This window comes from Flavobacterium cucumis, from assembly GCF_900148835.1.
In the GTDB taxonomy this organism is placed as follows: domain Bacteria; phylum Bacteroidota; class Bacteroidia; order Flavobacteriales; family Flavobacteriaceae; genus Flavobacterium; species Flavobacterium cucumis.
Window position 1 is genome coordinate 115,343 of record NZ_FRYK01000005.1, and the last position, 57,671, is coordinate 173,013.

General features: G+C 34.8%; 58 protein-coding genes and 1 tRNA gene (2 of these 59 running past the window's edge). 30 read left to right on the forward strand and 29 right to left on the reverse strand.

All coding sequences use genetic code 11. The features are described from left to right. The 3 genes in view from BUE95_RS11890 to BUE95_RS11900 are tightly spaced (at most 6 nt apart) and all read right to left on the reverse strand, a layout consistent with a single transcriptional unit that may run on beyond the window. A protein-coding gene (locus BUE95_RS11890) for a beta strand repeat-containing protein (protein WP_073584792.1) crosses the window boundary here: on the reverse strand, positions 1-2,072 show its 5' portion. Its footprint begins 1,252 nt before the window's first position; only the first 2,072 of its 3,324 coding nucleotides appear in the window; its start codon is at positions 2,070-2,072; the stop codon falls past the left edge of the window. A gap of 6 nt (positions 2,073-2,078) precedes the next feature. After that, entirely contained in the window at positions 2,079-2,693 is a 615-nt protein-coding gene (locus BUE95_RS11895; RefSeq protein ID WP_073584794.1) for a hypothetical protein, read from the reverse strand. Then, positions 2,690-3,256, reverse strand: coding sequence for a T9SS type A sorting domain-containing protein (locus tag BUE95_RS11900; protein WP_084530298.1), 567 nt, complete (start codon positions 3,254-3,256; stop codon positions 2,690-2,692). Before BUE95_RS11900 ends, BUE95_RS11895 begins: the two co-directional genes overlap by 4 nt. 217 nt (positions 3,257-3,473) lie before the next feature. Here BUE95_RS11900 and BUE95_RS11905 point away from each other — a divergent pair, with 217 nt between their 5' ends. After that, a complete protein-coding gene (locus BUE95_RS11905; protein ID WP_073584798.1) occupies positions 3,474-3,797 on the forward strand; it encodes a YbaB/EbfC family nucleoid-associated protein in 324 nt (107 codons plus the stop codon). A 169-nt stretch (positions 3,798-3,966) separates the two neighbouring features. Here the strand turns inward: BUE95_RS11905 and BUE95_RS13885 are convergent, their stop codons facing one another. From BUE95_RS13885 to BUE95_RS13685, 3 genes are all read right to left on the reverse strand, one after another. Then, entirely contained in the window at positions 3,967-4,092 is a 126-nt protein-coding gene (locus BUE95_RS13885) for a hypothetical protein (protein WP_262494372.1), read from the reverse strand. 187 nt (positions 4,093-4,279) lie between these two features. Further along, on the reverse strand, positions 4,280-4,447 hold the full coding sequence (locus tag BUE95_RS13680; RefSeq protein ID WP_159433518.1) for a hypothetical protein: 168 nt from the start codon (positions 4,445-4,447) through the stop codon (positions 4,280-4,282). Positions 4,448-4,519: 72 nt separating this feature from the next. Beyond that, positions 4,520-4,687, reverse strand: a complete 168-nt coding sequence (locus tag BUE95_RS13685; protein ID WP_159433519.1) for a hypothetical protein — start codon at positions 4,685-4,687, stop codon at positions 4,520-4,522. Positions 4,688-5,055: 368 nt separating this feature from the next. On the opposite strand from BUE95_RS13685, the gene pheT reads away from it, so the two are divergent. Further along, on the forward strand, positions 5,056-7,485 hold the full coding sequence (pheT, locus tag BUE95_RS11910; RefSeq protein WP_073584800.1) for a phenylalanine--tRNA ligase subunit beta: 2,430 nt from the start codon (positions 5,056-5,058) through the stop codon (positions 7,483-7,485). Positions 7,486-7,582: 97 nt separating this feature from the next. Here pheT and BUE95_RS11915 read toward each other — a convergent pair whose 3' ends face one another. Genes BUE95_RS11915 through BUE95_RS11935 form a run of 6 tightly spaced genes read right to left on the reverse strand, consistent with a single transcriptional unit; the run spans position 7,583 to position 12,275 of the window. Continuing rightward, positions 7,583-8,545 (reverse strand): sodium-dependent bicarbonate transport family permease, encoded by a 963-nt coding sequence (locus BUE95_RS11915; RefSeq protein WP_073584802.1) that lies wholly within the window; start codon positions 8,543-8,545, stop codon positions 7,583-7,585. Between the two features lie 30 nt (positions 8,546-8,575). After that, a complete protein-coding gene (locus tag BUE95_RS11920) occupies positions 8,576-9,526 on the reverse strand; it encodes an L-threonylcarbamoyladenylate synthase (protein WP_073584804.1) in 951 nt (316 codons plus the stop codon). Between the two features lie 6 nt (positions 9,527-9,532). Then, positions 9,533-10,387: a DUF6671 family protein gene (locus BUE95_RS11925; protein WP_073584806.1), complete on the reverse strand. Its 855-nt coding sequence runs from the start codon at positions 10,385-10,387 to the stop codon at positions 9,533-9,535. Beyond that, on the reverse strand, positions 10,377-10,655 hold the full coding sequence (locus BUE95_RS11930) for a hypothetical protein (protein ID WP_073584808.1): 279 nt from the start codon (positions 10,653-10,655) through the stop codon (positions 10,377-10,379). Before BUE95_RS11930 ends, BUE95_RS11925 begins: the two co-directional genes overlap by 11 nt. Further along, a complete protein-coding gene (locus BUE95_RS13595; RefSeq protein WP_143165295.1) occupies positions 10,633-10,830 on the reverse strand; it encodes a hypothetical protein in 198 nt (65 codons plus the stop codon). The genes BUE95_RS11930 and BUE95_RS13595 overlap by 23 nt, the downstream gene beginning before the upstream one ends. A 14-nt stretch (positions 10,831-10,844) precedes the next feature. Beyond that, positions 10,845-12,275, reverse strand: a complete 1,431-nt coding sequence (locus BUE95_RS11935; RefSeq protein WP_073584810.1) for an NADP-dependent isocitrate dehydrogenase — start codon at positions 12,273-12,275, stop codon at positions 10,845-10,847. A gap of 84 nt (positions 12,276-12,359) precedes the next feature. Here BUE95_RS11935 and BUE95_RS11940 point away from each other — a divergent pair, with 84 nt between their 5' ends. Together BUE95_RS11940 and BUE95_RS11945 are read left to right on the forward strand one after the other, a co-directional pair. Further along, complete coding sequence (locus tag BUE95_RS11940) at positions 12,360-13,283, forward strand: LysR family transcriptional regulator (protein ID WP_073584812.1); 924 nt, start codon at positions 12,360-12,362, stop codon at positions 13,281-13,283. 142 nt (positions 13,284-13,425) lie between these two features. Further along, positions 13,426-13,608, forward strand: coding sequence for a sterol desaturase family protein (locus BUE95_RS11945; protein ID WP_200778622.1), 183 nt, complete (start codon positions 13,426-13,428; stop codon positions 13,606-13,608). 55 nt (positions 13,609-13,663) lie between these two features. Here BUE95_RS11945 and BUE95_RS11950 read toward each other — a convergent pair whose 3' ends face one another. The 8 genes from BUE95_RS11950 to BUE95_RS11985 all read right to left on the reverse strand — a co-directional run bounded on the left by BUE95_RS11950 (position 13,664) and on the right by BUE95_RS11985 (position 24,332). Continuing rightward, the gene (locus BUE95_RS11950) at positions 13,664-14,353 is read right to left on the reverse strand and encodes a Bax inhibitor-1/YccA family protein (RefSeq protein WP_073584814.1); all 690 of its coding nucleotides are present in this window, start codon (positions 14,351-14,353) and stop codon (positions 13,664-13,666) included. Positions 14,354-14,570: 217 nt separating this feature from the next. Continuing rightward, on the reverse strand, positions 14,571-15,668 hold the full coding sequence (locus BUE95_RS11955) for a slipin family protein (protein WP_073584816.1): 1,098 nt from the start codon (positions 15,666-15,668) through the stop codon (positions 14,571-14,573). A 523-nt stretch (positions 15,669-16,191) separates the two neighbouring features. Beyond that, a tRNA-OTHER gene (locus BUE95_RS13690) sits at positions 16,192-16,255 on the reverse strand. A gap of 1,414 nt (positions 16,256-17,669) precedes the next feature. After that, the gene (locus BUE95_RS11965) at positions 17,670-18,728 is read right to left on the reverse strand and encodes a nucleotidyltransferase domain-containing protein (RefSeq protein ID WP_073584820.1); all 1,059 of its coding nucleotides are present in this window, start codon (positions 18,726-18,728) and stop codon (positions 17,670-17,672) included. 5 nt (positions 18,729-18,733) lie between these two features. After that, positions 18,734-21,292 carry a DEAD/DEAH box helicase family protein gene (locus BUE95_RS11970; protein ID WP_073584822.1) on the reverse strand — a complete coding sequence of 853 codons (2,559 nt, stop codon included), beginning with the start codon at positions 21,290-21,292 and terminating at the stop codon, positions 18,734-18,736. Position 21,293: 1 nt separating this feature from the next. Further along, positions 21,294-22,067, reverse strand: coding sequence for a Hachiman antiphage defense system protein HamA (locus BUE95_RS11975; RefSeq protein ID WP_073584824.1), 774 nt, complete (start codon positions 22,065-22,067; stop codon positions 21,294-21,296). A gap of 5 nt (positions 22,068-22,072) precedes the next feature. Next, positions 22,073-22,822, reverse strand: coding sequence for a nucleotidyltransferase domain-containing protein (locus tag BUE95_RS11980; protein WP_073584826.1), 750 nt, complete (start codon positions 22,820-22,822; stop codon positions 22,073-22,075). An 88-nt stretch (positions 22,823-22,910) separates the two neighbouring features. Continuing rightward, the gene (locus tag BUE95_RS11985; RefSeq protein ID WP_073584828.1) at positions 22,911-24,332 is read right to left on the reverse strand and encodes an RtcB family protein; all 1,422 of its coding nucleotides are present in this window, start codon (positions 24,330-24,332) and stop codon (positions 22,911-22,913) included. 168 nt (positions 24,333-24,500) lie between these two features. Between BUE95_RS11985 and BUE95_RS11990 the strand changes: the two genes are divergently transcribed. Together BUE95_RS11990 and BUE95_RS11995 are read left to right on the forward strand one after the other, a co-directional pair. Continuing rightward, positions 24,501-25,112: an HD domain-containing protein gene (locus tag BUE95_RS11990; RefSeq protein WP_073584830.1), complete on the forward strand. Its 612-nt coding sequence runs from the start codon at positions 24,501-24,503 to the stop codon at positions 25,110-25,112. 67 nt (positions 25,113-25,179) lie between these two features. Further along, a complete protein-coding gene (locus BUE95_RS11995; RefSeq protein WP_073584832.1) occupies positions 25,180-26,205 on the forward strand; it encodes a helix-turn-helix transcriptional regulator in 1,026 nt (341 codons plus the stop codon). Positions 26,206-26,990: 785 nt separating this feature from the next. Here BUE95_RS11995 and BUE95_RS12000 read toward each other — a convergent pair. Further along, positions 26,991-28,967: an alpha-ketoacid dehydrogenase subunit alpha/beta gene (locus BUE95_RS12000; protein WP_073584834.1), complete on the reverse strand. Its 1,977-nt coding sequence runs from the start codon at positions 28,965-28,967 to the stop codon at positions 26,991-26,993. A gap of 315 nt (positions 28,968-29,282) precedes the next feature. On the opposite strand from BUE95_RS12000, the gene BUE95_RS12005 reads away from it, so the two are divergent. The 15 genes from BUE95_RS12005 (at position 29,283) to BUE95_RS12075 (ending at position 43,869) form a co-directional block, all read left to right on the forward strand. Beyond that, positions 29,283-30,236, forward strand: coding sequence for an isopenicillin N synthase family dioxygenase (locus BUE95_RS12005; RefSeq protein ID WP_073584836.1), 954 nt, complete (start codon positions 29,283-29,285; stop codon positions 30,234-30,236). Between the two features lie 146 nt (positions 30,237-30,382). Further along, positions 30,383-30,493, forward strand: a complete 111-nt coding sequence (locus BUE95_RS13890; protein ID WP_262494373.1) for a GxxExxY protein — start codon at positions 30,383-30,385, stop codon at positions 30,491-30,493. Between the two features lie 68 nt (positions 30,494-30,561). Beyond that, the gene (locus BUE95_RS13895) at positions 30,562-30,765 is read left to right on the forward strand and encodes a GxxExxY protein (RefSeq protein ID WP_262494374.1); all 204 of its coding nucleotides are present in this window, start codon (positions 30,562-30,564) and stop codon (positions 30,763-30,765) included. A gap of 52 nt (positions 30,766-30,817) precedes the next feature. Beyond that, a complete protein-coding gene (locus tag BUE95_RS12015) occupies positions 30,818-31,150 on the forward strand; it encodes a translation initiation factor (RefSeq protein WP_073584838.1) in 333 nt (110 codons plus the stop codon). A gap of 142 nt (positions 31,151-31,292) precedes the next feature. Next, positions 31,293-32,159 carry a nucleoside phosphorylase gene (locus tag BUE95_RS12020; RefSeq protein WP_073584840.1) on the forward strand — a complete coding sequence of 289 codons (867 nt, stop codon included), beginning with the start codon at positions 31,293-31,295 and terminating at the stop codon, positions 32,157-32,159. Positions 32,160-32,266: 107 nt separating this feature from the next. After that, the gene (locus tag BUE95_RS12025; RefSeq protein WP_073584842.1) at positions 32,267-33,112 is read left to right on the forward strand and encodes a substrate-binding domain-containing protein; all 846 of its coding nucleotides are present in this window, start codon (positions 32,267-32,269) and stop codon (positions 33,110-33,112) included. Between the two features lie 27 nt (positions 33,113-33,139). Continuing rightward, the gene (locus BUE95_RS12030; RefSeq protein WP_073584844.1) at positions 33,140-34,069 is read left to right on the forward strand and encodes a transglutaminase-like domain-containing protein; all 930 of its coding nucleotides are present in this window, start codon (positions 33,140-33,142) and stop codon (positions 34,067-34,069) included. 188 nt (positions 34,070-34,257) lie between these two features. After that, a complete protein-coding gene (locus BUE95_RS12035; protein WP_073584846.1) occupies positions 34,258-35,016 on the forward strand; it encodes a Rossmann-like and DUF2520 domain-containing protein in 759 nt (252 codons plus the stop codon). Then, entirely contained in the window at positions 35,000-35,527 is a 528-nt protein-coding gene (locus BUE95_RS12040) for a KdsC family phosphatase (RefSeq protein ID WP_073584848.1), read from the forward strand. The genes BUE95_RS12035 and BUE95_RS12040 overlap by 17 nt, the downstream gene beginning before the upstream one ends. 237 nt (positions 35,528-35,764) lie before the next feature. Then, positions 35,765-36,688: a geranylgeranylglycerol-phosphate geranylgeranyltransferase gene (locus BUE95_RS12045; RefSeq protein ID WP_073584850.1), complete on the forward strand. Its 924-nt coding sequence runs from the start codon at positions 35,765-35,767 to the stop codon at positions 36,686-36,688. Beyond that, positions 36,681-37,274, forward strand: coding sequence for a Maf-like protein (locus tag BUE95_RS12050; protein WP_073584852.1), 594 nt, complete (start codon positions 36,681-36,683; stop codon positions 37,272-37,274). The genes BUE95_RS12045 and BUE95_RS12050 overlap by 8 nt, the downstream gene beginning before the upstream one ends. Further along, complete coding sequence (locus BUE95_RS12055) at positions 37,258-37,794, forward strand: mechanosensitive ion channel domain-containing protein (RefSeq protein ID WP_073584854.1); 537 nt, start codon at positions 37,258-37,260, stop codon at positions 37,792-37,794. Before BUE95_RS12050 ends, BUE95_RS12055 begins: the two co-directional genes overlap by 17 nt. A 4-nt stretch (positions 37,795-37,798) precedes the next feature. Then, positions 37,799-39,280, forward strand: coding sequence for a rhomboid family intramembrane serine protease (locus tag BUE95_RS12060; RefSeq protein WP_073584856.1), 1,482 nt, complete (start codon positions 37,799-37,801; stop codon positions 39,278-39,280). A 72-nt stretch (positions 39,281-39,352) separates the two neighbouring features. Next, the gene (locus BUE95_RS12065; RefSeq protein ID WP_073584858.1) at positions 39,353-41,800 is read left to right on the forward strand and encodes a PIG-L family deacetylase; all 2,448 of its coding nucleotides are present in this window, start codon (positions 39,353-39,355) and stop codon (positions 41,798-41,800) included. A gap of 389 nt (positions 41,801-42,189) precedes the next feature. Next, entirely contained in the window at positions 42,190-43,869 is a 1,680-nt protein-coding gene (locus BUE95_RS12075) for a sodium:solute symporter family protein (RefSeq protein ID WP_073584860.1), read from the forward strand. A 54-nt stretch (positions 43,870-43,923) separates the two neighbouring features. Here the strand turns inward: BUE95_RS12075 and BUE95_RS12080 are convergent, their stop codons facing one another. Both BUE95_RS12080 and BUE95_RS12085 read right to left on the reverse strand, forming a co-directional pair. Beyond that, positions 43,924-44,616: an SIMPL domain-containing protein gene (locus BUE95_RS12080; RefSeq protein ID WP_073584918.1), complete on the reverse strand. Its 693-nt coding sequence runs from the start codon at positions 44,614-44,616 to the stop codon at positions 43,924-43,926. A gap of 49 nt (positions 44,617-44,665) precedes the next feature. Next, on the reverse strand, positions 44,666-45,292 hold the full coding sequence (locus tag BUE95_RS12085) for a rhomboid family intramembrane serine protease (RefSeq protein ID WP_073584862.1): 627 nt from the start codon (positions 45,290-45,292) through the stop codon (positions 44,666-44,668). 81 nt (positions 45,293-45,373) lie between these two features. On the opposite strand from BUE95_RS12085, the gene BUE95_RS12090 reads away from it, so the two are divergent. Then, positions 45,374-46,252, forward strand: a complete 879-nt coding sequence (locus BUE95_RS12090; RefSeq protein WP_073584864.1) for a lysophospholipid acyltransferase family protein — start codon at positions 45,374-45,376, stop codon at positions 46,250-46,252. 81 nt (positions 46,253-46,333) lie between these two features. On the opposite strand, the gene BUE95_RS12095 is transcribed toward BUE95_RS12090, so the two are convergent. The 3 genes from BUE95_RS12095 to BUE95_RS12105 all read right to left on the reverse strand — a co-directional run bounded on the left by BUE95_RS12095 (position 46,334) and on the right by BUE95_RS12105 (position 49,180). Then, the gene (locus tag BUE95_RS12095) at positions 46,334-47,818 is read right to left on the reverse strand and encodes an aminotransferase class V-fold PLP-dependent enzyme (protein ID WP_073584866.1); all 1,485 of its coding nucleotides are present in this window, start codon (positions 47,816-47,818) and stop codon (positions 46,334-46,336) included. Between the two features lie 17 nt (positions 47,819-47,835). Further along, positions 47,836-48,330, reverse strand: a complete 495-nt coding sequence (locus BUE95_RS12100) for a hypothetical protein (protein WP_073584868.1) — start codon at positions 48,328-48,330, stop codon at positions 47,836-47,838. 85 nt (positions 48,331-48,415) lie between these two features. Beyond that, positions 48,416-49,180, reverse strand: coding sequence for an MBL fold metallo-hydrolase (locus BUE95_RS12105; RefSeq protein WP_073584870.1), 765 nt, complete (start codon positions 49,178-49,180; stop codon positions 48,416-48,418). Between the two features lie 122 nt (positions 49,181-49,302). Here BUE95_RS12105 and BUE95_RS12110 point away from each other — a divergent pair, with 122 nt between their 5' ends. Together BUE95_RS12110 and rlmH are read left to right on the forward strand one after the other, a co-directional pair. Further along, positions 49,303-50,757 carry a nicotinate-nucleotide adenylyltransferase gene (locus BUE95_RS12110; protein WP_073584920.1) on the forward strand — a complete coding sequence of 485 codons (1,455 nt, stop codon included), beginning with the start codon at positions 49,303-49,305 and terminating at the stop codon, positions 50,755-50,757. A gap of 55 nt (positions 50,758-50,812) precedes the next feature. After that, complete coding sequence (gene rlmH, locus BUE95_RS12115) at positions 50,813-51,286, forward strand: 23S rRNA (pseudouridine(1915)-N(3))-methyltransferase RlmH (RefSeq protein ID WP_073584872.1); 474 nt, start codon at positions 50,813-50,815, stop codon at positions 51,284-51,286. A gap of 154 nt (positions 51,287-51,440) precedes the next feature. On the opposite strand, the gene BUE95_RS12120 is transcribed toward rlmH, so the two are convergent. From BUE95_RS12120 to folP, 3 genes are all read right to left on the reverse strand, one after another. Continuing rightward, complete coding sequence (locus BUE95_RS12120; protein ID WP_073584874.1) at positions 51,441-51,731, reverse strand: hypothetical protein; 291 nt, start codon at positions 51,729-51,731, stop codon at positions 51,441-51,443. A 159-nt stretch (positions 51,732-51,890) separates the two neighbouring features. Further along, entirely contained in the window at positions 51,891-52,616 is a 726-nt protein-coding gene (locus tag BUE95_RS12125) for a hypothetical protein (RefSeq protein WP_073584876.1), read from the reverse strand. A gap of 3 nt (positions 52,617-52,619) precedes the next feature. After that, on the reverse strand, positions 52,620-53,438 hold the full coding sequence (gene folP / locus BUE95_RS12130) for a dihydropteroate synthase (RefSeq protein WP_073584878.1): 819 nt from the start codon (positions 53,436-53,438) through the stop codon (positions 52,620-52,622). A gap of 125 nt (positions 53,439-53,563) precedes the next feature. Between folP and BUE95_RS12135 the strand changes: the two genes are divergently transcribed. From BUE95_RS12135 to BUE95_RS12160, 6 genes are all read left to right on the forward strand, one after another. Beyond that, positions 53,564-54,103 (forward strand): DUF1599 domain-containing protein, encoded by a 540-nt coding sequence (locus BUE95_RS12135; RefSeq protein WP_073584880.1) that lies wholly within the window; start codon positions 53,564-53,566, stop codon positions 54,101-54,103. Between the two features lie 242 nt (positions 54,104-54,345). Further along, complete coding sequence (locus BUE95_RS12140; RefSeq protein ID WP_073584882.1) at positions 54,346-55,431, forward strand: TlpA family protein disulfide reductase; 1,086 nt, start codon at positions 54,346-54,348, stop codon at positions 55,429-55,431. Positions 55,432-55,434: 3 nt separating this feature from the next. Next, positions 55,435-55,932 (forward strand): TlpA family protein disulfide reductase, encoded by a 498-nt coding sequence (locus tag BUE95_RS12145; RefSeq protein ID WP_073584884.1) that lies wholly within the window; start codon positions 55,435-55,437, stop codon positions 55,930-55,932. After that, positions 55,932-56,681 carry a triose-phosphate isomerase gene (tpiA, locus tag BUE95_RS12150; RefSeq protein ID WP_073584886.1) on the forward strand — a complete coding sequence of 250 codons (750 nt, stop codon included), beginning with the start codon at positions 55,932-55,934 and terminating at the stop codon, positions 56,679-56,681. Before BUE95_RS12145 ends, tpiA begins: the two co-directional genes overlap by 1 nt. A 120-nt stretch (positions 56,682-56,801) precedes the next feature. Beyond that, positions 56,802-57,374, forward strand: a complete 573-nt coding sequence (locus BUE95_RS12155) for a pentapeptide repeat-containing protein (protein WP_073584888.1) — start codon at positions 56,802-56,804, stop codon at positions 57,372-57,374. Positions 57,375-57,585: 211 nt separating this feature from the next. Beyond that, on the forward strand, positions 57,586-57,671 hold the start of the coding sequence (locus BUE95_RS12160; protein ID WP_073584890.1) for a cytochrome b/b6 domain-containing protein. Its footprint extends 493 nt past the window's final position; 86 of the gene's 579 nt are visible here — the first part of the coding sequence; the start codon lies at positions 57,586-57,588; the stop codon falls past the right edge of the window.

Here is a 57,671-nt window from a genome sequence, read left to right on the forward strand (position 1 = left end):
CCTACCGCTACGCCTCCTTCGGCTTGTGCCCCTTGTGCAACATTACTTCCAATGGCAATAGAATGCGTTCCTTGACCACCCGAGCCCGCTACATAACCAATGGCTATATTTGTAGTTGAACCAATTACGTACTCATTGGTATCAACACTTCCATCTGCTTTTAAAAATTGGGAAGCCAAACCTCCTGGCTTTACAAAAGCGTTTGCAAATAAGGAACCCGTAAAGCGGCCATCGCCTTCTACATCGAATTTATAAGCTGGATCATAATTTTCACCAATTCCTAAATTCCCATTAGCATCCATAGTAAATCGTGCACTTGAACCGCCTTGAAACAATTGAAAATTAGTCCCTGAGGTTCTTAGCTCCCAAATGCTCGAATTATCTATTACCAAAGAAGGTACCGTTAATTGTCCTGAAAGAGTACCCCCTGTTAAAGGAAGATAATTCCCTGCTACATCTGAAAATTTAGTATCCACATATGTTTTTACGGCTAAAGCTGTTGGGAATTTAACATCAGTCACATCCGCTAAGTTTACATCACTTGATTTGTTTGCCGCATCTTCCTTTAAAACAATAGCATTGGTATTAGCAGTTACGGCTGTTTGAACTGTTGTGATGTTGGTTTGTAGCAACACATCCGCAGCCTCATTAGCCGTTTGATTTGAAGCTACTTCGGTTTGTAAAGCTGTAATAGCATTGTTGGTTGTAGTAGCATTATTCGTTACCGTAGTCGTTAATGTATTGATATTGTCTTGTAAAACAACGTCCGCAGCCTGATTCGCCGTGTGATTTGCATCCACTACCGCTTGTAACGTTGTAATAGCGTTGTTGGTTGTAGTGGCATTGTTCGTTACCGTAGCCGCTAATGTATTGATATTGTCTTGTAATACAACATCCGCAGCCTGATTCGTCGTGTGATTTGCATCCACTACCGTTTGTAATGTTGTAATAGCGTTGTTGGTTGTAGTGGCATTATTCGTTACTGTAGTCGCTAATGTGTTGATGTTGCCTTGTAACACAACGTCCGCAGCCTGATTCGCCGTTTGATTCGCATCTACTACCGTTTGTAACGTTGTAATAGCGTTGTTGGTTGTAGTGGCATTGTTCGTTACTGTAGTCGCTAATGTATTGATATTGCCTTGTAAAACAACATCCGCAGCTTGATTCGCCGTGTGATTTGCATCCACTACCGTTTGTAACGTTGTAATAGCGTTGTTGGTTGTAGTGGCATTAGTCGTTACTGTAGTCGCTAATGTATTGATATTGCCTTGTAAAACAACGTCCGCAGCTTGATTCGCCGTGTGATTTGCATCCACTACTGTTTGTAATGTTGTTATAGCGTTGTTGGTTGTTGTGGCATTGTTTGTTACCGTAGTCGCTAATGTGTTGATGTTACCTTGTAAAACAACATCCGCAGCTTGATTCGCCGTGTGATTTGCGTCCACTAACGCTTGTAGGTTAGCCAATGCAGCATCTAAAATCTCCGTAGCCTGAGCAATTGAAGTAGCTGTATTGATGTATTGTGTATTCGGATTCACCACATAAAAACCATTGGCACCGAGACCGACTCCAATTTGAACATCATCTAATTCCAACTGTAATGCAATTAGGGCCGATTCAATCGCTTCGTTTGCTTCAGACGCTTCGGAATTTAAGGCAAACATGGCAAAAGGAATAAAAGTAAAGGGTTGATTGCTGATTTCAATAAAATTAGCACAGCTGTTGGTTGTACTCAAATCTACCTTTAAGCTTTTGGCATTGCTGTTCCAAACCACGTCTGCAAACGAGGCAGCATAACCTCCTATTGGGTTTCCAGAACCAATAATCAAATTAACCATTCCGAATGCATCCGTAGTCGTTTGGATGGTTTCGATATACTCCGATTGTGTATTGTGATCTATAATTGTAAATTTCAAGCAAACAGGTGCCTCTTTAAGGGGTTGGGCCACATTATTTTGTCCAGGTAACGGTTGGGCCGACGGATTTAAAATAACCGCTTGATACGTAATGCCATTTGTTTGAGAAAAACCAAGAGACACTACTAATACTAGTAGTAAGTAAAATTTTTTCATATTGTATTATTTTAGAGGGAAATGAAGTCCAAATTGAATTTGATGGGTTACAAAAGCCAGTTGTTCCTCTGAAGAATTCGAAACATTGAAAGCTTTTGAAAAATGATAACCAAGACTAATTTTCATAGCGTCAATAACTTGGTATTGCAGTTCCAAACCTACCATCGGTTGCAGCACAAGACCTGAAAATTCTTCTTGATTTTTTAAATCATAATACATGGTATTAATGAATTGTTCGCCTTTGGTTATGGTAGCCAAGTTAAAGCCTGCTTTAACATTAGCTTTAAAACCTTTTTCCCATTGAAACAAAGCATACGAAACAGCATTTTGTAAGCCTACATAGTTGGTACGCCAAGAATAGGAAGTTGCCCCATCGGAAGCATTCGCATTAAACTGATTGAATGTGATACTTCCTAGATAAGAAAACTTCGTGTCTTTGAAGAAGTGTTGATACCCTAATTCGTAAAAATCCCCACTTTCACATCGAAAATCAGCAGTTGTATTGGATTCTTGAAAATCATAGTGCGTATTGTTCTTACCTGTTTTAATAAAAAACTCTTGGGAAAATAGTGCCGAAACAGAAAAGATAAGAAAGAAGAGAGTGCTGTATTTTTTTATCATATTTTTAAAATTTTAGTGAAAAGATGAAATTGGGAAGTTCTTAGCTGTACCAAATATTCTGCAGCAGCTAAACGAGATAAATCAAGTGTTAGCAGGTTTCCTACAACGGCTTGCTCGTTTGTAAAAACCAGCCGACCACTCACATCAAAAATCATTACTGATACGGGAGCATCAATCGAAGTAGAAAATTGGAAGTTAAGTCCCTCAACAAAAGGATTAGGAAAAGAAACTACCGAAACAATTGCCGTTTCGTTCTTCGCAATGTGGGTGTTCCAAAAAGTTTGTTGAAATCCTTGTTGCACCACAATTCCATCAGAATGATTCCCAGTGGTCGTTTGTTGCCCAATCGTTTGTTGTACCACCAAGCCCGAAACTGTTTTTTTAGTTGTTCCTTGAGCACTTATCATCTGATGATGCAGGTGTTGGGAAAAAGAATCGGAGAAAGCTAAAAGAAAGATAAAGAAGAGTGTTGTCCTCAAGTTGAGAGGTTTGCATCCACTCTCCTGAATTTTTGCACAAGAAGACCCTGGCAAATTACGAAAATAACATAATTTTGTTTTCATAGGGAAAGGGTTAAAATTTTTAATAAAAATATGTTAAATTCTTACGATAAATTTATTTTTAGAATGTTATTTTTACCGTTTTGTTAATCGATAATATAAAAATCATAAGTGTAGTGTTTGGGTTCATAAGTGGTAAAATATTATTTTTAGAAGCCATCCTGTAGGAAACTACAACCACAATTCTTAAATTTGCTGTCTTAATTTAAAATTGAAGCCAATGTTTGGAGATATTATGGGTATGATGGGAAAATTAAAAGAAACCCAACAAAAAGTAGAAGAAACCAAGAAGCGTTTAGACTTTGTTTTAATCGATGAAAAAAGTAACGATGGCTTATTGGAAGTTACTTTAACTGCCAATAGAAAAATCAAAAACATTTCCATAAGTAATGATTTACTTGCAGACAAAGAAATGTTGGAAGATTATTTAGTTACTGTTTTAAACAAGGCCATCGAGAAAGCTACCTCAGTTAATGAAACCGAATTGGCTGCAGTCGCTAAAGAAGGAATGCCAAACATTCCTGGAATGGACATGTTTAAATAATTTAAACTTATATTTTAAGTAATATAATCTTTATGACTGGTTTATAGTGTTTTAAGGTAAGGTTTCTATTCATAAAATCCGTGTTCCAAAAAACTTGAAACTTGAAACTTGAAACAAAAAACCACTTAACCACCAAGCGCACAAAGGATTTACACCAAGCACACTAGGATTACTTAAATTTCTCCAATCCGTGTTCCAAAAAAAATCCGTTCCCATCCTCCTTCGCTTTAGCGAATCCGTAACCATCCGCGTTTTGCCAAAGTAAATCCGCGTCATCCGCGTTCCAAAAAAACATTTTTTTAAACCATAAAAGTCATATAAGAAAAGTATCTGCTCAACGTAACGCTAATTAAAGCTCATAAAAAATTTTAAAGATTTCTCATATTTCTAAAATCCGTGTTCCAAAAAACTTGAAACTTGAAACAAAAAACCACTTAACCACTAAGCGCACAAAGGATTTACACCAAGCACACTAGGATTACTTAAATTTCTCTAATCCGTGTTCCAAAAAAACTTGAAACCTGAAACTTGAAACAAAATGTACAAAATCCGTCCTTATCCACCTTCGCTTTAGCGAATCCGTCACCATCCGCGTTTTGCCAAAGTAAATCCGCGTCATCCGCGTTCCAAAACCCAAATTTCTTAACCATGATAAGTCATATAAGAAAAGTATCAGCTCAACATAACGCTAATTAAAGCTCATAAAAGATTTTAAAGATTTCTCAAATTTCTAAAATCCGTGTTCCCAAAAAACTTGAAACCTGAAACTTGAAACAAAATGTACAAAATCCGTCCTTATCCACCTTCGCTTTAGCGAATCCGTCACCATCCGCGTTTTGCCAAAGTAAATCCGCGTCATCCGCGTTCCAAAACCCAAATTTCTTAACCATGATAAGTCATATAAGAAAAGTATCAGCTCAACGTAACGTTAATTAAAGCTCATAAAAGATTTTAAAGATTTCTCAAATTTCTAAAATCCGTGTTCCAAAAAACTTGAAACTTGAAACTTGAAACTTGAAACTTGAAACTTGAAACTTGAAACTTGAAACAAAAAACCACTTAACCACTAAGCGCACAAAGGATTTACACCAAGCACACCAAGATTAGTTAAATTTCTAAAATCTGTGTTCTAAAAAACCTGAAACTTGAAACCTCAAACCCGAAACCCACCCCTAAACAATCCCTTTAAAATTTCTAAATTCTAATTTCTAAATTCTAATTTTATAAAGTATCTTTGCCGCTTAAAATTCGATACAAAATGCGTATATCTTACAATTGGTTAAAACAATTTATTAAAACCGATTTAAAATCTGAAGAAATTGCTACTATACTTACCGACCTAGGTTTGGAAGTAGAAGGCGTTGATCAATACGAAAGTTTAAAAGGTGGATTACAAGGAGTAGTAATTGGTCATGTACTCACTTGTGAGAAACACCCTGATGCGGATAAACTAAAAATCACTACGGTTGATTTGGGCGACGGAAACGCACCCGTTCAAATTGTATGTGGCGCTCCGAACGTTGCAGTTGGGCAAAAAGTTCCAGTAGCCACTATAGGAACCAAGCTTTTTGACAAAGAAGGAAATGCATTCGAAATAAAAAAAGGAAAAATACGAGGACAAGAAAGTCACGGTATGATTTGTGCGGAAGACGAATTAGGCTTAGGTGATGACCATAACGGCATCATGATTCTAGATGAAGCACTGAAACCAGGAACCCCTGCTTCTAAAGTTTTTGAAATCGAAACTGATGAAGTATTTGAAATTGGATTGACTCCAAACCGTGCTGATGCGATGTCGCACATGGGAGTAGCCCGTGATTTGCGTGCAGGCTTGTTGCAAAAAGGAACCTCATCAGAATTGATTACCCCATCGGTAAGTAAATTCAAAGTTGAAAAACGCACCTTAAAAATTGATGTAAAAGTCGATAACGAAAAATTAGCCCCAAGATATTGTGGCGTTACCATTTCTGGGGTAACGGTTAAACCGTCTCCAAACTGGTTGCAAAACCGATTAAAAGCCATTGGATTAACCCCAAAAAATAATATAGTAGACGTTACCAATTATGTGTTACACGAATTGGGGCAACCCCTACACGCATTTGATGCCGCACAAATTAAAGGAAATAAAGTAGTGGTGAAAACTGTGGCTGCGGGTACAAAATTTAAGACACTTGATGATGTGGAGCGTACCTTACACGAAGATGATTTAATGATTTGCGACGAGAGTGGCCCATTGTGTATTGCGGGCGTTTTCGGAGGAAAAACATCGGGAGTTTCAGAGAGCACACAAGCTGTTTTCTTAGAAAGTGCATACTTCAATCCTGTTGCGATTCGAAAAACAGCGAAACGTCATGGATTGAGTACGGATGCTTCCTTCCGTTTTGAAAGAGGAATTGATCCTACCATCACCGAATATGCTTTAAAACGTGCTGCACTTCTTATTCAGGAAGTTGCGGGTGGCGAAATCACATCAGACATTATCGACATCTATCCTAAGAAAATTGAAGACTTTAGTGTATTTCTTCATTTTGAAAAAGTAAATAAAATTATTGGAGAGGAAATCAATCCGGAAACGATAAAAAAGATTTTAGCTTCATTGGATATCAAAGTCAATTCAATTTCCAATGCTAGTTTGGGATTAATTATTCCATCCTATCGTGTGGATGTTACTCGAGAAATTGACGTTATTGAGGAAATCCTAAGGGTTTATGGATACAATAACATTAAAATTCCTTCTAAATTAAACGCAACGATTTCCAATACTTTGCGAACTGAAGAAACCAATCTTCAAAACATCATTTCTGACCAATTGTGCGCTTTAGGTTTTAACGAAATGATGGCCAATTCCTTGACTTCACCTGAATATGTGAAACTTTCGGAAAAATTGAAAGAAGAATTTAATGTCATCATGTTGAATCCTTTGAGTAGCGATTTGTCAGCGATGCGTCAATCGTTATTGTTCTCTGCTTTAGAAGCAATTTCATATAATGTGAACAGAAAGCGAAACGATTTAAAGTTTTTTGAATTTGGAAAGACTTATCACAAACTGCCGGGGGCTTACGATGAAGAAAAACACTTGACTTTATCCATTACAGGAAATAGAAATCAAGAAAACTGGTCAAGACCCGTTGAAAAATCGGATTTCTTCTTAATGAAAAGCTATGTGCTGAACGTTTTGAGCCGCTTAGGCTTGGATAAAAAAGTAACGGCTTTGCCTTTTGAAAACGATATTTTCTCAGAAGGATTGGCATTAGCTGTTGGTAAAGAGATTCTTGTTGAATTTGGAACTGTTAAAAAGACTATTTTAAAACACTTCGACATCAAACAAGAGGTTTTATTTGCAGATTTTTATTGGGGAAAAATTCAAAAGTACGTTACCAGTAAAATTAAATTCACAGATATTCCTAAATACCCAGAAGTACGTAGAGATTTTGCTCTTTTAATTGACGAATCGGTTACTTTTGAGCAAATCTATACGCTAGCAAAACAAACTGAAAAAGGAGTTTTAAAGGCGGTAAACCTATTTGATGTTTATGTGGGGACTAATCTTCCAGAAGGTAAAAAATCGTATGCGGTGAGTTTTATTCTTCAAGACGATTCCAAAACGCTAACCGATGTTCAAATAGACAAAATCATGAACAAGTTGCTAAACAATTTTGAAACCCAATTGGGAGCAAGTTTACGATAAGCAATAAACCTATAGTATAAGTCCGAAACAATCAGCAAATCAAGTAGAAATCGCTGTTGTTTCGGACTTTTTTTGTCCCCTTGAAAAGCCTTGTGTTTTACAAATGTTGAACGATATAAAAGTAGATAGGCATCCCAACCGTAATGTTAACCGGAAATGTGATGGCCAATGCCATAGGTAAAAACAAACCCGGATTCGCCTTAGGAACAGTTATCTTCATCGCAGCAGGAACCGCTATATAAGAAGCACTTGCTGCCAAAATCGCAAAAATAAAGCGATTGGATACATCCGCTGTCACAAAGCCACTCAACCAAGCGAAAACAATTCCGTTGCATAAAGGAATCACAAAGGCAAAAGCAAAAGGAAACCAGCCATGAGCAAAGAAGGACTTTAATTTTTTACCACTCGTAATTCCCATATCCAATAAGAAAATCGCTAAAAACCCTTTGAATAAATCGTTGGTAAAAGGTTGAATGCCTTGTGCATCTTTCTCACTGGTTAAAAAGCCAATAACCAAACTTCCTAAAATCAACAGCACACTCCCATTGGTAAAGGAATGTCGTAAGATTTCTATTTTGTTGATTTTTTGGGTTTTCTCTTTATTAAAAATCGATATGAGTACCAATCCCACAATAATAGCAGGCGATTCCATCAAGGCCATAATTGCTACCATATAGCCGTGAAGTGCCAATTGGTGGGATTCCAAATAGGATACTGCGGTTACAAAGGTCACGGCACTAATCGAACCATACGCTGCTGCAATAGCTCCGGCATCATATACATTCAATTGGCGTTTTAGAATGAAAAAGGTGTATAGCGGAATCACAATGGCAATTGAAATTCCGAAGAGCATGGACCAAATGATTTCACTGTTAATCGTTTCATGTGATAATTCTTGCCCCCCTTTAAATCCAATAGCAAATAACAGGTATAACGAAATGAACTTAGAAGAATTGTTGGGAATCTCCAAATCACTCTTCAAGCAAACTGCAATAATTCCTAAGATAAAATAAAGTAAAGCCGGATTGGTTAAATTTTCAAATAATAAGCTAAAATCCATAGTGTGTGGTTATGATGTTAATTGTAGGTTTCATTTTTTTGAAGCACGTGCTAATCTATCGTTAATCGAAACTCCTAAGCCATATTCAGGCAAGCGTTCGGCAATAATGACCTCCAGCTTCATTTTATCCAATTGATGCATGGCGTCATAGAGTTTAGAAGCCGCAACTTTTAAATCGCTTTCGGCAGATAGGACGATTTGGTTTTCCCTATCCAATTGCGGTAAAAACGAATTGAAAAGCAGTAATCCTATGCGTCTTCCCGAATACCAGTCTAGCTCCTCTTGTACATTTCGTGTTAGAATAAAATCGGTTTTGGGGGCATAATGTTTCCATAGCATTCCCGGGGCTATGGGTTGCTTGTTCTTTTTATTGTATAAGGTCACGGGAGCCACTTTTTCAATTTCTTCTAAGGCCAGCGCTCCTAAACGATATACCACAACTTTATTGTTATCGAATCCTATGATGGTAGATTCAATTCCAGCTGCACATTCCCCACCTTCCAACACCATGCTGATTTGATTTCCAAAATACGCTTCTACATGTTGGGCACTTGTTGGACTTATGCTTGTAAAAGGATTTGCACTTGGCGCTACTAAAGGAAATTCCAGCTGTTTTAAAAGTGTTAAAGCAACAGGATGATTCGGGACACGAACCGCAACTGTTTCTTGGTTTGCGGTGACCAAATCGGGAATATGAGGTTGCTTTTTTAAGATGAGTGTCAATGGCCCTGGCCAAAAAGCAGCTGCCAATTCATAAGCCATGGGTGGAATTTCTTGCGCAACATGAACCAAATCTTCAATTCCTTTAATATGTACAATCAAAGGATTGAATGTGGGGCGCTTTTTTACATCAAATATTTTATGAATGGCTTCGGTTTCAAAGGCATTTCCTGCTAATCCATAAACCGTTTCGGTGGGAAATCCTATGATGCCCTTTTCGTTCAGATGCTGAACTGCTAAACTAATATCGGTACTTATCATTTCTTTTTATGGGTTACAAAAATCGCAATACATCGGATCTTCTGTTTGCTTTCCGTTTGGATATAGAACTTTAGACTCGTAATTACAATGTTGGCATTGATAAATATGTGCTGATGTAGCGCGTGTTGGCATTGAACAACTACTACATAACAAACCGGCTTCGGCACCAACCACACCAAAGCCGGGAAAAAGACATTCAGGACAAACCGAATGCAATTTGTTAACTAATCTATGGGTAACCTCTTTAATGGTTTTCATTCGCGTAGGATTGAATAATGCACGCATATCAGTCTCTATAAAGCACGAATGATGGTCAGCAACCAATGCATCAAATCGCTCCATTACCTCATCATAGTCGGTAATGCCTTTATAAAGGGTAGTCCAATTCGCATCGGCATCTTTTAAAATGACACCATGAGACGGAAATGCTACTTTCTCTAAAAAGGCCTGCAATTCCTCTCGAGTATGAAGTTTAGAACTGTCAAAATTGGTTTCCATAGTTAACACACGTTCCACAACTTCAAGTTTGTGCTTTTGGTCTACCAACATGATTAATTCGTCATTAGCAGGAGCAAAAAATACGGTAGGATGATTTCCAAAGGAACCTTCAGTAGCTACGGCTAAATCAAATCCTTCCGCTTGCATTCCTTCCCGACATTTTTTTCGGAGCGTGGTTAAAGCGTCTTCTTTTCTAGCAATTTCTCCCGAAAACGTGCCCAATGTATCTGTATCAAAGGTTTTGGACACAAAGCATTGTACCCCTAACGCTTCTTCAAGAAGAGGCGCGATGACCGCTTCTTTCTGATGTTTGGTCACAATTAATAAACGACGGCCCGAAAAAAAATCTGGGTTAGTCTTCATACGCGATTTCGATGAAAGATTTTATTTTGAGTTTTTTATTGTGCGCTTTTGCTTCTTCTAAAATCTCCGCAATACTACTCACGCTTTCCTTTAACTGCGCAATACGATTTATAGCCTTTTCATCGTCTTCTCCAAAGCGAATTTGAGAGCTAAAATTTTGCACTTTATTGAAATTGATATTTTTGTTGCACATTTCCATCAAGATTTCACGTGCTTCCATCGAGTTAAACTCGCCATGCATCAAATTAATTTTCTTCAGGGTTTCCATACGTAATGTTTGTTAAATTGTTGATTAAACGAATGATAGTGAGTAATAGTAAAATAGCCAATCCTGTGTAAAGCTCTTGGTAAATAATTTCTGGTGTTTGCATCAGTTTAAAAATAAGTACCGACTCGATGATTACACACAAAATCAAAAGAAGTTGTAGGGTTATTTTGTTCATATCGCTTATTTGTTTTATTGACCTTGTCCCATAGAATAGGCTTTTACACCGTTGAACTGATACAGGTTTTCAGTCTTGATGGCATCGATTCCTAAATCAATTGCTTTACCCAGCAAGCTGACAATTGCACTTTTCTCTAGCGGTTGATTGGATTGAAAACGGCATCTCCAATGATCGGTACAAAACGTTTCCGAAAAACCATTGGGCCATACCTTTACGCCGCGATTGGAAATCATGACCAAATCGATTGTTTCCGTAGTTAGGACTTTTAGTTTTTCAGCCAAGACGTTGGCATCTACCCCACTCCAGTGTACAAATAAATCGACACCTAGCAATTCTTTCTGTAAAGCCTCCTTTCTCTTGTATGATGGTAATTGAATCACAGAATTTTTTGGGGGCGTTACCGCTTTTAAAACACTTGGTATTTTATCAAAATTTGCTATTACAGCATCGGCAAATTCCGAAGTTCCTACCAATTGCTTGCTGATCGCGTCGTTATAAACATCTGCCGTATGAATTCCGTCTTCTAAGGTTTTTAACCAAGCATTTTGAATTCGGGTTGCTTCTGTAGCATATCCCAAGTGATAGAGCATCGCAATTGCGGCTTGTAATAAACCGGATGGATTGGCTATGTTTTGTCCCGCTATGTCGGGTGCCGAACCGTGTATTGCCTCAAACATAGAACATTCATTTCCGATGTTGACCGAACCTGCCAAACCAACCGAACCTGCGATTTGTGCCGCCACATCCGATATGATATCCCCGTACAGATTTGAAGTTACAATCACATCAAATTTCTCAGGATGATCAGCTAAGTACGCCGTTCCGATATCGATAATCATGTGATTGGCTTCGATATTGGGATACTCCATGGCAATCTCTTTGAAAACTTGATGAAATAAACCATCGGTTTGTTTCATAATGTTGTCTTTACTAAAACAAGTCACTTTTTTGCGACCATAGTTTTGCGCATATTCAAAGGCATAACGAATGATTTTTTCGCAGCCAGGACGGCTAATCAGTTTTAAACATTGTACTACCTCATCGGTTTGTTGGTGCTCAATTCCAGCATATAAATCTTCTTCATTTTCACGAACAATTACCACATCCAAGTGGGGAAAGTTTGTCGCTACAAAAGGATACAATGCGACACAAGGACGAATGTTAGCAAACAAACCCAACGCTTTTCGCATGGTAACATTAAGACTTTTGTATCCCCCACCTTGCGGAGTTGTAATCGGTGCTTTGAGCAATACTTTGTTTTTTCGGATAACGTCCCAAGAAGCTTCCGAAATACCCGAAGTATTCCCTGCTAAATACACTTTTTCTCCAATTTCAATTTCTTCAAAATCAAGGGGAGCATTCGATTTTTTGATAATCTTAAGAACCGCTTCCATAATTTCTGGACCAATTCCGTCTCCTTTAGCAATCGTTACTTTTTTCATGATTTCATTATTTTTATGCAAATCTCAATACTTTATTTCATATATTTTTATTTATATTTGCTATACATTATATAAATAATTTTTATGAATTACACTTTAAATCAGTTGCGTATTTTTCTTAAAGTAGTACAAAATCAGAGTGTTACCAAGGCTTCTGAAGAGTTGCATTTGACCCAACCTGCAGTGTCGATTCAGTTAAAAAATTTTCAGGACCAATTTGAAATTCCGCTTACTGAAGTAGTCGGACGAAAGATTTATGTAACCGATTTTGGTAAAGAAATTGCTGAAGCAGCCGAACAAATATTACAACAAGTCAGCACCATTGATTATAAAACGTTAGCCTACAAAGGACAGCTTTTTGGGAAAATAAAAATCTCGGTTGTATCTACAGGAAAATATGTAATGCCTTATTTTTTGGCTGATTTTTTGAAGATGCATCCCGGAGTAGAATTGGAAATGGATGTAACGAATAAAAATAAAGTCGTTAAAAGTTTGCAAAACAATGAAGTTGATTTTGCTCTGGTTTCGATTCTCCCCGAAAAAATGAAAGTGGAAAAAATTGATTTGATGCAAAACAAGTTGTTTTTGGTTGGGAATATGGAGGAAGATTTTACCAAGAAAAAGAAAATCGAAGCTATATTAGAAAATCGTCCGTTGTTGTTTCGAGAAAGTGGTTCGGGAACACGTCAAACCATGGAACGCTTCATTGTACAGCAAGATTTAAAGATCAACAAACGCATGGAATTAACTTCAAACGAAGCGGTAAAACAAGCCATTTTAGCAGGCTTAGGCTATTCCATCATGCCCTTAATTGGAATTCGTAGAGAAATACAAAACAAAGATTTACAAATCATCCCCTTAAAAGGATTGCCCATCAAAACCAACTGGAGTTTGATTTGGGTAAAAGGCAAAAACCACAACCCTGCTGCCCTAGCCTATCTGGATTACTTAAAAAAGGAGAAAGAAGCGATTATCCATTCCAAGTTTAGTTGGTATGAGATGATGTAGCCACTTTTTTGTTTGGTCAAAAAAAGTTTAAAGCGATGCCTTTTGTATATTTCGCTTATAGCTACTAAAAAATTAAGCCTAGATTTCAAAGATACAGAGAATTAATCTGTGAAATCTGTGGCAAAAATGCACCAAAACAGAAATGCACAGCATTCATCACGAATACAACAAACACACCAACAATTATGGCGATATCGTTTGGTGGGATATGCTTTTTGGAACTTACGAAAATCCGAAAGAATTTAAATCTACTTGCGGATTTGACAATGAAAAGGAACAACAATTATTTGAAATGCTCCAATTTAAAGATGTTCATAAAGAATAAAAAAGAAACCCTGAAATTTAGTATTTCAGGGTTTTAAATATAAATTGAAAATCAATTATTTTCTGCTCATTAAAATTCGTAAGACATACCAAAACAACAACATAATAGAAGCAAACAATTGCAAAGAAGCGCCCACATATTGATCGGTACTGAATTGGTCTTTAATTTGACTTGTTTGGTATAGAATACTAGCAGAAGCTAATACCACCATTCCAACAGAAAACCATAATCCTAAATTAAATCCGAAAATAGCCCCTACCACAATAACTCCTAAAGCAACAAATCCTCCAATAGTAATTGCGGTTCTTAAAAAAGAAAAATCGGTTCTTGTCATAAAAACTACAGCTGTTAATCCAGAAAACATAAATAACGTAATAACCGCTGCCTGAATTATCATTTCGCTACCAGAATACAAAACCGCAAGTGCAATCATTGGTAAGAAAATAATGGATTCCAATATAACATAAAAACCTAAACCTAGGTATTGTTTGTCTCTATCGGGATGAAATACCAAGCGATCTGATACCGTAGAACCTAACCAAAATAAGCCCAATATAAATAACCACACGAATTTTCCACTCATCATTGATAAAATCCATTCCATAGGAACAATTTGCAATAAAATGGACTCCATAAGCATGAAGGCTAAAATGGCATAGGCTACGTGACTATAGGTCTTTTTAAAAAAGATAGCTCTCTCTGCATCGGTTGCATAAGACACCACCACATTGTTTTCTGAATTCATAAAGTTTCGTTTAAAGTTTATCGAATGTAAGATTTTTTAAAAGACTACAAAAATTTATTTTTCATTTATGCCTCTCAATCCAATTGGCTCAACACCATTGCAATTTTTAAAAGGATTATCACCACCTTTACCATAGTCATTATTAGTTCTTTATCTTCTTCGTTTTTCATTTCTCTTCGTTTTTAAAAACCTCGAAAAATGAATTCCGAGGTTTTGATTATTTCACGAAAATGTCTTTTAATTGACTGATTACGTTACCACTTCCTGAAATGGTGATTTCACCAATTCGATCTGCGATTTTTTCCACGTATTCCATTTCTTTCAATTTCCACAACATTTCGTTTTCTTCCATTAATTTAGCGGTGTTCAACATGCTACGCATCGCAGCCGTTTCTTCCCGTCTCATAATACTGTTGGCTTGTGCTTTTTTCTCGGCTACCAATACCTGATTCATGATTTCTTTCATATCACCAGGCAAAATAACATCTCGAATTCCAGCATCGGCAACAATTAAACCTAAGGCGTTGATTTTCACCAACATGTTTTCCAAAATTTCTTTTGAAATCGTGTCTTTTTTGTTCAACAACTCGTCTAAAGTGTAGCTACCAACTAAAGCTCGTAAAGCCAATTGCATCAACACATACAACTGTTTGTCGTATTCTTTGTTGTTTACCAAAGCTTTAACTGCGTTAATTACTTGGTAACGAACAAAGAAGTTAATCCGCAAGGTTGCTTTGTCTTTTGTCAATAATTCTTGACCCGCAATTTCCATTTGTTGCTGACGAATATCCACGTTTTTAACTTCAATTGGAATGGCGTTGTTCCAGAAATAGTAGTTTCCTGCGGCTAATTCTTTTACAAAAGCTCCATTCACAAATAACAACCCTTTTTCAAAGTTCAACACTTGGAATTTTCTAGTGTATGCTCGAACTTTGCTATTTTCCAACAAAGCCACTGGAACTGTTTCTGTAATTTCCACTTTAGACAAATCAATTTTTGTAAAGGCATTGTCTAAATATCCTTTCCAAAACGCATATCTTCCAGTAGTTAATACCTCTTTAAACATGCCGTTTACGTAGTACAAAGCGATTTCATTATCGGCAATTTCGATTACTTCTAACATCGAAGCTAACTTTTCATTTTGCAATAAAATCGTTAATTCTATTGGCGCAACAAACGATTGCTTCATTTCATATATATGCACTTTTTTATTGCCTAAAATCCAATAAGAACCAGCTTCTAACACGTTAATTAATTTTCCTTTTTCAAATACCAAACCTACTTGGTACGCCTGAATTGTAATTCTGTTAATCATAATTTATATAGTTTATTTGTTGTGTATTATTTTGTTTAGATATTTAACCACATAGAAACATAGATTTTATTGATTTTAAAAGTCGTTTCACTTAGTTATAAGAAATCAAAGCTATGTGCATCCAAAAATTGGACTATCATCCTCTTTTTAAACTATGTTTCTATGTGGTTAAATAAATTTTTACAATTTATTTTTATTAATTTATATTCAATTAAAAAGAAAACCTCCAGCCCTTCGTCCAAAGTCCAAAACGGAAAAAAGTTAGTAATCAAAAGCATTCTAATGGGTTTCTATTCTATTTTGAAGTTAGCCGTAGCGAACAACAAGCAAATACAAAAGCAAAAGAACGGTTAGGAATACGAAGCCTTTTTCAGGTCTTTTCCTAAGTGTTTCTTTACGAACGAGTCGCGCCAAAACTGACCAAGTCCGAAGATTTTCTTATGGTACATTCTTTTAAAGAGCTATGCTACTCTGTCAAACAGATTTTGAGTCTGTAAGTGACGCCACTGTCAAACACATACCTAAATGTGTGTAGGATTCGAACCTACGATTAATCTATTGTTCTAACCAGACTGAACTAACATACCGCAAAGTATGTACGGGAATCGAACCCGTGACCCATAGAGTGAGGATGATTTTTTGGAAAACCACCAAAACCTCCAAGCCAAGTTGAACAGTACAACATCATTCGCAACTGCGAAACGAATACTGCAATAGTGCTATATCGAAACACCCAACAAGACTTGCTTGATATTTTATTTCTCAATCCTCTCAACCGCTGTCATTTCGAGCGAAGTCGAGAAAGACAAGAAAGACGAGAATCTATTATTTTCAAATTCAAAGAACGTTTTCTTTATCGCTGAACAAAGATTCAAAACCTACTGCGCAATTATTCTGCGTAGTTAAAAACAACTTGTGGAAGTAGTAGTCCCGATAGCTATCGGGAGAACCTACTCAGCATGAAGCACTTGTTTTACAGACAAGCTCAACGCTCCTACTTTGACGTACTTCCATTTTGTAAGGCTTATTATGAATAAAAATTCAATTTCCCGAGAGACAGTCGGGAATCCCGATAATTATCGGGACCAATAAGCCTTGTTCCCTTTCTAAAGAACTCGTGTGATTTTCCTAATCCCAATAGCTATCGGGAGAACCAACAACCTTTGAGTTAACAGCTCACTGCTCTCCCCTTGAGCTACAGAATCAATATTTTTGGGCATAAAAAAAGCACCTCGTAAAAGGTGCTTCATATCATAACAATGGAATACTACTATTCCAAATGCCTATTAGTTTGCACCTGTTTATTCATACATCCGAAATCATATTTCGGAGCTACATTACTTGAAGGATTAAAACAATCTATCATGGTTGTAATATTTAGTTTTTGAATATTATTATATCGTGTTTTCATAATTATTTATATTTATTAAATATCAGATTTCTACTAACTGACCACTGAATACTGACCACTGAACACTGATTTTCTGGGGCAAAGATAAAGTCAAAAAAAACTAACTTCCAAATTTTTTTTAAATTTATTTTATTGATAATCAATTGGTTATGTTTGATTTTAGCCAATAAAAATTCTGTCCGTTTTTCAACAGATACCTCGGATTTTACAAATGACTGTCTCTCATTTGGTTACGCATTTACCCTTATTTTTTACTATTTCGTTTAATCATGAAACATTTTTTTACTTTTTTTTTCGCTTTTATCATTTTGTCTCTTCTTTTTTGTCACACTGAGCTTGTCGAAGTGCATTTTTAAACAAAAAAAACGCCCTTTTTGCAAAGGACGTTTCGTATATTTTGGTGTAATTTTACTAAAAACAATAACTATTCTTCATAAAAACACATACAACGTCCATTAATATCCATAGGAAAATCTATCGCTGAGCGATATAAATTTAGACTAATATGTTGTTTTTGTGTTTTCATTTCGAGGGCAAATATAAAATTATTTTTCTTTTTTGTCACACTGAGCGAAGTCGAAGTGTTTTTATTAACTGTATAATTCCTCTCGCATTTCCACCAAAACACCAAGTAGTTTTTCACTATCGGGAGCGTTAGGTAAAGTTGAAGTCGTATACAAATGCTCAATCGAAGCAATTAAATCATCTGCTTTTTGTAATAAAGCATCATATTCCATTTCGCCTGCTTTTATGGCTAACAATTCGTCGCGATTGGAAACTCGAATATTCAATGTTCCAGTAGATAAAATTTGTTCAGCCGTTTGCAGCAATCGTATGGTATGCATCATGTTTTTACTGTCGTAATTTTTGCCGTGTTGCTGATTCGTATTGTAGCGCTCTTCATTGCGTTTATCAATCCAATCCCAATACTCGGCATATTCTTTACAATATTTGGAATAGCCTTCTAAATTGCACGACAAATACCCAATAGGTTCAGCTCCTTTTGGAATGGAAGAAACCGAAACTTCATTAGACAATTCATTTTTGATGATGCCACGATACCCTAAGGTTGTATCAGAATCATAAAACACAGCATAAATTCCTTTGGCATTGGGAACATTGATTAAGCCACATTGTTCTTGAAAAAGGTTTTGTTCCATTAACCATTTAGATAACGGAACCGAATCATAACCATTTAAAATAGCACAAAAATCTAATAAACTCTTGCGCTCTTTGGGTAATGGATTTACGATTTTCTTATTTAAACCGCGTGCCTTTTTAATTTGCGTCATGGCATAACCAGCAAAACTATCTTTGCACAGTTTAGACAAGAAATCATGTAATTGCAAACGAGCCATTAACGGATGCTTGTACAAAACACAATCTTCTGGCGAAGCTAATATTTCTAAAATATTGGGATTGTTTTTTAACAGCAACTCCACAAAACGACCCAACTCATAATACACTTCGTCATTGGTTTCGTTACTGATTTGCGGAATATAATGCAACCCATAAAACTGCGCTTTAGGCAAATAATAAACGCCTTTTATATCCGTATCAGAAGTGGGTGTGTTTAACCCAAACGACTTACTCCCCGAAATAACTTCGAAGAGGATGAGGTTTTGGGTATGGAGGTCTTGGATGGTCATTTTAACTAATTCAAATATTTTCTAATTTCAAATTGAAATAATTCCGATTGCAGATTTAGATAATTTTCAAACTTTATTTTGTCTTTTGCTTTTAAATTTCCATTTCTATCTAAACCTAAATTATCTATTTGATTATCAATTTCTAACTTATTAATTACACTTACACTTAATCCAAATCTTACTAGATTTATAAGTCTTTCATCAGTTGTTCCATAAATGTATTTATAATAATAATCTTTTGAAATAATATTAAAATCATACAAAAAAGCCATTAATAAAGTCAACTGATAACTAACAAAGTCTTCTTCTATTTTTAGTTTCACAATCGCTAGGTTTACTAAACTTTGTTCTGTCGTTTCTAAATTAACATATACTTTTTTCCAATCTTTATAATTATTGTTTAACTCTTCATATCTAGAAGGCTTTCCTGCTTCAATTGATGTTGCGTCTCCATATGCTGTACCTATGTATAAAAAAGGATCTTTGTCTTTAATTTTATTACTAAAATGAATTAGAAGTGAATTGATTCTCTGACTTAAATGCTGCTTTTGAGTTACTTCAATGTAATAATTATAATAATCTCTAGCTTTTTCATTTTTTAATCTGTCTAATTCAAAATCTTTTAAATTTTGTACATTATTAACTATTAATATTTTATACATGATATCAACAATTTTATGATTAAAATCAAAATTGTAATTTTGAATGTTAATTAAAATTGTATCAATTACTTCTTCTAAATTATCAAAATACTTTTCAATTGAGTTTTCAATAAAATATTTTTTCATTCTTTCATTTTCACTTTTCGGGAGTTTAAGAACAAAATCAGAATGATCTAATAATTTATTATCCTCTTTGCGATGCTTTTCTTTATTTTCAATTTTCTTCTCTTTAGTATCGCCATAAAATTCAAGTTTTTCTATATCATAAGTTTCTATTGTAGGGTTTTTAACCAAATCAATTAGTTTGTTTTCATTTAATTTTTTTAATGATTGAAAAATTGAAAATTGATTTTTGTCTCCTTTTTTACCGTGATAGGTATCATGTTCTAAAAAATGTATTTTTGAAATTAATTTATCAATATCTTTTGAATTTTTATCGAATACATAATTTAGTCTATTTGCTCTTCCTATTAAATTTATCAAATTTTTTATATCAAGTCTTTCATTCTGTTTTCCTGCCTTATTTGTCGTGATAAATATAGTCTCAATAGGTAAATTTATTCCTTCAAGTATCACGGTATTTGCTACAATAAATTTAATTTCATCAATCTCTTTAAATTGTTTTTCAATATATTCTTTAATTAAATTAGGTATTTTTCCATGAATGTAAACAACACCTTTTTCCAAACATTTTATAATTTGAAATTCTGGATGAACCTCTTTTTTTATTGTGGATATAATTTTTTTAATTTTTTCATTATTAGACAAATCAATATTTATATTTGAACTTAATTCTAAAGCTAAATTTTCAGTTAACTTTGGTTTAAGTTGATAAATAAAATTTTTATTAAATGAATTATCAATAATGTATTGAAAATAATTTTTATCATCATTTAAATTATATTTTTCACCAGTAAACCTATCGTAAAAAAAACTTTTGTTTTCATCAAAGTAGTAAAGTTCAAAAGATTTAAAATCGTGCTGAACTCTTCTAGTATAAATAGTTCCGTCTTTTGTTTTTTTAATTTTTAGATTACTTTCATCCTCAACTAAAGGAGATAAGTAAATTACTTTTTGATTTGGATTCCTCTTATAATTTAATTGAATTAATCTTGACAGAATAAAACTTCTTGAATCTCTTTTAAACAAATTGTGGGCTTCATCAATAAAAATAACATCAAAAAAAGAATTTGATTTACTATTTAAAATTCTAGTCGCTCTTTCTTGAGTTAAAATCCCTATAAACTTCTCGTCATCTTCATTGTACATTTCATCATGTAAAACAAGTTTATATTCCTTATTTGAATTTTTTATATCATTATAAGTTTGAACAAGTAGAGATTTAGTTGGAACAATGATGCCTACTTTGTTAGGACTATTTTTATCAATAAAATCAGCTATCAATGAACTTTTACCATATGAAGTTGGTGCTATATATGCAATTTCATTCTCATTGCTGTTAATTATTGATATTCTTGAACTATTTTGTTCTAATGATTCAAAATAATCTCCTTTTTTGAATTTCTCTCTATAAGAAATGAAAGCAATTGCATCTGTTATCAAATTTTTTGATTCATCATCAACATTTAATAGTTTGTTTGTTATTGTTATGAATTCAATAATTGGATAAAAACCAATTTGCAAACTAATATCATATAAAGGTCGATAATCTTTATATTTTAAAGTGTATTTTAAAATAATATAGTAACCAATTTTAAAATAAATTTTATTCCTTTTATCATTATCATAAAATCTAAAAAAAAGAATTGCAACTGATAAAATATATTCTTTTTCATTACTATGTAATTCATTATTTAAGCAAAGTTTTTCGAATATTTTTTTAAAAAAATAGTCCTTTAATAAAATATTTAAATTAGTCTTTATTGCTTTTTCATTTGCCATTTCATTGAGTTTTAATAAATTCTAAAAAACATTCGACACTCTTCTTATTAACGCATAAAATATTGAGTTTTTTTGCATCGTAATTTTTAATTTTAGATTCAATTTTAGCTTTAAGCTCTTCATTATCTATAAAATTCCAATTATCATGCATATAAATTGTTGAGCAAGGAATTATATTAAATTCTTTAATTTTATGTTCTACATTATTTATAAAATCTTTACTTAATTTTTTTACATTATTAAGTAATGTTTTATTATACTTTATACTTCTACGGTCCAAATGATTTAACGCATTTTCCCAAGGATCATTCACTTTTTCTTTATCAGTCGATTCTAACTTTTTCTTTATATCAGTATAAGCATCGTTAATTTTACTTTCATGTGTTTTGGAAATATCTTCAGTTGATTTACTTTCAACAACCCATATTTCATCTTTAAATAGATATAATCCATCAAAACCTTTTTTTGGTCCATTTTCCTCCAGATTTTTGAATAATGAATATTGTTCAAATTTTGCATGTCTTAAATATAAATGACAAATAAATTCAGCTATGAATCCATTTTTAGCTCTATTATCTTTCTTTTTAGAATCAATCCACTTTTTCAATCTCTTTTTAACATCTTTAATTTCCTCATCACTTAAATCACCGTTACGTATAAAACCAATCTCTCTTTCAATAAGAGAAATTAATTCTTTGGAGTAACTTTCAATATTTAAAAAATTAAAAGTTACTCTTTCAGATAATATAATTTGTGTTTCATTAAAAATGTTCATAATCTTTAATCTATAAATAATTCTCTAAAAACCCCATCCAACTCCTCACTCATCTTCTTTCCACTTCTCAACCCAGCAGCATTTTCTTTATTAAAATCCACCGTTTCCTGTAAAAAAGTCGTTATTAATTCCTCTTTTGGATGCAAATACTTTTCGTCTTGGTTGGCTTTTATTTGTATTAATTGTTTTACTTTTTCTTGTATGTTTTGTGGTGCAATTGGCAACAATTCCATAAATGCTACTGGTGGGAAAGTGTTGTTTTCTATTATCCATTTTCCAGCTAATGCCGTGCGTAAAGCATAAAAATAGCTTTTCAGTTTTACTTCTTCTTGCTCGCAAACGTCCATAAAATTCTTAGTCGTTCCCAAATAATGATACAAACAAGCCACTGGCGAAAAACAGTCTTTTGCTAACGCTCGCATTTGGTTCATAAACGCCTCATTTTCATAATACACCACTGGCGAATAAATCCACTCTAACAAAGGTGCGTTACTTTTAGCTAATAATTTTACGGTTTTCCGTAAATCCCAACCGCTTCCGTCTAAATCGTCTTCAGTCATAAACTCAATTACATCGGTTTGTTCCCACAACGACAAATAATAATTCAAGTCTTGCTTGTAGATAAAACGGATGTCATAATCGCTATCTGGTGAAGCAAATCCCCAAGCTCTACTCCCCGATTCTACGGCATACAAGATTTCAACTCCTTTTTCGAGTTCGATTTGTTTGAGTTTGTTTTGTATATTTTTTTTCATAACTGTTATTTCAAATTTAATAAAAACAAAGCCACAAATCGATAATTTTACTTACAATTTGTGGCTAAGTTATTAACACTTAATAGAATTAATCCTCTCTACTCCCATCATCAGCCATTCGTACCATCTTTGGGGTAAACTTGGCAACTACATCTACCAAATCTTCTTGGGCAGCCATTACTTGATAAATATCTTTGTAAGCCATTGGCGCTTCATCTTTTCCTGCACCAATAAGCGTTACACCATGGTCTTTTAAAATGGCTTGCATTTCGTTTTTCGTAATGGTTTTAATGGCTTGGGTTCTACTCATTTGTCTTCCGGCTCCATGAGATGCAGAATTGATAGCGTTCTCCTCACCTTTTCCTCGAACTAAAAATCCAGGTGCAGTCATACTACCTGGGATAATTCCCATAACGCCTTTTGCAGCTGGAGTTGCTCCTTTTCTATGTACAATCACTTCTTCTCCATTGTACATTTCTTTCCAAGCAAAATTATGATGGTTTTCCACTTTGGCTAAAACAGTTGCTCCCAACGCTTTTTCCATTTTCGTATGAATAATTTCATGACAAGCCGAAGCATAATCTCCCGCCAAATTCATCGCAATCCAATATTCTTGTCCTAAATCAAAACTTAAATCCAAATAGGCTAAGTTTCTTGCTACTTCTGGAAGTTTACAAGTTTCTTTAGCAATTTTAGTATAATGTCCAGCAATGGTAGCTCCAAAACCTCTTGAACCTGAATGCGTCAACAAAGCCACATATTTTCCTTTCGGAATGTTTAATGCAGCATCATCGGTTGCAAATTCTATAATACCAAATTCTACAAAGTGATTCCCACCACCAGAAGAACCCAATTGCGACCAAGCTTTATCTTTTAAGTTTTTAATAAAAGTGTGTTCGGTAAACTCATTTCTATCCAAAACTTCATGATTCGATTTGTATTGTCCGTGAAAACCGTGTCCAGCTCCAAATTTAGAATGGGCAACCAATTCTCTTTTGAATTTTGCTTCATTTTCATAATAAAATAACTCCGGAATATCATAAATCGACAAAGCCATTCTACAACCAATATCCACACCCACACCAAACGGAATCACCGCATTATTAGTAGCTAAAACCCCGCCAATAGGCAATCCATAACCTTGATGTGCATCAGGCATTAAAGCACCCGCAACAGTAACAGGCAATTGCATAGCCACTTGCATTTGTTTAATCGCACCTTCTTCAATTTTATCTTCACCATATAAGGCAAAATCAGACGGATTTGGATTTAAAGCAATGAAATCTTCTGGTTTCTCATTGGCTTTTTCTATGATAGTTTGTGCTAATTTTCCAAAGATTTTATGTTCTAAAAAGGCTTCTGGATTTTCTAATACCAAGGCATAATTCGACAACATTTCTTCTTTAGAAAATCCTGTTCTTTTAGCGTTCGCTTTTAAAGCTACACCTATTAAAGTTCCTTCTGGATACCCTAAGGCTAATAAATCAGTTCCGTTAATTTTAGTTTCCATGATGTTAAATTTATATTTTTTATTCGAATTTCGTTGCTTTCGAGAGCCTGATTCATGTCCAATGCTACATCAGGCTTACTTCCCTTTGTATGATGCAAAGGTTTTACAGTACTACGCAATTATTTTGCGCACTAAAAAAAGAATTGTATTTTTGAGTAAATTCTAATTATGAATCTCAAAGAAATATATGCAAACCTATTACTTGAAATAGGCTTTAATCCAAATGAAATCAACAGTCTATGGTTGGATTTAGAGAAAGCGTATTCTAAAAAATCAAGATACTATCACAATGTCACGCATTTGGAAGAAATGGTGTTTTGGTTTTTGAAATACAAAGAGCAATTGCAACAGCCTAACGAAGTATTGTACAGTATTTTTTATCACGATTATGTGTACAAAGTCACGAGAAAAGACAACGAATTAAAAAGTGCCGAACACGCAATTGCACTCCTAAAACCCAATCACCAACTCAACAAAGAACTCGTTTTTGATTTGATTCTAGCCACACAATTGCACCAACACAACGAAAACGAAGATAACAATTGGTTAATCGATTTTGACTTGAAAATCCTTTCGAAAGATTGGGAAGACTACAAAATCTATTGCCAACAAATCAGAAAAGAGTATACTATCTATCCCGATTTTCTCTACAATCCCGGCAGAAAAAAGGCTTTAGCACATTTCTTAGAAAACAAAAACATCTATCAAACAGAAACGTTTAGATCGCTTTTTGAAGATAAAGCACGAGAAAACATCCAAAAAGAAATCGCTACTCTGTAAAACTGAATACTGAACACTCAACACTCAACACTGAACACTGAACACTGAACACTGAACACTTCAAAAAATGGCTCAAAACAAAAACGCTCTCATCCGCTACAAAACCATCGACAAATGTTTGCAAAACAACTACCGTCAATGGACATTAGAAGATTTAATGAACGCTTGTAGCGAAGCTTTGTACGAATATGAAGGTAAAGAAAACCCCGTAAGCAAACGTACTATTCAATTGGATATTCAGATGATGCGTAGCGAAAAGTTGGGCTACAATGCGCCAATTGAGGTCTATGATAAAAAGTATTACCATTATGCCGATGAAGATTTCTCCATAACCGATATTCCTTTAACTGAAACGGATATTAATGTCCTAAGTGAAACCGTTTCCATGTTGAAGCAATTCAAAGATTTTTCGCTTTTTAACGATGTTTCAGATATCCTCCAACGTTTAGAAGATAAAATCTATGCCGAGAAATCGCACACCCAACCCGTAATTCATTTGGATAAAAACGAGAGTTTAAAAGGCTTGCATTTTTTAGATGAAATCTACCAAGCCATCGTTAAAAAAATAGTTTTAGTAATTACGTATAAGTCCTTCAAATCTAGAGAAGAAAATCAATTTCATTTCCATCCGTTTATTCTGAAAGAGTTTAACAATCGTTGGTTTGTAGTGGGACGCAAAAAAGTCAGCCAACCCATTGCTAATTTAGCCTTAGATCGAATTATTAAGATTGATTACGATTTTCAAATGCCGTTTTTGGAGCAATCTTTTGATGCCGAAAACTATTATAAAAATGTCATTGGCGTTACTGTAAATTCAGGTTTACAACCTAAACCGATACAACTTTGGATTGACCGCATTAATGCGCCTTATGTGCTCACTAAACCACTCCACCGTTCCCAACGATTGCTAAAAGAAAACGAAGACGGAAGCATTATCATCAATCTTTTTCTAGTTGAAAACTACGAAATGGAACGCATTCTTTTAGGCTTCGGAGACGGTATAGAAGTCCTAAAACCCGAACGTTTGCGATTGCGCATGAAAAGTGTTTTAGAGAAATCGTTAAAACGCTATGATGAAAATAATGTTTTATAATTATCAGAAGCAACAGCTTTTTTACTTAAAAAAACAATACTTGAATTATTTCAATAGTTCTCGATACATTTTGTATTGGTAAATCTAAGGCTTTACCAATACAAAACACTCGAAGTGACGGAGGTGGAAATACTGAATTGTAAGATGTTTAGTAAAGCATTTAAAAATTACAGAAAAGAAACACTCAGTCATCACTTACAACTAAAGAACCACGAACCTCACCACCGTCATTTCGAGTGATTTTTAAAAGGAAAAATGCCAATTTTTGCTTTTGAAAATTGTATAGAGAATTGTAGCAACGATTTACTTTCATTCGTTCTCGATACATTTTGTGTTGGCAAATCTTAGGCTTTACAAACACAAAACACTCGAAGTGACGGAGGTGGAAATACTGAATTGTAAGATGTTTAGTAAAGAATTCTTAAACTATAAATTTGAAATTACTCATCCGTCACTTACAACTAAAGAAACAGGAACCACACCACCGTCTGTTCGAGTGATTTTTAAAAGGAAAAATGCCAATTTTTGCTTTTGAAAATTGTATCGAGAACTATAAAACCAAAATAAAAAAAGACACCCGAAAGTGTCTTTTAATTGTATTTAAGCAAACCCGTTTTATCCGCGTTCTAAAAAATATTACCTACAATGGAAATCCTTACCAACATGACAAACTGAACTGTTAAAAAACTCAACTAAGTAAAACGCTCTGTGAGCTCTCTTAACGCAATCCACTTCAATAAAAATACTGTGATGCTCAGCGTAATCTATGATGCTATGTGTTTCATTTAATAAGCCAACAACTCTTTTAATTCCGTTTCAAATCTACCTTTTGGTAAATATTGATCTTCTAAGGTTTTCATAAATGGAATTGCTGATTCTATACTTGCTACTCTTCTTACTGGAGCGTCTAAGTATTCGAAACAGTTTTCCATGATCATTGCCGAAATATCACTAGCCACCCCACCAAACAAAGTATCTTCTTGTAAAATGATTACTTTATTCGTTTTCTTCACTGAGGTGTAAATCGCATCCCAATCCATTGGCTGTAAGGTTCTTAAATCTAATAAATCCGCTTTAATTTCTGGATTTTTAGCTAAGGTTTCTAAAGCCCAATGCACACCAGCTCCAAAAGAAATAATCGTTACATCCGTTCCTTCTTTAATCAAGGATGCCTTTCCGAAAGGTAAGGTGTAGTAATCTTTAGGCACATCTTGGTACACACTTCTATACAACTGCTTGTGTTCGAAGAACAATACGGGATTAGGATCGTTAATTGCGGTATTCAATAATCCTTTTGCATCATAAGGAAATGCGGGATATACTACTTTCAATCCTGGCGTTTTGGTAAACCAAGCTTCGTTCGTTTGCGAGTGGAAAGGTCCCGCTTGCGTACCACCACCGCAAGGCATACGTACCACTACATCCGACTTTTCTTGCCATCTGTAATGTTGCTTTGCTAGCAGGTTAACGATAGGATTAAATCCGGTAGAAACGAAATCCGCAAATTGCATTTCCATTACCGCTTTGAATCCGTTTATTGACAATCCGTTGGCGGCTGAAACTACAGCACTTTCACAGATGGGAGTATTTCTAACTCTTTCTTTTCCAAATTGCGCTACGAATCCGTCCGTAATTTTAAAAGCACCACCATATTCGGCAATGTCTTGTCCCATGATGACTAAATTCTCATGGCGTTCCATCGACTGACGTAAACCATTCGAAATCGCATCAATGACACGAATGTTTTCTACTTCCGAAGATGGGTTGAACTCCTCAAATTCATAAGGCGCATAAACATCGCCTAGTTCTTCTTCCAAAGAAGCGACAATTTCTGGTTCTTCTTGGACTTTTGCCCAATCGGTATCGATTTCTTTTTTTATAACAGCGCGAATGTATTCGTCATCTTCGTCGTTTAAGACTGCTGTTGCTTTCAAGTAATTTCTATAATTCTCAACAGGATCTTTTTCAGCCCACAGGTCCATCAATTCTTGCGGAACGTATTTCGTACCACTCGCCTCTTCATGACCTCGCATTCGAAACGTTTTGAACTCTAACAACACTGGGCGCGGATTTTCAATCATGGAAGCTTTCAATTCCGAAATCAAATGATAGACTTCTAATATGTTGTTTCCATCTACAATATGGCTTTCCATTCCGTAGCCTACCCCTTTATCAGCTAAGTTTTCACAACGATACTGCTCGTTTGTTGGAGTTGATAATCCGTAACCATTATTTTCAATGACAAATAGAACGGGTAATTCCCAAACGGCTGCAATATTCAAAGCTTCGTGAAAATCGCCTTCTGAAGTAGCGCCTTCACCTGTAAATACAGCGGTTACTTTTCCATTCTTTCTTAGTTTATTGGCCAAAGCGATTCCGTCAGCAACCCCTAATTGAGGTCCCAAATGCGAAATCATTCCAATAATCTTATATTCTTGCGTTCCAAAGTGGAAACTTCGATCACGTCCTTTAGTAAATCCGTTTTTCTTGCCTTGCCATTGTGAAAACAAGCGGTGCAACGGAATGTCGCGCGTAGTAAACACCCCTAGATTACGGTGCATCGGCAAAATATATTCGTCTTGATCCAACACCGAAGTGATTCCAACCGAAATCGCTTCTTGTCCAATACCCGAAAACCATTTGGATACTTTTCCTTGACGGATAAGAATCAACATTTTTTCTTCGATTAGACGTGGTTTTAGGATTTTCTTGTATAGATCAAGTAATTGTGGATTGGATAATTCTTTTCTTTCAAAGTTCATGATACGGGAACAATTAAATTTTGCTCAAAAGTAATAAAAATAACATTTTGAAAGCGAAATGTTACAAAAAAGATAAGACAAATTTCAAGAGCAAGAACAAGTTTAAGTTCAAATTTAAACGCAAAACTCACAAATGAATTACCCATCACCAATCACCCATCACCAATCACCCATCACCCATTACCCATCACCCATCACCCATTACCCATCACCCCCATTGTTAACAACTTTCCTCTTTCCCAATTAAAATATTTAATTACCTTTGTATTTACTTGGGTTATAGCCCATTTGATTTATTAACAATAAAGTTTAAGTATGCAACAAATTCCTAGTGTTGACTTACGTGATTTCCTGTCGGATGATCCGGCACGTAAACAAAAATTTGTAAATGAAATCGGAAAAGCCTATGAAGAAATCGGCTTCGTAGCATTAAAAGGTCATTTTTTAGATGACAAATTGGTAGCAGATTTATATGCCGAAGTGCGTAACTTCTTTTCGCTACCTTTAGAAACCAAAGCAAAATATGAAATCCCAGGCATTGGCGGACAACGTGGTTATGTTTCTTTTGGAAAAGAGCATGCTAAAGGGCGTTCAGCAGGAGATTTAAAAGAGTTTTGGCATTTTGGACAATACGTTAGTGAAGGTTCAAAATACACTGGCGAATATCCGGATAACGTGGAAGTAACAGAATTACCGAAATTCAATACCGTAGGTAAAGAAGCGTACCAAATGTTAGAAAAAACAGGTGTTTATGTTTTAAGAGCTTTGGCGCTTTACATTGGTTTAGACGAATTCTACTTTGACAAATATATCAAAGACGGAAACAGTATTTTACGTCCAATCCACTACCCACCAATCACTGACGAACCTAAAGACGGAGCCGTACGTGCAGCAGCACATGGTGACATCAACTTGATTACTTTATTAATGGGAGCGCAAGGAAAAGGCTTACAAGTACAAAATCACAACGGCGAATGGATTGATGCGATGGCGCAGCCAGACGAATTGATGATTAACGTAGGGGACATGTTATCAAGACACACCAATAACAAATTGAAATCAACCATCCACCAAGTGGTTAATCCACCAAGAGAATTGTGGGGTTCTTCTCGTTATTCCATTCCTTTCTTCATGCACCCAGTAAGCGACATGAACTTAAATTGCTTACCGGAATGTATCGATGAAAACCATCCAAAATTGTATGAAGACATCACTGCTGGTGAATTCTTGCATGAACGTTTGGTGGAATTAGGATTGATTAAAAAATAAAGGAAATTAAAATTCCAATTAATAAAATTCCAAATTCCAAGTAACATTGGGGTTTGGTTTTTTGTTTAAAGATTAAGATTTACACGCCACATTGGAACGCGGATGAAACGGATTTTTCGGATAACCGCAGATTAATAATAAAAATTATGAGTAGTATTTTACACAAAGAGTTAACGGGCTCAATTTTGAAATTGTTTTATGAAGTATATAATGAACTAGGATATGGTTTTCTTGAAAAAGTTTATCAAAATGCATAATATAATGAATTAAAAAAAATGGCTTTGAAGTTGAATCTCAAAAGCAAATAAAAGTATACTATAAAAATATTGAAGTAGGTGAATATTATGCCGATTTAATAGTAAACGATAAAATAATTTTAGAATTAAAAGCTACTGAAGCCATTACCGAAGCTCATGAATTTCAACTAATTAATTATTTAAAAAGTACAAATATTGAAGTAGGTCTTTTATTAAACTTTGGAAAAAAACCTGAGTTTTGTAGAAAAGTATTTCTAAATTATAGAAAATAAAATCAGCGGTTATCCGTAAAATCAGTGTTATCCGCGTTCTAAAAAATTAATTATGAGTGGTTTAGAAGAACAACTAAAAAAACTATTTCCAGATCATCAACCTTTAGAAGAAGAAAAAGAAGAAATTCTTCCTCACGAATTATTCGTTCAGGCAACACCCATGATTTGCAAATATGAAAAGCGTAAAGGAAAACCTACTACGATTATTTCAGGCTATGAAGGTGAAGACGAAGATTTTAAGATCTTAGCGAAAGAAATCAAAAGCAAATTAGCCGTTGGTGGTACTTTTAAAGAGGGCGAAATCATCATTCAAGGGGATTATCGCGATAAAATCATGAAAATCTTACAAGACAAAGGATTCAAAACAAAACGCGTTGGAGGGTAAAGCCCCCTAACCCCCAAAGGGGGAATAAAAATGAAAAAAATAAAATTAATAACAATCTCATATTTTTAGTAAAAAAAAATATAAGAACTTAAAACCTATTCACCCCTAATAGGATTTCCCCTTCGGGGGTTAGGGAACTAAAATGATAGCAGCATCAGAATTAATATTAAATCCAGACGGAAGTGTATACCACATCAATTTAAAACCTGGACAAATCGCTAACGATATTATCTTCGTTGGGGATCAAAATCGTGTAGAGAAAATCACAAAACACTTTGACGCTATTGAGTTTACTACTCAAAAACGTGAATTCAAAACCCAAACCGGAACATACAAAGGCAAAAGAATGACCGTGATGTCAACTGGAATTGGTCCAGACAACATCGACATCGTTATGAACGAGTTAGATGCACTGGTAAACGTTGATTTAGCAACCAGAACCGTTAAAAAAGAACTGATTTCCTTGAATATCGTTCGTATTGGCACTTCGGGTTCGTTACAAGCAGATATTCCTTGTGATAGTTTTGTAATGAGTCAGTATGGTTTGGGGTTAGACAACATGCTTCGCTCCTATTTAATTGATGAAGTTTCAGAGACGGAAATGGAAGAAGCCTTTATCCAACAAACGAATTGGGACATGAAAAAAGGGCGTCCGTACGTAATTGCAGGAAGCAAAACTTTAGAGCAACGTTTAGAAAGCGATAAAATTTTCAAAGGATTCACAGGAACTGCTGGAGGTTTTTATGGCCCACAAGGACGTGTAGTGCGTTTAGGCATACAAGATCCAGAATTAAATGCTAAAATGGATCGTTTCAATTTCAACGGAACACGAATGACCAATTTGGAAATGGAAACGGGTGCTATTTATGGTTTAGGAAAACTATTAGGTCACAACTGTTTATCGTTAAATGCTATCATTGCTAACCGTGCGACTGGAACTTTTAGTGAAGATCCCTACAAAGCGGTAGATGAATTAATTGTATATGCATTGAATAAATTAGCGGAATAATGAAGAGGAACACAGCTTAAAGAAATTTTTGAAATTTATTGAATTTTTTAAATCCGTGTTCCAGACACTTTTTCAATATCAATTACTTCTTTTTAGATTAAAAAACTATGAAAACAATCAAAATAGCGGGTGTTCCTGAACATTTCAACTTACCTTGGCACATGTGTATCGAAGATGGCGAATTTGAAGCTGTGGGTATCGACTTACAATGGACAGACGTTCCTGAAGGGACTGGAAAAATGTGTCAAATGCTGCGCGATGGGGAGACCGATATTGCTGTAATTCTTACCGAAGGCATTATTAAAGACATTGTTGCTGGAAATCCGAGTAAGATTGTGCAAGTTTACGTGCAAAGTCCTTTAATTTGGGGGATTCATGTTGCTGCAAATTCCGATTATAACACCCTTTCCGATTTAGAAAACAAAAAAGTAGCGATTTCCCGTATGGGTTCGGGTTCCCATTTGATGAGTATTGTGAATGCTCAAAATCAGGGTTGGAACACGGAAAATTTACCCTTTGAAATCGTGAATACCTTGGATGGTGCTGTTGAAAGTCTAACTTCAGGAAAAGCGGATTATTTCATGTGGGAGCGTTTTATGACACAACCCCTTGTTGATAACGGAACTTTTAGAAGAATTGCCGATTGCCCTACCCCTTGGCCTTGCTTTGTGATTGCGGTTCGCAATGCCGTTTTAGAACAGCACCCAAAAGTCATCGAGCAGGTTCTAGACATTATCAATACCACAACGGAAGAATTCAAAATGATTCCGAGTATTGACAGAACCTTAGCATCTAAATACCATCAAAAAATAGACGCAATTCAAGAATGGTTAAGATTAACACGTTGGTCCCAAAAACAAATGACAGGTCCAACGCTAGATAAAATAATGGAACAGCTTTTGAAGCTTCAAATAATTGATAAAAAACTCCCAAAAGAGTCGCTACTTAAATAATTCCGTATTTTTATCGTTTTAAACGAGATGACAATAAAAATCCCAACTATCGCCGAAATCAAAGAAAAGCTTTCTTTACCAAAGCCGTGGGATAGTGTTGTCATTTTTTTGTTGAATATCTTGATTGCCATTCCTCTTTTATTAATTGAGCATCAAAACTTAATTGATTTGGAATGGGTATTGCATTTAGATCGCGTGTTGATTTTCATTGTGATCCTTGTTGGCCTACAACTGCTACTTCGATTGGTAAAAACCATAATTATTCTCATCATTTTCTTGTATGTAATTGCTTTATTATATGGTACTTTATTTGGAAATTATGGCTTTAATCGTGTATTTGAAGATTATCGTTATATGGTATATTCTATGAGCGAAACACCGAATCCTCAGGATATTATTGTAGCCAAGTTACTTCCTTTTCCGAACAAGTCTAAAATTATAAATGCGGTGGAGTTTTCCAATCCAAAAGTTCGAAATTTTGCTTTATCTGCCACTACAAAACATTTCAGAGAAATTAAACAAACAGGAGAAATCCGAAGAATGATTCAATGTTTTGCTGTATTCAAAGAAATTAGAAATCGTTGGAATTACGTAAACGATCCCAAAGGGAGAGAATACATTGCTCCTGCCACTGAAAGTTTACAACATTTCTCTGGAGATTGCGATGACCATGCCATCTTAATGTCGGCCTGTATAAAAGCCATTGGTGGCACCCCTCGCATTATTCACACTGGAGGCCATTTGTATCCCGAAATGTTAATTGGGAACAAAAAAGATTTGGAAACCGCAATTTACTACATCAAAGAAGTACTTTTTGTCGAAGAAAGCGAATACCAGCAAATCTATTACCATATTGACGAAAGAGGACAAATTTGGCTTAATCTGGATTACACCGCTACTTATCCCGGTGGAAAATTCATGAGCGAAGAAATCTTAGGAGCGCTTACTTTTAACTAATCTGCTTGGCTTTTTATGCCTATTAAATAAAAAACCGTAGGCCACAATCACCTAACCCAACACTATAAAACCTGATAGCTATCTAAAACCCGTCCGATTCCTTATATCTGATCAACTTAGCCTTATATCCTTATAAAACCTGTCCGATTTTTAACTAAAATAAAATTAAATTTCACTATTTTAGCCCCATGATAAAAGTCGTTTTAATCGGTTCAGGAAATGTGGCGCAGCACTTAATTCAAGTGTTGTTAACTGCTAAAGAGGTGGACTTGGTACAAGCCTTTGCGCGTAACCCAAGTCATTTATCCCATTTGCTTCCTTCCTCAAAAATTACAGCTGATTATCAAAAAATTGTTGAAGCTGATGTATACATAGTTTCGGTTTCTGATAATGCCATTGCGGAAGTTTCTGCGCAGTTAGCCTTTGAAAATCGCTTGGTCGTGCATACCTCTGGAACTTCTGACATTTCGGTATTGCCTAATAAAAATCGTAAAGGCGTTTTTTATCCACTACAAACGTTTTCCAAAGGCAAGGAAATCGACTTCGCTCCTATTCCCATTTGTTTAGAGGCTGAAAAAGAGATGGATTATCTGCTTTTAGAAAAATTAGGCCGTTGTATTTCTCAAAAAGTAGTTCGAATCAGTTCGGAACAACGCAAAAGTTTGCATGTAGCTGCCGTTTTTGTATGTAATTTTGTGAATCATTTGTACCACATTGGGAATGAAATTTGCGAAGAAAACAACGTTCCTTTTGAAGTATTGCATCCGTTAATTCAGGAAACCGCGCATAAAATTACCGAACTTTCGCCAAGAGAAGCCCAAACGGGTCCGGCCCTACGAAACGACACCAAGACCATTCAAAAACATTTGGATTTTTTAGAAAATCCAACATATAAAAACCTATATCAATCCCTTACACAATCTATACAACATGTCAAAAAGTTATAAAGAGCTCATGAACCAAATCACCACTTTTGTCTTCGATGTAGACGGAGTGTTAACTGACGGAACCATACACGTAACCCCTACTGGCGAAATGCTTCGCAACATGAACATTAGAGATGGTTATGCGATGAAAGCTGCTGTTGAAAATGGCTACACCGTTTGTATTATCTCGGGGGGGAGTAATGAAGGGGTTCGCGTTCGCTTGAGAAATTTAGGCATCACCGATATTCATTTAGGCGTTCCTAACAAAGTAGAAACCTTTAAAGAATTCACCGATATTTACAATATTCATCCTGAAACCGTTTTATACATGGGCGATGATATCCCAGATTATCACGTTATGCAATTGGTAGGCTTACCCACATGTCCTCAAAACGCAGTTCCTGAAATCAAAGGCATCTCCAAATACATTTCGCATGTAGAAGGCGGAAAAGGAGCCGTTCGCGATGTTATTGAACAAGTGATGAAAGTACAAGGCAAATGGATGGAACATTTTGATGCGAAGTTTGATTAATTGATTTGGTGATGGGTTATGGGTGATCGGAAATGGGTAATTGGTGTTGGGTTTGAAGGGTTTTAATTTTGAAACAAAAATTATTTCTTGTAAACCATACTATTGAAATTTGAGTGCTATTATGCGTGAATAAAAGATTTTAAAGATTGCTCCAATTTCTCCAATCCGTGTCCCAAAAACCTAAAACTTGAATCTTGGAACTTGAAACTTGAAACCTGAAACTTGAAACAAAAACAGATGAAATACTTACAACTTATTCGATACCAAAATTTACTAATGCTAGCCTTTATGCAATTGGTATTTCGTTATTTATTTTTAGCACAATCGTATGTTGATTTGGCCCTTACTGACTTCAACTATATTTTGTTAGTAATAGCGACTGTTTTTATCGCTGCAGGAGGTTATGTCATCAACAACATCATGGATCAGGAAACCGATGCGATTGCGAAACCACAAAATCGTGTAGTAGGTGTTACTATTTCAGAAACAGTGGCTTATAATTGGTACATCGGACTCACAATTGTTGGGGTTGGGATAGGATTTTATTTATCTAATGTTATTTACAAACCTTCCTTTGCATCCATGTTTATTTTAGTAGCAACATTACTTTATATCTATGCCACAAGTTTTAAACAAATTCCGGTTGTGGGGAATGTGGTGGTTGCCTTATTGCTTTCAAGCAGTATCCTCATCATTGGCTTGTTCGATATTTTACCGGCTGTAGATGTGGATAATCGATTCCGAATGAAAGAAGCTTTCGATATTATCATCCATTATGCGCTATTTTCATTCCTCATCAATTGGATTCGGGAAATTGTTAAAGACTTAGAAGATATGGATGGCGATTATCAATCGGGAATCAACACCTTACCTATCGCAATTGGAATCCAAAAAACAAAGCTAATGGTTGGGATTTTAACCGTCATTGCCATCGGCATTTTGGTTTACTACGTAAATTCAAATTTTTTCGAATTGGATTATGTGGTGTATTATGCCATGTTATTAATCTTAGGTCCTCTCCTTTATTTTGGGTTGAAATTGCTAAATGCTACTACCAAAAAAGAATTTCACCAGTTGAGTGTTGTTTTAAAAGTAATCTTATTTTTTGGAATTTTATCGGTTGCTGTAATCGTTTACAATTTAAAATTAGCCAATGCTTAAAGACAAATTAAATAAAGTTAATATCATCTTAGCTTCGGGTTCGCCTAGAAGACAACAATTCTTTAAGGAAATGGATTTGCATTATACCATTCGTCTTAAAGAAATTGCAGAAATTTACCCCGATCATTTACAAGCGGAGCAAATTACAAATTACTTAGCCGAATTAAAGGCAAGTGCTTTTGAAGGGAAATTGAAAGAGGATGATATTTTAGTTACGAGCGATACCATCGTTTGGTTGGATGGAAACGCATTGGGTAAGCCCAAAAATTATGACGATGCGTTTCATATGTTGCAACAATTGTCCAATCGAACCCATGAAGTCATTACTTCTGTTTGTTTAAAATCGATTGTGAAAACAACCGTTTTTCATTGCGTAACGAAAGTAACTTTTAATGCTTTATCTGATGAGGCTATTCGGTATTATCTCGATCACTACCAACCATTTGACAAAGCAGGAAGTTATGGCATTCAAGATTGGATTGGACTCATCGGAATTTCTAAAATCGAAGGTTCGTATACCAATGTCGTTGGTTTACCTACTGAACTGTTATTTCAAAAATTGTTAGATTATGCTAAAGTGGATTGAAAACCCTTATTTACATGAAGAAATTGCAACATTAGTAGTGTTGTTGCTTTATGTAATCTTACGTGTTAGTATCGCCAAAGTAGTAAAACGATTTGCGACCCTAAATGAGGTTTTAGAACATCGTACTAATCTAATTATCAAGTACATCAATTTACTACTTGGTCTTTTAGCATTCTTCTCTATAACGATTATTTGGGGAGTAAAAAAAGATCAAATTTTATTGTTCATCTCCTCTGTTTTTGCGGTTGTAGGGGTGGCCTCTTTTGCACAATGGTCTATTTTAAGTAATATCACAGCAGGTATTATTCTTTTCTTCTCCTATCCGTTTAAAATTGGTGACCGCATAAAAATCCATGACAAAGATTTCCCTATTGAAGGCGAAATTGAAGACATTAAAGCTTTTTATATGGTATTGAAAACTAGTGATGGAGAAACCATTACGTATCCCAACAATTTGCTAATGCAAAAAGGGATTTCAGTCATCTACAAACACGAAGAAGAGAAAGAATTTTTTGATTAACCCTATGAATAACAAACTACTCCCTCATTATGTTGTTGCTTTTGATATCAATTCAAATGACCAACCCTTAATACTTAATTCCATTCAATTTGCTTTCAAACAACTGAAATGGAGCATTGATTCTTTTACTGAAAATAAGATTGAAGGTCATACTTCATTATCCTTAAGCTCTTGGGGAGAATCTATTGTAATTCATATAACGGAAACAAAAGTAACGTTAGAAAGTAAATGCATCGGAACGCAATTATTTGATTGGGGTAAGAATAAAAAAAACATTGAAAGTTTGTTGCAACAAATCAAACTTCATGAACAAAGAACATTTACAACTTATGTAGTAGCAGCTACTGATAAGCAACCGAGTAATTTTGATGCTGTGAATAAAGTGCGAAGTAGTTTTAAAGATTACCTGCAAATTTTTATCCCTACCAAAGACTATTTCTTTACTCCAATAGTAATTTTTCTAAATATCATTGTATTTCTATTGATGGCAATCGATGGCACAAGTATTATTGCGCCAGCAGCCGAAGATTTAATCCAATGGGGAGCAAATGAAAGATCACTTACGCTGAATGGAGAATTATGGCGTTTGTTTTCTTGTGTTTTCGTTCATATAGGCATCATACATCTCATTATGAATTTGTATGCCTTAATTTTCATAGGCAGTCTACTAGAACCCATCATTGGGAAATACCGATTCATAATAGGATACATGATTTCTGGGTTTGTTGCCAGTACGGCTAGTTTGTGGTGGAATACCTTTGCGCTGAGTGCTGGAGCGTCAGGTGCTATTTTTGGTCTGTTTGGAATTTTCTTAGCCCTTTTAACCACCAATTATTTGGATAAAGCCATTCGAAAGTCCATGTTAACTTATATCTTGATTTATATTGGATTAAACCTGATCACCGGTATGAAAGAAGGGATTGATGCAGCGGCTCATTTGGGGGGGTTGATCTCTGGATTTGCTATTGGATATGCTTTTTACTATGGCTTAATTAATAAAGAGTCAAAAGAGTTGAATTATTGGATACTGGGAGTGGTTTCTTTCTTAGGAATCAGTGGCTCCTATTTAACTCTTGAAAAAATTCCAAATCCGATTAAAAATTACAGAGCGAATGATGGACGAAAGTTAAACTATTTTGATGTTTATGACGTCAAAATGAAAGATTTTGAAGGAAATGAAATGTTAGCCCTTGAAATTAAAAATAAAGGCGATTATAATAGAGAAGAAATCCTACATTACATAGATAATCATACCCTTTATTACTGGAAGAAGAATCTTAAAATTGTGAATGAAATTGAAAAATTCAGTCTTCCTGAAGAAGTTTTGAAGAAAAATGAAATCCTGAAAAAATATGTTTTACTTCGAATTCAGCAAACCCAACTAATCAAGCAGAAAATTGAAACCAAATCTGATAAATTTAACAAAAAACTAATTGAAACGAATCAAGAAATTGAAAATATCATTCATGTTCTTGTCAACTTATAAAAATCTGTTAAAAAGGAAGCAAAAAAATCTTCCTTTTTTTTATTTCCTTATTTTTGAAACAAATCCATTGCAATGAATCGAAACTTTACTTCAGTTTTTATTTTTTTTATTACCCTATTCGCATTTGCGCAAGCACCCCAAAAATTAAATTCCGTAGAAATTTACGAGCAAGTACAAAAGCTTAATTTCCTTGGTAAAGTCTTGTATGTTGCCGCACATCCTGATGATGAAAATACCAAGCTAATCACCTATTTTTCGAATCATTACCATGCCCAAACTGCCTATTTGTCGTTAACGCGTGGAGATGGTGGCCAAAACTTAATTGGAACCGAATTACGAGAAAAATTAGGTGCTATTAGAACACAAGAACTTTTAGCTGCCAGAAAAATTGATGGTGGCGAACAATTTTTTACCCGTGCCAATGACTTCGGATTTTCTAAAGAGCCAAACGAAACTTTTGCTATTTGGAACAAAGAAGAAGTGATGGAAGATGTAATTCAGGTAATGGAAACCTTTAGACCTGATATTGTTGTTAATCGCTTTGCACACAATACACCAGGAACTACACACGGACATCATACTGCTTCTGCCCTATTGAGTTTGGAAGCTTATGATTTGATTAAGTACCAACCCAAGCGAATTTTTTTCAATACTTCTTGGTGGTTTTATGGAAGTGAGGAAGCCTTTAATGCTGCTGATAAATCCAAATTGTTAACCATCAATTCAAATGTTTACTATCCGTTAAAAGGAAAAAGCAATAACGAAATTGCCGCTTTGAGTCGCAGTCAGCACAAATGCCAAGGCTTTGGAACCATCGGAACACGCGGTGATGAAACCGAATACTTAGAATTATTAAGAGGCGATTTGCCGAGTAGTACCAACTTATTTGAAGGCATCGACACCTCATGGAACCGAGTAAAGGGCGGTTCAGAAATTGGTAAAATTTTATACGAAATTGAAAAGAATTTCAACTTTGGAAATCCTGCTGTGCACATCCCAAGTTTCCTACAAGCGTATGATTTAATTCAGAAATTAGAGGACACCCATTGGAAAGAAATCAAAACAAAACAGCTCCTTAAAATCATTGAAGCGTGTAGTGGTTTATATCTGGAAGCTGTAGCTGATACAGAAACGATTACTAAAGACAGTAAATTCAATCTTCAGTTAGAAGTCATCAATCGCAGTTCGTCCGATGTAAAATTAATATCGGTTAATGCGTTGCATATTAAAAATGAAACGCTAAATAAATCTTTAAAAAATAACGAGAAACTAAGTTTCCAATTTAAAGAGGTAGTTGTTGGAGATGCTGTTGATTATTCCAACTTGTTTTGGTTAAAAGAGCAACAAACGGAAGGAATGTATCAAGTATCGGATAAATCGATTCGAATTTTACCTGAAATTTCAACTTCATTTCCTGTAATTTTTACTCTGGAAATTGAAGGAAGAACCCTTGAATTCGTAAAGAATATTTGTTACAAATTTAACAATCCAGATGATGGTGAAACCTACGTCCCTTTTACTATTTTACCTGAATTTACGTCAACAATAGAACCAAAAGTGATGATTTTCAACGCAACACAACCGAAAGAGATTACGGTACAAGTAAAAGCGCACAAAGCAAATGCTTCTGGAACATTGACTTTAGCCATTCCGCAGGATTGGAAAATAGAACCGAAAGAAATTCCATTTACTATAGCAGGTAAAAATGAGGAGCGTAAATTTAGTTTTAAAGTTTACCCTACCAAGCCAGAAATTACAACCAAAATAGTAGCGCAAATTACCACATCTAATGAATCTGTTTTAGACAAAGAATTGGTTACCATTCAATATCCACATATTCCAAAACAAACCATTTTAGTTACGTCTGCCGCCAAGGCCGTAAAATTAGATATTGCTACAAAAGGAAAAAATATCGGTTATATTATGGGGGCTGGCGATGAAGTGGATAAAAATTTAGTACATCTAGGTTTCCAAGTTACCCATTTGAATCCGAACGACATTACTGCTGAAAATTTAAAATCGTTTGATGCCGTAATTTTAGGAATTCGCGCTTTTAATGTGGTAGACGAATTGAAATTTAAAAATAAAATTTTATTCGATTATGTGTTCCAAGGCGGAAACGTTATTGTACAATACAACACCACAAACAATCTGATTACTAAAGAAATAGCACCTTATAATTTAAAGCTTTCTAGAGACCGTGTAACCGATGAAAATGCAAAAGTTACTTTCTTGTCTCCAAATCATAAAGTGTTAAATCAACCCAATAAAATCTCAGAAAAAGATTTCACGGGTTGGGTTCAAGAACAAGGATTGTATTATCCAAACGAATGGAGTTCGGAATTTATTCCTATTTTAGCTTCCAATGACGAAGGCGAAACACCAAAAAAAGGCGGCTTATTAATAGCGAAACACGGAAAAGGAAATTACATTTACACCGGATTGAGTTTCTTTAGAGAACTTCCAGAAGGCGTAAGCGGTGCTTATCGTTTGTTAGCTAATTTGATTGCTTTAGAGTAACTAGTGAAGAGTGAAGAGTGAAGAGTGAAAAGTAAAAAGTGAAAAGTAAAAAGTGAAAAGTAAAAAGTGAAAAGTAAAAAGTGAAAAGTGAAAAGTGAAAAGTGAAACTTGAAACCTGAAACTTGAAACCTGAAACTTGAAACTTGAAACTTGAAACCTGAAACTTGAAACCTGAAACTTGAAACCTGAAACCTGAAACTTGAAACCTGAAACCTGAAACTTGAAACCTGAAACTTGAAACCTGAAACTTGAAACTTGAAACCTGAAACTTGAAACAAAAAAAAATATGGAAGAAAAACAGAAATGGAAAAAAAGTTATAGCATCGTATTGCTACTAAATGCTATTTACATTTTAGTTTTCTATTTAATAATGGAAATTTATACCTAGTATGGAAAGTTTAGATTGGATCGTTCTCTCTGCAACTTTATCTTTTATTGTGATTTATGGCATTTTAAAAACGAAAGGAAGTGCTAATGTAAAAGACTATTTATTAGACAACAACGAAACCCCTTGGTTTACAGTTGGGGTGTCTGTAATGGCAACACAAGCCAGTGCCATCACTTTTTTATCAACTCCAGGGCAAGCCTATCATGACGGAATGGGATTTGTACAATTCTATTTTGGATTGCCTTTAGCCATGATTGTAATTGCCTACACTTTCATTCCTATTTATCATAGATTAAAAGTATATACTGCATACGAATATTTAGAACAACGATTCAATATCGAAACCCGAACATTAGCGGCTATTTTGTTTTTAATTCAAAGAGGTTTAGGAACAGGAATTACCATTTATGCGCCTTCCATTATTTTATCTGCTTTATTGGGTTGGAACCTGAACCTGCTTAATATCATTATTGGTATTTTAGTAATCGTTTACACCGTAACTGGTGGAACCAAAGCCGTTAACGTTACCCAGAAACAGCAGATGTTCGTCATCATGTCGGGAATGTTTATCATTTTCTTCTACATCTTATCCAATTTGCCACACGAGGTTGATTTTTCGAACGTACTTCATATTGCAGGGGCGAATGGAAAAATGAATATTCTAGATTTCTCATACAATCCAGAAACCCGTTATACCTTTTGGAGCGGAATTACTGGGGGCTTCTTTTTAATGCTATCCTATTTTGGAACCGATCAATCGCAGGTGGGACGCTATTTGTCAGGAAAATCGGTTAAAGAAAGTCAGATGGGATTAATTATGAACGGAATTTTAAAAGTTCCGATGCAGTTTTTTATTCTTTTGACTGGGGTTTTAGTGTTTGTATTCTTTCAATTTAACAATGCGCCATTGCATTTCAACCCTACAAATGTTGAAAAAGTAAAAGCTTCAACCTACAAAGCCGATTATGAAAATCTGGAACAGAAATTGTCCCAAATTAATACGGATAAAAAAATTGTCAATCAAATTTACATTGAACAATTAAAACACAATGAATTTGATAATCCGATTCTAAAAAAGCAAATGGTGGCCCTTTCTTTAAAAGAGAAAGATCTACGAGAGGAAGCTAAAGACGTGATTAAGAAAGCAGATGGTAAAACCGAAACCAATGATAAAGATTATGTATTCTTATATTTCATTTTAAATTACCTGCCCAAGGGGCTTTTAGGATTGCTGTTAGCGGTAATTTTTAGTGCGGCTATGTCTTCTAGTGCTTCAGGATTAAACTCGCTTGGAGCAACCTCTGCAATAGATATTTATAAAAGAAACGTGAGCCATAAATCAGACAAACATTATGTGGTAGCTACGCAATACTTCACCGTGTTTTGGGGAATTGTAGCCATAGGTTTTGCATGTATCAGTTCTCTTTTTGAGAATTTGATTCAATTGGTAAATATCATAGGGTCGATTTTCTATGGAACGGTTTTAGGAATTTTCTTAATTGGATTTTATATCAACTACATTAAAGGAAAAGCCGCTTTCATTGGAGCGTGTATTAGTCAATTAACCATTTTTTACATCTTCTATTTGGATGTGGTAAGTTATTTATGGTTGAATTTTATTGGCGCTTTACTAACCATTATTTTGGCATTTTTCCTTCAGAAATTTTTTAATGAAAAATAAAAAACGGCTCTTCTACTACAAGAAGAGCCGCTTTTAAAAAATATTTGTGGTTAACTATTCTAATACGAAGGAAACCGTTACGTTAGAAATAACTTCGATTTCACCTATTGCCAATGTTTCTCTTGGCATACCACCATCACTTGCAACAGCCATTGTTTTCATCTCAGCATAAACAGGTCTAGGATAATTGGTATAGGAATTGTCTGAAATTACTAAGGCCTTCCCTACTTTTTGTCCCGCTAAAACCGAAACATAATCTTCTGCTTTTTGTTTGGCGTCTAAAATGGCATTTTTACGTGCTTGACGCTCAAGCTCTTTAATTTTGGAAGATTTAAAGTCAACTCCTTGTATCGTATTGATACCCGAATTCACCAAATCCATCATCAAACTCTCATATTTTGACAAGTCTTTCAAATGAATCGAAAGCGTCTGATTGGCCACATAAGTATATTTTTTGGTGTTGTAATCGTAATTCTTGTATAGATTCACGCGTTGCGTTTGATAATCGCTAGAAGGAATTCCTTTTTGTTTAATCAACTTCAAGACTTTATCAATGGTGACATCATTGGTTTTTTTCACTTCAGCGGCTTCTTTCCCAGAATTTTCAATGGCAACGGTAATAATAGCTTCATCGGGAATTACTTTTATTTTCCCTTCACCCGAAACACTAATTTGAGGAACTTGTTTCAACTCTTGTGCTTGTACCATGGCAGTAACTAACGTTAGTGCTAAAAATAATTTTTTCATAATAATAGATTTTAAATGTGAGATTTCAACTATTGTGCCAAAAGCTACTTTATAATTTATTTGTTTTTTGTAAGACAAATAAGATTAGGATGGGTATCAACAAAGCCACAACAGTAAGTGTTTCATTTTGAATGAGTTCAGGAAACTTAAACAATGTAATCAAATACCCTCCGATTGCGCCACCAAAATGAGCAACGTGGCCTATATTGTCGTTATTTGCCTTCATTCCATAAATGGAGAACAGCAAATAAGCAAAACCAAAAACGTATCCGGGAATAAATCCATACATGTACAAATTGGGCTCTAACAAAATGGCGCAATAAATAATTCCTGTAACTGCTCCCGAAGCTCCCACTGCTCGATACGAATAATCGTTTTTATGAAAATACAAGGTAAGGAGATTACCCGTTACCAAACTTCCAAAGTAAATATACAGGAAAAAAAGATCGTTCCCATAACTGGCAACATATGGGGCAAAAAGAAAGAGCGTAAACATATTAAAAAACAAATGTTGCATGTCGACATGTAAAAATGCCGAAGTAAGCATCCGTATTTGTTCACCAGAACGAATACTTCCTATATGAAACTCGTATTTTCTAAAAAAGAATACATCATGAAACGCTTTGTAACTTACTAAAACATTCGCAACAATAATGGCAATAACTATAAAACTCATTGGACTTTTTTTGGTAAATTTAGGGATAGTTTGGCTATTTTTTATATGAATTAAAGAAGTATATTTGTAAAAAAAAGTTTCATGCAGTTACTCGTATATGTAGTCCTCTACCCTATTTTATGGTTGATTTCTATTTTACCTTTCCGATTGTTTTATCTCTTTTCTGATTTTGTTTGTTTCTTAACGTATACAATTATTGGTTATAGAAAAAAAGTAGTGCGTCAAAATATTGCTTTAGCACTTCCTCATTTATCTGAAAAAGAACGTCTTGCAGTGGAGAAAAAATTCTACAAACACATGTGTGATATGTTTCTTGAAATGATCAAAACCATCTCCATAACACAAGAAGAAATTGAAAAGCGCTTTACGTTTAAGAACCTTGAAGTGTATAAAAACTTAGAAACAAAAAACAAAAGCATTGCCTTATTGTGTGCCCACTATGCGAGTTATGAATGGGTTGTTTCTATGAATTATTACATTGGTTTCAAAGGTTTTGGAATTTATAAAAAGTTGGCCAATCCATACTTTGACAAATTGGTAAAGCACATTCGTTCAAAATTTAAAGCCGAACTCATTACAACAAAAGAAACCATTACTACTTTAGCCGATAATGAGCGAAAAGGGATTTTGGGGGTATATGGATTTGCAAGCGATCAATCACCTAAGCCTAATGCTGCTTATCACTGGGCTAATTTCATGGGCCACTATGTTCCTGTCCACACAGGTGCCGAAATGTTAGCCAAACGCTTTGACATGAACGTAATTTTTTTGAAAACCAAAAAGATTAAACGCGGTTACTATGAAGCTAGTTTTGAAGTGTTATCGGAAGATGTTAAATCGGTTCCCAATTATGAAATTACAGATCAATTTTTAAAATTAGTGGAAGAACAAATTTTAGAAGCACCTGAATATTATTTATGGACACACAAACGATGGAAACATAAAAAAGAAACTGTTTAAAAACAGCTGATTTTATTAAGCTGCTTTATCGTAGTTAAACGATTACAGCTTGACACAGATGCTCTTAAACAGTTTCTTAAATTATAAATGGAACCAATTGTGAACCATTTCTTTGATATCACTTTTGTCCTTTTTATGAATAAATTCGTTGGTTTTTGAATTGTATTCGTAATCCATCCCCCACGCTTCATGGTTTGCAGCTAATGTTTTAATACTTTCACAAACAAACTGAATTTCGGCTGAAGTGGTTGTTGGGTGAATTGACATTCGAATCCAACCTGGCTTTTGAATAAGATCTCCAGAAGTTATTTGGCAAACCAAATTATGAGACGTTTCTTGATCTACGTGCAATAAATAATGTCCGTAAGTACCCGCACAACTGCATCCGCCACGCGTTTGAATACCAAATTTATCGTTTAACAATTTCACCCCTAAGTTGTAGTGCAAATCGTCTATATAAAAAGAAATAACTCCTAGTCGGTCTTGGTGTTGATTGGCAAGAATATGCAAGTTATCAATAGCATTTAATTCCGAAAAAATATACTCCACCAATTCGTGTTCTCTGTCCAAAATGTTTTTGACACCCATTTTTTCTTTTAACTGAATCGCTAGTGCTGTTTTGATAACTTGAAGAAAACCTGGCGTTCCTCCATCTTCCCTATCTTCAATATTATCAATGTATTTGTGTTCGCCCCATGGATTTGTCCAACTTACCGTTCCTCCACCCGGACAATCTGGAACATTGTTTTTGTATAAATTTTTATTGAAAATCAATACCCCTGAAGTACCTGGTCCTCCCAAGAACTTATGCGGAGAGAAGAAAATGGCATCCAAATACCCTTCCTCATCAGGATGCATATCAATTGCTACATACGGACCTGAGCAGGCAAAATCAACAAAACAAACCCCATTGTTTTGGTGCATAATTTTAGCCACTTCATGATAAGGCGTTCTAATTCCCGTTACATTAGAGCATGAAGTGATAGAAGCGATTTTAAAACTTCTGTCATGGTATTGTGCTACAAGTTTTTCTAGTTCTTTTGTACAAAACAACCCTTCTTCATTTGCAGGAATAACCACTACATCTGCAATTGTTTCCAACCATGAAGTTTGATTGGAATGATGCTCCATGTGAGAAATAAACACTATCGGTTTTATGGCATCTGGAATAGCCGTAAATGCCTTCAAATTTTCAGGAATACGAAGACCTAAAATTCGTTGGAATTTATTCACAACACCAGTCATACCCGTTCCGTCTGTTATTAAAATATCGTCATCGTTGGCGTTGACATGATGTTTAATTATATGTCTCGCCTCATGATATGCCATCGTCATTGCAGTACCCGAAACAGTAGTTTCTGTATGCGTATTGGCTACAAAAGGGCCAAATTGATTCATTAATTTTTCTTCAATAGGACGGTACAATCTTCCACTAGCTGTCCAGTCGGTATAAATAATTTTTTGTTCTCCAAAAGGCGAAACAAAACTTTGTTGTACTCCGATGATGTCTTTTCTGAATTGGTCAAAATAACACTCCAATTCTGTTTTCATAGTTGTTGTTGACATGTTTAGGCCTAGTTTATTTATTCTGTTATTGGTCTTTCATACAATACCGTTTCAACGGTTTCAAAATCAGTTGGTTTTCCTTCAGTAACAAAATATTTCACTAATATTTGCCCCCATAAATCGCCATTGGAAAATTCAGCAACCAACCAACGGTGGTTTAAAATTTTAGAGGTATTAACCAAAAACACTTTTCCATCAATAGGCTCATAAGGAACCAATTTATTGCCCTGTTTGTTTTCATTTAACACTAACAAATCCTCTTTCACTTTCTCAGCAACTTTCAAATAATCTAAATTGTCTTTGTAAAAATATTCTTGTGCATCTTGATCATTTTCTAATGAAAAATAGTTGGCAGTAGTTAAAGTGGCAACAGAATCTCTTGCGATTTTAAGACGATCTTTAATTTTAGTTACTTCCTTATCTTTTGCATCTAAAATCTTTGTTGAATTTACGTATTGAAAAATATTGAACAATACTGAAAAGATTAATCCATATAAAATTAGATTTTTCATTTTTTTGATTTATTGATTGTTATAATTAAACTATTATTTTCGTTTGTGATTCTAAGTCAACTTCACCTTTCTTAGTGCCAATGAATTACATTGTAATCACTAAATTATCGTGCGCTACAAACACATTTTTTGGTAATTTTTGTTGAATTTCTTCGTGAAAGCCAAAAACGTGACTGATATGTGTGAGGTAGGCTTCTTTTGGTTGCACCAAAGATATAAAATGTAATGCTTCTTCTAAATTAAAATGTGTAGCATGAGGTTCTTCTCTTAAACAATTAATAACCAATACTTTACAGTTTTTTATTTTAGCTATTTCCGCATCTTCAATTGTTTTCACATCGGTCAAATAAACAAAATCTTGAATTCTGTATCCGAAAACTTGTAGGTTGCCGTGAAGGGCATTGATCGGTACTACCGTTGTATTTTTTACCAAAAAAGCGTGCTGGTTTACCACTTCGTGGGTATGAACACTAGGCGCTCCTGGATATTTGTTTTCATTTTCGAAAATATAGTCAAATCGTTTGGCTAAATTCGTTAAAACGCGTTGGTGAGCATAAACAGGAATGGCTCCTTGTTGGAAATAAAAAGGGCGGATATCATCTAAACCAGCGGTATGATCGGCATGTTCGTGTGTAAACAACAAAGCATCAATACGCTCGCACTTTGAAGTGAGCATTTGTTGTCTGAAATCAGGACCACAATCAATAACAATAGAAGCATCCTCAGTCGTTACCCAAACAGACACCCGTAGTCTTTTATCTCTGCTGTCTGTACTGCTACAAACAGAATGTTTGCTCCCAATTACGGGTATTCCTTGTGACGTTCCTGTTCCTAAAAAATAAATTTTCAAAGCCTTACTTTTTTACAAAAATAACAATAATTAAGATATTTTCTTTCAAAATGCTTAACTTTGCAAAGCATACTGAAAATAGAAAAATTAGTTCTAAAAACATCCCATCATTAATGAAGAGTATAATAACTGACATCAAAGTACGAGGAGATAAACAAATTGAGCAAATTCCGTCAATAAAAGACAAAGCCTTACGAATAAATCTTAACGAAAACATCTATGGAACGTTTGCTGAGATTGGTGCGGGGCAAGAGACGGTTCGTCATTTTTTTAGAGCTGGTGCTTCTTCTGGAACCATTGCAAAGGCGATGTCTGCTTACGATAAAGATTTTAGTGATGCGATCTATGGTGACGAAGAAGATGGCCGTTATGTAACGGAAAGTCGATTAAAAAAAATGCTTTCACATGAGATTAACTTGGTGGAACAACGGTTAAATAGAGAAAAACATCCCAATAAACTCTTTTTTAGTTATGCCAATACGGTTGCCACGATTGACTTTGCGAAACAGTATAAAGGACATGGATGGGTAGGAATCGTATACCAAGTGGAGCCTGACGAAGATTATAATGAAATTACCCTTCATATTCGATTCAAAGAAAATGATGCTAAATTGCAACAAGAAACCCTTGGAATCTTAGGGGTTAACTTGATTTATGGTGCCTTTTACAAATACAACGATCCCAAGAAATTATTGCGCTATTTGTATGATCATTTAGACAAAGACCAATTGGAAATCGATACGATTAATTTTTCAGGACCTCGTTTTGCTAATGTAGACAACCGATTAATGAGTTTGCAATTGGTCAAAAATGGCATGACGGATGCCGTAATGTTTGGTCCAGATGGAAAAAACATCCTTCCAGCTGCTGTTTTGTACAAAAAAAATATCCTTGCATTACGAGGAAGTTTCAGACCTGTAACCAAAGTGAATATGGATATGTATGAAGCTTCATACAACATGTTCATCCAAGAGAATAAAGTTGATAAAGAAAATACATTTGTTGTATTTGAAATTACACTTTCCAATTTAAAAGCGGAAGGTGAAATTGACGAACGCGATTTTCTAGATCGTGCAGAGTTGCTTTGTAAACTGGGACAAACCGTTATGATTTCTAATTTCCAAGAATATTTTAAAGTTGTGGAATACTTCTCCAATTATTCTAAAGCTAGAATGGGATTGGCTATGGGCGTGAGTAATTTAGTAGAGATTTTTGACGAAAAGTATTACCGCCATTTGTCTGGAGGAATTTTAGAAGCCTTTGGTAAATTGTTCTATCGCGATTTAAAAGTCTACTTGTATCCTATGAAAGATGAGAATGGAACAATTATTACTTCAGAAAATCTAAAAGTACACCCAAGAATGAAAGAACTTTATAAATTCTTTAAATTCAATGGTAAGGTAGTTGATATTAAAGATGTTGATGAAAATCATTTGGACATCTTCTCAAGAAAGGTACTCAAAATGATTTGTAAAGGTGATACGGGATGGGAAACCATGTTACCAGAAGGAACTGCTGAAATCATTAAAAATGAAAAGCTCTTCTCATTTGCTTGTGAAGTAGATTTCAAAAAATAAAAAAGACAATCACTCCCCAAAAGAGTGATTCTTCTTTTAAAACACATTAGACTACATGAACATTCGTCTCTTAGCTATTGGAAAAACAGACAATAAAGCACTGCAAACCTTAATTGATGATTATACCAAGCGTTTGTCGTTTTACGTGAAATTTGATTTGGAAATTATTCCCGATATCAAAAACGTAAAGAATTTATCAGAAGCCCAACAAAAAGAGAAAGAAGGCGAATTGATTTTATCTAAAATTACGGCGACCGACCAATTGCTATTATTAGACGAAAACGGTAAAACCTTCAGTAGTGTTGGTTTCTCAGACTTTCTACAAAAAAAGATGAATGCTGGGATTAAAACCCTAGTGTTCGTTATCGGCGGCCCCTACGGCTTTAGTGAAACCGTTTACCAAAAAGCACAAGGCAAAGTTTCGTTATCCGAAATGACGTTTTCACATCAAATGGTGCGTTTGTTTGTTATTGAACAGCTTTACAGAGGCTTTACGATTTTAAGAAACGAACCGTATCATCATCAGTAAGCTGGGGAGTTGGAAGTTGGAAGTTTTTTTTAACAGCCTATGATAATGAGTTCCGTGCAAATAATTAATTATAATTCTCTAATGCAAAATATACATTAGGATTATTTAGGCTTTTTAATTTTTCAATGTATTGATTAGATTTATCAGAATTTATTTACTTTAGTACGTGTATGCATTTTCTAAGTGTAGATTCATTTTCATCGTCATATTTTCTGTAAGTTTCAGAATTAGTAGCTATTAAATATAAAACATCTGAAAAAACATCATCATTAAGATTATGTAACCAAATTAAATTGATTATTTCTTCATGTTCTTCATGCCATGTTTCAGGCAATAATCTCATAAAAAAATTAACATAATCATTATCAATTTTTTCTTTAAATGTTGAATTTAAAGCTCTTAAAAGCATTTCATTATTTTTTGCTTCAATTGCCTTATCAAACAAATTAAAAAATTTTTATTTTTTAGAAAACGAAAAGAGTTTCTTAATATTCATAATTATTTTTTTTCATTTAAAAAACTCCAAACTCCCAACTTCCTACTCCCAACTTCCTACTCCCAACTTCCTACTCCCAACTTCCTACTCCCAACTTCCTACTCCCAACTACATCCCAGCCAATTCCTTCTCATCGTACACAAACTCAATAGAAGACAATTGGATATCGGAACGCGTTGCTCTCCACGCCAATATTTTATTTTGAATGTATTGGTTATACGTGAGGCGGTTATCAAAATTCAGGTGTAAGGTGATCATTTTTCCATCAGCTGTAAAATCAGCGAACTGTTTTACAAAAGCGATGAATTTTTCACGCGGAACTTCAATTTCATCAATGGTTATTGTATTGTCTTTTTTGAAATTCACGGTAAAATTGTGATTGTTCGCAAAATGTTGGGCATTTTTCTTGATAAAAGATTTGGAAAAGTGCTTCCCATATTTGAATTGGACATCAGTAAATGGGAAAAAAGCTAGATTTTTAGCAATGCTATCCGAATAGGTAAAAACATTCATCATTCCCGCTTTGGCATGGGAACTGCCTTTCTTTTTTTCTTGCAGCATCATAACTTCGGGAATCACTAATTTTAATGGCAAACGCTTATCTATATTGAAAACCCAATTGGTAGAAGCGATGGAATTCTTGCGGTTTACTTCAACAATAGTGTCCAATTGTTCTTTGTTCGCTGAGTTTTCTTCCGTTCTGAAAAACATGTAGATCGGAGAATGATCGGTTATTTCTTTCATTACCGAAATAGTTTCCTGGGGTAACAATACTTCTTCTTTATTACATGAAAACAAACCTATCAAGGCCACTAAAGCAACTATTTTTTTCATTCTTTATTTCAATTTACTTACTAATTTAATACATTCCACGGCTTCTTTTACATCATGCACTCGGAGAATTTTAGCCCCTTTTTGTAACGCAATCGTATTTAACACCGAAGTTCCGTTCAACGCTTCTTGAGGCGAACTTTCCAAGACTTTATAAATCATTGATTTTCTAGAAATTCCAGCTAATATTGGCAATTCTAGCATCGAAAACAACTCCATTTTATGCAATACTTCGTAATTCTGTTCCAACGTCTTAGCAAAACCAAATCCGGGATCGATAATAATATCAGAAATGCCAAAGCTTCTTGCCTTTTGAATGCGCTCTGAAAAATAAAAAATCATTTCTTTCACAACATCTTCATAGTCCGTCAAACTTTGCATTGTTTGGGGGGTCCCTCGCATGTGCATCATGATGTAGGGCACTTTCAATTCGGCTACCGTTTCCAACATCTTTTCGTCTAGCAAACCAGCCGCAATATCATTTACTATCGCTACCCCATTTTCAACAGCTGCTTTCGCAACGTTAGCTCGAAAGGTGTCCACCGATAGCATACAATTGGGAAATGTTGCTACCAAAGATTTGATTATCGGAACCAATCGTTTGATTTCTTCTTCCTCTGAGACAAATTCGGCACTGGGTTTACTTGAATAGGCTCCAATATCAATAAAACTGGCACCTTGTGAAAGCATTTTATCTACTTGATGAATAATCGAATTGATTTCTTTGTGTTTACCTCCATCGTAAAAGGAATTGGGCGTCACATTCAAAATCCCCATAACTTTTGGAGTAGACAAATCGATTACATTTCCGTTGCAATTAATCATAAGTGTTCCGTGTTCAGTTTTAAGTGTTCAGAGAATAAAAAACATCAAAATCTTTGTTCAGAAACTGTATTCTTTGTTCTTATTTTTTTACTTTTGAAAAATTTCACACAAATATACACCAAATAATGTCGAATACTTCTCAAGAATATGATAAAGTTATAGCGGTTTGTCGCGATTTGTTTTCTAAAAAAGCGCACGATTATGGTACCGCATGGCGGGTTTTGCGTTTGCCTTCTTTAACCGATCAAATTTTTATTAAAGCGCAACGAATTCGCAGTTTACAAGAAAACGAAGTACGTAAGGTAGACGAAGGTGAAGCATCAGAATTCATCGGAATTATCAATTACTGCGCTATGGCTTTGATTCAAATGGAAAAAGGAGTTGCCAATCAACCTGATATGTCGGCTGATGAAGCGGTACAATTATACGATGAAAAAATCGCGGAAACGAAAACCTTAATGGAGAACAAAAACCATGATTATGGCGAGGCTTGGCGCGATATGCGCATCAGTTCGTTAACCGACTTGATCATTCAAAAATTATTGCGTGTGAAACAAATTGAAGACAACAAGGGTAAAACATTGGTTTCAGAGGGGATAGATGCCAATTATCAAGACATGATTAATTATTCCGTTTTCGCCTTGATTTTAATGGAAAATAAATAACAAGTCGTTAACACATTACCTTTTTTGGAAATTGTATTTTAGCATTTCTGTATTGTTCTGACACAGAATGGCACAGCGATTTTTTGAATTAGTTTGTTTTTTTGAGATACACCAAGAAGTTTAAATTTAACTTCTCATGATCAAAATCTCCATAAAAAGATTTTAAAAATTATTTCAATTTCTCCGATCTGTGTTCCGAAAAACTTTATAATTTGTAATTTGTTTCGAGTAATTTAAAAACTATGAAAAAAGAAAACTTAAGTTGGATTTTACGCCTAATCATTTCCGCCCTATTTATCCTTTCGGCTGTGGCCAAATTGTATCCATCGCCTTATTTTGCCATTTCTACTTTTGAAGTAAAACAATTGTATCCATTAGGATTTTCTGAAAGTATTGCTCCTTATTTTTCTAGAATTTTAATCGGAATTGAATTTGCCTTAGGCCTTGCTATTTTATTAAAAGACTACCTAAAAAGAATCACGATTCCAGCTACAATTTTATTATTGGCTGTGTTTACCATTCATTTGACCTATACTACTTTTATGAGTGGGAATGCCGGAAATTGCGGTTGTTTTGGCGAATTAATCCCAATGACACCTGTGGAAGCCATTATCAAAAACATCATTGCGATAGGATTATTAATTTGGTTGTTCCGATTACTTCCTGCTGATGGTAAATCCAACTTTTGGTTGTTGCTATCGGTTGCTTTAGGCTGCGTTTTAGCCCTTTTTATGCTAGCGCCTATGAAAGCTTCTACCACAACGATTGATAACTCCTCTTTTGTTGATGAGCAAAATATTGGCACTGTAATCGATACTACCCTTTCTACGGTGCTACCAACAATTGAAAAAGCAATTGATTCTGTGAATAAAGAGAAAGAGGAAATAAAAGAAAAAGTAGCCGTAAAAGCAGATGAACCCAATCCAAAAAAATCAGGCTTTGCTAACTTTTTTCCTAACATAGATCAAGGTAAAAAGATACTGTGCTTTTTTGCAGCGGGATGTGAACACTGCCAAGAAACAGCAAAAAAACTGACCGAAATGAAACAAAAAGACAAATTATTTCCTGATGTTTCTATTATTTTTATGGATGAAGAGGTGGATAAAATTCCCAACTTCTTTACCCTAGCCGGTAAAAAATACCCTTACCAAATTGTGGATGTCATTGGTTTTTGGAATTTAATTGGCACTACCCGAGATACGCCTGGTGTAAAATATTTATGGAATGGAAATGAAATCAAGTTCTATGACGGCATCAATGAAAATGAGTTTAACGCAACCGAATTGCAATCGATTATAAAAAAGAAGTATTCCGAATTAAATAAATAAGCTATGAAAAAACTAATCATTTTTACCACTTTATTAATAAGCACTTTAGGATGTGCTCAAAAAGAAGAAACCGCCTTCAAAAAAGAAGGTTTAGACAACGTAATGGTTACTACTGAAAATACGCCCATTACTTTTGCTGAAATTCTAAAAAAATACGAAGGAAAAACAATTGTTATTGATGTATGGGCTTCCTGGTGTTCGGATTGTATTAAAGGAATGCCAAAAGTGAAATCCTTACAAGAGAAATACCCTGATGCTACTTACCTATTCATATCAATGGACAAAACCTATGACGCTTGGTTAAAAGGAATTGAAAAATATGACGTTAAAGGCGAACATTATTTAACATCGGACGGCATGAAAGGTGTCTTTGGAAAATCAATAAATTTGGATTGGATTCCTAGATATATGGTCGTTGACAAAACCGGTAAAATTGCCCTTTACAAAGTGATTGAAGCGGATGATCAAAAATTATTCAACACCCTAGATAAATTGAAATAATGAGAAAAACTATTGTTGCCGGAAACTGGAAAATGCACAAAACTCAAAAAGAAACGGTTGCATTATTAGAAGAAATTAGTAGTAAAAAACCCAATACCGCTACCGAAATTATTGTAGCACCCACTTTTGTAAACCTATCTAAAGCGGTAGAAGTCACAAAAGGAAAAGGCATTACTGTAGCCGCACAAAACATGCATCAAGCTGAAGGTGGCGCTTTTACAGGGGAAATTGCGGCTTCTATGTTGACGGATATCGGCGTAAACACCGTAATCTTAGGTCACAGCGAAAGACGTGCTTATTTTCACGAAACCGATGCTTTGTTAGCCAATAAAGTGAATACGGCCTTAAAACACGAAATGCGCGTGATTTTCTGCTTTGGGGAAGAGTTAAAAGACCGTCAACAAAACAATCATTTTAATATCGTAGAATACCAATTGCGCGATGGATTGTTTCATTTAGAGAAAAAAGATTGGGCCCATATTGTATTGGCATACGAACCAGTTTGGGCCATTGGAACCGGTGAAACAGCCTCGCCAGAACAAGCACAAGAGATGCACCAGTTTATCCGAAGCTTGGTTGAAAAAGTATACGGATTTGAAATTGCTGATAACCTAACCATTTTATATGGGGGAAGTGTTAAACCAGACAATGCTAAAGAAATCTTCTCGAAACCAGATGTAGATGGTGGTTTAATAGGTGGCGCTGCCTTAAAAGCGGATGATTTTTTAGCAATCGTAAATGGTTTTTAATGTTCAGCCGAACTCTTATTGTAAACCTCTTACTATTCCATTAATATAAAACTTCTTTAGGAGTTTAATCGAAAATCAAGGATTAAGCTCTTAAAGAAGTTCTTTTTTTTATCATAGCTTATGCATTCTGATTATCTTGTTGACCAAAATTTTACTGATATCACTTTTTTAGAGCACGATATCAAATACAAAGAATACGAAAATTGCACCTTTACAAATTGTGATTTTAGAGCATGTTCGTTTGTAGCCGTTACTTTTATCGATTGCAATTTCTTGGATTGTAATTTTAAAGGATCGAAAATCAATCATGTGTCGCTACGTGATGTTTGGTTTACGAAATGCGATTTTACTTCGGTAAATTTTGCGATGACAGATCAAATTTTATATGAATTTCACTTCAAAGATAGTTTGTTGGATTACGCCCAATTTTACAGTCTAAAACTGAAGAAAATGCAGTTTATCAATTGTAGTATGATTGCGGTTGATTTTATGGAAAGCGATTTAACGGAAGCGCTATTCGACAACTGTAATTTACGTCACGCTGTTTTCATGGGAACCACCGCTAATAAAACCGATTTTTCTACCAGTTATGATTTTATCATCGACCCAGAGAAGAATAAATTGAAGCGTGCTGTTTTTTCTACTGAAAATCTTTCGGGATTGTTGAAGAAATATGATTTGGTGATTAAATAAGCGTTGCACTTAATTAGCACGCGGATGAAACGGATCTTCAAGTGCAGATTTTACGGATTTTTTAAACACATAAAATTTACTTTGTCTAAACTTTAGGCCTTGCACTATCCATAGTTCACAGAGCAATTAAAAAAACTATGTGACTATGTGTTTTTTAAATAAAAAGTCTGAAAACTTATTCTTACATTTGAGTAACATAAAATCAAACATTATGGAAACTCGAAACTATTCAAAAGTATATAGAATATTGCATTGGCTAATAGCGATCTCCTTTATCTTATTATTCGTCACCATTTT

Excerpts from the sequence above, each read along its gene's own strand:
- BUE95_RS11895 (WP_073584794.1), bottom strand. The coding sequence starts at position 2,693 with ATGATAAAAAAATACAGCACTCTCTTCTTTCTTATCTTTTCTGTTTCG.
- BUE95_RS11900 (WP_084530298.1), bottom strand. The coding sequence starts at position 3,256 with ATGAAAACAAAATTATGTTATTTTCGTAATTTGCCAGGGTCTTCTTGT.
- BUE95_RS11905 (WP_073584798.1), top strand. The coding sequence starts at position 3,474 with ATGTTTGGAGATATTATGGGTATGATGGGAAAATTAAAAGAAACCCAA.
- BUE95_RS13885 (WP_262494372.1), bottom strand. The coding sequence starts at position 4,092 with ATGTTTTTTTGGAACGCGGATGACGCGGATTTACTTTGGCAAAACGCG.
- BUE95_RS13680 (WP_159433518.1), bottom strand. The coding sequence starts at position 4,447 with ATGGTTAAGAAATTTGGGTTTTGGAACGCGGATGACGCGGATTTACTT.
- BUE95_RS13685 (WP_159433519.1), bottom strand. The coding sequence starts at position 4,687 with ATGGTTAAGAAATTTGGGTTTTGGAACGCGGATGACGCGGATTTACTT.
- pheT (WP_073584800.1), top strand. The coding sequence starts at position 5,056 with ATGCGTATATCTTACAATTGGTTAAAACAATTTATTAAAACCGATTTA.
- BUE95_RS11915 (WP_073584802.1), bottom strand. The coding sequence starts at position 8,545 with ATGGATTTTAGCTTATTATTTGAAAATTTAACCAATCCGGCTTTACTT.
- BUE95_RS11920 (WP_073584804.1), bottom strand. The coding sequence starts at position 9,526 with ATGATAAGTACCGATATTAGTTTAGCAGTTCAGCATCTGAACGAAAAG.
- BUE95_RS11925 (WP_073584806.1), bottom strand. The coding sequence starts at position 10,387 with ATGAAGACTAACCCAGATTTTTTTTCGGGCCGTCGTTTATTAATTGTG.
- BUE95_RS11930 (WP_073584808.1), bottom strand. The coding sequence starts at position 10,655 with ATGGAAACCCTGAAGAAAATTAATTTGATGCATGGCGAGTTTAACTCG.
- BUE95_RS13595 (WP_143165295.1), bottom strand. The coding sequence starts at position 10,830 with ATGAACAAAATAACCCTACAACTTCTTTTGATTTTGTGTGTAATCATC.
- BUE95_RS11935 (WP_073584810.1), bottom strand. The coding sequence starts at position 12,275 with ATGAAAAAAGTAACGATTGCTAAAGGAGACGGAATTGGTCCAGAAATT.
- BUE95_RS11940 (WP_073584812.1), top strand. The coding sequence starts at position 12,360 with ATGAATTACACTTTAAATCAGTTGCGTATTTTTCTTAAAGTAGTACAA.
- BUE95_RS11945 (WP_200778622.1), top strand. The coding sequence starts at position 13,426 with ATGCACAGCATTCATCACGAATACAACAAACACACCAACAATTATGGC.
- BUE95_RS11950 (WP_073584814.1), bottom strand. The coding sequence starts at position 14,353 with ATGAATTCAGAAAACAATGTGGTGGTGTCTTATGCAACCGATGCAGAG.
- BUE95_RS11955 (WP_073584816.1), bottom strand. The coding sequence starts at position 15,668 with ATGATTAACAGAATTACAATTCAGGCGTACCAAGTAGGTTTGGTATTT.
- BUE95_RS11965 (WP_073584820.1), bottom strand. The coding sequence starts at position 18,728 with ATGACCATCCAAGACCTCCATACCCAAAACCTCATCCTCTTCGAAGTT.
- BUE95_RS11970 (WP_073584822.1), bottom strand. The coding sequence starts at position 21,292 with ATGGCAAATGAAAAAGCAATAAAGACTAATTTAAATATTTTATTAAAG.
- BUE95_RS11975 (WP_073584824.1), bottom strand. The coding sequence starts at position 22,067 with ATGAACATTTTTAATGAAACACAAATTATATTATCTGAAAGAGTAACT.
- BUE95_RS11980 (WP_073584826.1), bottom strand. The coding sequence starts at position 22,822 with ATGAAAAAAAATATACAAAACAAACTCAAACAAATCGAACTCGAAAAA.
- BUE95_RS11985 (WP_073584828.1), bottom strand. The coding sequence starts at position 24,332 with ATGGAAACTAAAATTAACGGAACTGATTTATTAGCCTTAGGGTATCCA.
- BUE95_RS11990 (WP_073584830.1), top strand. The coding sequence starts at position 24,501 with ATGAATCTCAAAGAAATATATGCAAACCTATTACTTGAAATAGGCTTT.
- BUE95_RS11995 (WP_073584832.1), top strand. The coding sequence starts at position 25,180 with ATGGCTCAAAACAAAAACGCTCTCATCCGCTACAAAACCATCGACAAA.
- BUE95_RS12000 (WP_073584834.1), bottom strand. The coding sequence starts at position 28,967 with ATGAACTTTGAAAGAAAAGAATTATCCAATCCACAATTACTTGATCTA.
- BUE95_RS12005 (WP_073584836.1), top strand. The coding sequence starts at position 29,283 with ATGCAACAAATTCCTAGTGTTGACTTACGTGATTTCCTGTCGGATGAT.
- BUE95_RS13890 (WP_262494373.1), top strand. The coding sequence starts at position 30,383 with ATGAGTAGTATTTTACACAAAGAGTTAACGGGCTCAATTTTGAAATTG.
- BUE95_RS12015 (WP_073584838.1), top strand. The coding sequence starts at position 30,818 with ATGAGTGGTTTAGAAGAACAACTAAAAAAACTATTTCCAGATCATCAA.
- BUE95_RS12020 (WP_073584840.1), top strand. The coding sequence starts at position 31,293 with ATGATAGCAGCATCAGAATTAATATTAAATCCAGACGGAAGTGTATAC.
- BUE95_RS12025 (WP_073584842.1), top strand. The coding sequence starts at position 32,267 with ATGAAAACAATCAAAATAGCGGGTGTTCCTGAACATTTCAACTTACCT.
- BUE95_RS12030 (WP_073584844.1), top strand. The coding sequence starts at position 33,140 with ATGACAATAAAAATCCCAACTATCGCCGAAATCAAAGAAAAGCTTTCT.
- BUE95_RS12035 (WP_073584846.1), top strand. The coding sequence starts at position 34,258 with ATGATAAAAGTCGTTTTAATCGGTTCAGGAAATGTGGCGCAGCACTTA.
- BUE95_RS12040 (WP_073584848.1), top strand. The coding sequence starts at position 35,000 with ATGTCAAAAAGTTATAAAGAGCTCATGAACCAAATCACCACTTTTGTC.
- BUE95_RS12045 (WP_073584850.1), top strand. The coding sequence starts at position 35,765 with ATGAAATACTTACAACTTATTCGATACCAAAATTTACTAATGCTAGCC.
- BUE95_RS12050 (WP_073584852.1), top strand. The coding sequence starts at position 36,681 with ATGCTTAAAGACAAATTAAATAAAGTTAATATCATCTTAGCTTCGGGT.
- BUE95_RS12055 (WP_073584854.1), top strand. The coding sequence starts at position 37,258 with ATGCTAAAGTGGATTGAAAACCCTTATTTACATGAAGAAATTGCAACA.
- BUE95_RS12060 (WP_073584856.1), top strand. The coding sequence starts at position 37,799 with ATGAATAACAAACTACTCCCTCATTATGTTGTTGCTTTTGATATCAAT.
- BUE95_RS12065 (WP_073584858.1), top strand. The coding sequence starts at position 39,353 with ATGAATCGAAACTTTACTTCAGTTTTTATTTTTTTTATTACCCTATTC.
- BUE95_RS12075 (WP_073584860.1), top strand. The coding sequence starts at position 42,190 with ATGGAAAGTTTAGATTGGATCGTTCTCTCTGCAACTTTATCTTTTATT.
- BUE95_RS12080 (WP_073584918.1), bottom strand. The coding sequence starts at position 44,616 with ATGAAAAAATTATTTTTAGCACTAACGTTAGTTACTGCCATGGTACAA.
- BUE95_RS12085 (WP_073584862.1), bottom strand. The coding sequence starts at position 45,292 with ATGAGTTTTATAGTTATTGCCATTATTGTTGCGAATGTTTTAGTAAGT.
- BUE95_RS12090 (WP_073584864.1), top strand. The coding sequence starts at position 45,374 with ATGCAGTTACTCGTATATGTAGTCCTCTACCCTATTTTATGGTTGATT.
- BUE95_RS12095 (WP_073584866.1), bottom strand. The coding sequence starts at position 47,818 with ATGTCAACAACAACTATGAAAACAGAATTGGAGTGTTATTTTGACCAA.
- BUE95_RS12100 (WP_073584868.1), bottom strand. The coding sequence starts at position 48,330 with ATGAAAAATCTAATTTTATATGGATTAATCTTTTCAGTATTGTTCAAT.
- rlmH (WP_073584872.1), top strand. The coding sequence starts at position 50,813 with ATGAACATTCGTCTCTTAGCTATTGGAAAAACAGACAATAAAGCACTG.
- BUE95_RS12125 (WP_073584876.1), bottom strand. The coding sequence starts at position 52,616 with ATGAAAAAAATAGTTGCTTTAGTGGCCTTGATAGGTTTGTTTTCATGT.
- folP (WP_073584878.1), bottom strand. The coding sequence starts at position 53,438 with ATGATTAATTGCAACGGAAATGTAATCGATTTGTCTACTCCAAAAGTT.
- BUE95_RS12135 (WP_073584880.1), top strand. The coding sequence starts at position 53,564 with ATGTCGAATACTTCTCAAGAATATGATAAAGTTATAGCGGTTTGTCGC.
- BUE95_RS12140 (WP_073584882.1), top strand. The coding sequence starts at position 54,346 with ATGAAAAAAGAAAACTTAAGTTGGATTTTACGCCTAATCATTTCCGCC.
- BUE95_RS12145 (WP_073584884.1), top strand. The coding sequence starts at position 55,435 with ATGAAAAAACTAATCATTTTTACCACTTTATTAATAAGCACTTTAGGA.
- tpiA (WP_073584886.1), top strand. The coding sequence starts at position 55,932 with ATGAGAAAAACTATTGTTGCCGGAAACTGGAAAATGCACAAAACTCAA.
- BUE95_RS12155 (WP_073584888.1), top strand. The coding sequence starts at position 56,802 with ATGCATTCTGATTATCTTGTTGACCAAAATTTTACTGATATCACTTTT.